The sequence below is a fragment of the Streptomyces sp. H27-C3 genome (assembly GCF_030063415.1).
Classification (GTDB): Bacteria; Actinomycetota; Actinomycetes; order Streptomycetales; family Streptomycetaceae; genus Streptomyces.
This window is the reverse complement of record NZ_JASITA010000047.1, coordinates 1-53,619: the sequence shown is the minus strand read 5'-3', so window position 1 is coordinate 53,619 and position 53,619 is coordinate 1. Positions and strand designations below refer to the sequence as shown.

Annotated in this window: 42 protein-coding genes and 2 pseudogenes; 24 read left to right on the top strand and 20 right to left on the bottom strand. The window is 68.7% G+C overall.

Going from position 1 to position 53,619, the window contains the following annotated elements; genetic code table 11:
• Window positions 1-124: 124 nt before the first annotated feature.
• The 4 genes from cydD to hisC all read right to left on the bottom strand — a co-directional run bounded on the left by cydD (window position 125) and on the right by hisC (window position 7,668).
• Complete coding sequence (gene cydD / locus QMK30_RS32905; protein ID WP_283521993.1) at window positions 125-3,640, bottom strand: thiol reductant ABC exporter subunit CydD; 3,516 nt, start codon at window positions 3,638-3,640, stop codon at window positions 125-127.
• Between the two features lie 15 nt (window positions 3,641-3,655).
• Window positions 3,656-4,657: a cytochrome d ubiquinol oxidase subunit II gene (gene cydB / locus QMK30_RS32900; RefSeq protein ID WP_283521992.1), complete on the bottom strand. Its 1,002-nt coding sequence runs from the start codon at window positions 4,655-4,657 to the stop codon at window positions 3,656-3,658.
• Between the two features lie 11 nt (window positions 4,658-4,668).
• Entirely contained in the window at window positions 4,669-6,177 is a 1,509-nt protein-coding gene (locus QMK30_RS32895; protein WP_283521991.1) for a cytochrome ubiquinol oxidase subunit I, read from the bottom strand.
• Between the two features lie 408 nt (window positions 6,178-6,585).
• Window positions 6,586-7,668 (bottom strand): histidinol-phosphate transaminase, encoded by a 1,083-nt coding sequence (gene hisC, locus QMK30_RS32890; protein ID WP_283521990.1) that lies wholly within the window; start codon window positions 7,666-7,668, stop codon window positions 6,586-6,588.
• 369 nt (window positions 7,669-8,037) lie between these two features.
• On the opposite strand from hisC, the gene QMK30_RS32885 reads away from it, so the two are divergent.
• The 3 genes from QMK30_RS32885 (at window position 8,038) to QMK30_RS32875 (ending at window position 11,481) form a co-directional block, all read left to right on the top strand.
• Complete coding sequence (locus QMK30_RS32885) at window positions 8,038-9,150, top strand: LacI family DNA-binding transcriptional regulator (protein WP_283521989.1); 1,113 nt, start codon at window positions 8,038-8,040, stop codon at window positions 9,148-9,150.
• Window positions 9,151-9,398: 248 nt separating this feature from the next.
• Window positions 9,399-10,463 (top strand): metallophosphoesterase, encoded by a 1,065-nt coding sequence (locus QMK30_RS32880; protein ID WP_283521988.1) that lies wholly within the window; start codon window positions 9,399-9,401, stop codon window positions 10,461-10,463.
• A gap of 193 nt (window positions 10,464-10,656) precedes the next feature.
• Window positions 10,657-11,481, top strand: a complete 825-nt coding sequence (locus QMK30_RS32875) for a hypothetical protein (RefSeq protein ID WP_283521987.1) — start codon at window positions 10,657-10,659, stop codon at window positions 11,479-11,481.
• A gap of 71 nt (window positions 11,482-11,552) precedes the next feature.
• Here QMK30_RS32875 and thiC read toward each other — a convergent pair whose 3' ends face one another.
• Window positions 11,553-13,319 (bottom strand): phosphomethylpyrimidine synthase ThiC, encoded by a 1,767-nt coding sequence (thiC, locus tag QMK30_RS32870; RefSeq protein WP_283521986.1) that lies wholly within the window; start codon window positions 13,317-13,319, stop codon window positions 11,553-11,555.
• Window positions 13,320-13,541: 222 nt separating this feature from the next.
• On the opposite strand from thiC, the gene QMK30_RS32865 reads away from it, so the two are divergent.
• Window positions 13,542-14,915: a YibE/F family protein gene (locus tag QMK30_RS32865; RefSeq protein ID WP_283521985.1), complete on the top strand. Its 1,374-nt coding sequence runs from the start codon at window positions 13,542-13,544 to the stop codon at window positions 14,913-14,915.
• A gap of 76 nt (window positions 14,916-14,991) precedes the next feature.
• On the opposite strand, the gene QMK30_RS32860 is transcribed toward QMK30_RS32865, so the two are convergent.
• The 4 genes from QMK30_RS32860 to QMK30_RS32845 all read right to left on the bottom strand — a co-directional run bounded on the left by QMK30_RS32860 (window position 14,992) and on the right by QMK30_RS32845 (window position 17,283).
• On the bottom strand, window positions 14,992-15,426 hold the full coding sequence (locus QMK30_RS32860) for an SsgA family sporulation/cell division regulator (protein WP_283521984.1): 435 nt from the start codon (window positions 15,424-15,426) through the stop codon (window positions 14,992-14,994).
• A gap of 100 nt (window positions 15,427-15,526) precedes the next feature.
• Window positions 15,527-16,297, bottom strand: a complete 771-nt coding sequence (locus QMK30_RS32855; protein WP_283521983.1) for an IclR family transcriptional regulator — start codon at window positions 16,295-16,297, stop codon at window positions 15,527-15,529.
• Between the two features lie 293 nt (window positions 16,298-16,590).
• Window positions 16,591-16,809, bottom strand: a complete 219-nt coding sequence (locus tag QMK30_RS32850; RefSeq protein ID WP_283521995.1) for a DUF5326 family protein — start codon at window positions 16,807-16,809, stop codon at window positions 16,591-16,593.
• A 156-nt stretch (window positions 16,810-16,965) separates the two neighbouring features.
• Window positions 16,966-17,283: a cupin domain-containing protein gene (locus QMK30_RS32845; protein ID WP_283521982.1), complete on the bottom strand. Its 318-nt coding sequence runs from the start codon at window positions 17,281-17,283 to the stop codon at window positions 16,966-16,968.
• A 68-nt stretch (window positions 17,284-17,351) separates the two neighbouring features.
• Here QMK30_RS32845 and QMK30_RS32840 point away from each other — a divergent pair, with 68 nt between their 5' ends.
• From QMK30_RS32840 to QMK30_RS32825, 4 genes are all read left to right on the top strand, one after another.
• Window positions 17,352-17,729 carry a phage holin family protein gene (locus QMK30_RS32840; protein ID WP_283521981.1) on the top strand — a complete coding sequence of 126 codons (378 nt, stop codon included), beginning with the start codon at window positions 17,352-17,354 and terminating at the stop codon, window positions 17,727-17,729.
• Between the two features lie 5 nt (window positions 17,730-17,734).
• Entirely contained in the window at window positions 17,735-18,883 is a 1,149-nt protein-coding gene (locus QMK30_RS32835; RefSeq protein WP_283521980.1) for a cystathionine gamma-lyase, read from the top strand.
• A gap of 235 nt (window positions 18,884-19,118) precedes the next feature.
• Window positions 19,119-20,015 carry a LysR family transcriptional regulator gene (locus QMK30_RS32830; protein ID WP_283521979.1) on the top strand — a complete coding sequence of 299 codons (897 nt, stop codon included), beginning with the start codon at window positions 19,119-19,121 and terminating at the stop codon, window positions 20,013-20,015.
• 80 nt (window positions 20,016-20,095) lie between these two features.
• A complete protein-coding gene (locus tag QMK30_RS32825; protein ID WP_283521978.1) occupies window positions 20,096-20,575 on the top strand; it encodes an NUDIX domain-containing protein in 480 nt (159 codons plus the stop codon).
• Between the two features lie 37 nt (window positions 20,576-20,612).
• On the opposite strand, the gene QMK30_RS32820 is transcribed toward QMK30_RS32825, so the two are convergent.
• Entirely contained in the window at window positions 20,613-22,322 is a 1,710-nt protein-coding gene (locus tag QMK30_RS32820) for a globin domain-containing protein (protein ID WP_283521977.1), read from the bottom strand.
• Window positions 22,323-23,015: 693 nt separating this feature from the next.
• Between QMK30_RS32820 and QMK30_RS32815 the strand changes: the two genes are divergently transcribed.
• Window positions 23,016-23,573, top strand: coding sequence for a DUF2269 domain-containing protein (locus tag QMK30_RS32815; RefSeq protein ID WP_283521976.1), 558 nt, complete (start codon window positions 23,016-23,018; stop codon window positions 23,571-23,573).
• Window positions 23,574-23,674: 101 nt separating this feature from the next.
• On the opposite strand, the pseudogene QMK30_RS32810 reads toward QMK30_RS32815, so the two are convergent.
• A pseudogene (locus QMK30_RS32810) lies at window positions 23,675-24,107 on the bottom strand (GlcG/HbpS family heme-binding protein).
• A gap of 45 nt (window positions 24,108-24,152) precedes the next feature.
• Window positions 24,153-25,369: pseudogene (locus tag QMK30_RS32805) on the bottom strand (MFS transporter).
• A 136-nt stretch (window positions 25,370-25,505) separates the two neighbouring features.
• Between QMK30_RS32805 and QMK30_RS32800 the strand changes: the two are divergent.
• Entirely contained in the window at window positions 25,506-25,964 is a 459-nt protein-coding gene (locus QMK30_RS32800; protein WP_283521975.1) for a MarR family winged helix-turn-helix transcriptional regulator, read from the top strand.
• 10 nt (window positions 25,965-25,974) lie between these two features.
• Window positions 25,975-26,451 carry a GNAT family N-acetyltransferase gene (locus tag QMK30_RS32795; protein ID WP_283521974.1) on the top strand — a complete coding sequence of 159 codons (477 nt, stop codon included), beginning with the start codon at window positions 25,975-25,977 and terminating at the stop codon, window positions 26,449-26,451.
• A 68-nt stretch (window positions 26,452-26,519) separates the two neighbouring features.
• Here QMK30_RS32795 and dnaB read toward each other — a convergent pair whose 3' ends face one another.
• Window positions 26,520-27,977, bottom strand: a complete 1,458-nt coding sequence (gene dnaB / locus QMK30_RS32790) for a replicative DNA helicase (protein WP_283521994.1) — start codon at window positions 27,975-27,977, stop codon at window positions 26,520-26,522.
• A gap of 476 nt (window positions 27,978-28,453) precedes the next feature.
• On the opposite strand from dnaB, the gene QMK30_RS32785 reads away from it, so the two are divergent.
• Entirely contained in the window at window positions 28,454-29,791 is a 1,338-nt protein-coding gene (locus QMK30_RS32785) for an MATE family efflux transporter (RefSeq protein ID WP_283521973.1), read from the top strand.
• Between the two features lie 155 nt (window positions 29,792-29,946).
• Here the strand turns inward: QMK30_RS32785 and rplI are convergent, their stop codons facing one another.
• The 4 genes from rplI to rpsF form a co-directional block, all read right to left on the bottom strand.
• On the bottom strand, window positions 29,947-30,393 hold the full coding sequence (gene rplI, locus QMK30_RS32780) for a 50S ribosomal protein L9 (protein WP_283521972.1): 447 nt from the start codon (window positions 30,391-30,393) through the stop codon (window positions 29,947-29,949).
• An 18-nt stretch (window positions 30,394-30,411) separates the two neighbouring features.
• Window positions 30,412-30,648 (bottom strand): 30S ribosomal protein S18, encoded by a 237-nt coding sequence (rpsR, locus tag QMK30_RS32775; RefSeq protein ID WP_003949403.1) that lies wholly within the window; start codon window positions 30,646-30,648, stop codon window positions 30,412-30,414.
• 43 nt (window positions 30,649-30,691) lie between these two features.
• Entirely contained in the window at window positions 30,692-31,306 is a 615-nt protein-coding gene (locus QMK30_RS32770; RefSeq protein WP_283521971.1) for a single-stranded DNA-binding protein, read from the bottom strand.
• Between the two features lie 75 nt (window positions 31,307-31,381).
• The gene (rpsF, locus tag QMK30_RS32765; protein WP_283521970.1) at window positions 31,382-31,672 is read right to left on the bottom strand and encodes a 30S ribosomal protein S6; all 291 of its coding nucleotides are present in this window, start codon (window positions 31,670-31,672) and stop codon (window positions 31,382-31,384) included.
• 267 nt (window positions 31,673-31,939) lie between these two features.
• Between rpsF and QMK30_RS32760 the strand changes: the two genes are divergently transcribed.
• The 3 genes from QMK30_RS32760 (at window position 31,940) to QMK30_RS32750 (ending at window position 34,578) form a co-directional block, all read left to right on the top strand.
• Window positions 31,940-32,254, top strand: a complete 315-nt coding sequence (locus tag QMK30_RS32760) for a hypothetical protein (protein ID WP_283521969.1) — start codon at window positions 31,940-31,942, stop codon at window positions 32,252-32,254.
• Window positions 32,255-32,338: 84 nt separating this feature from the next.
• Complete coding sequence (locus QMK30_RS32755) at window positions 32,339-33,457, top strand: lipid II:glycine glycyltransferase FemX (protein WP_283521968.1); 1,119 nt, start codon at window positions 32,339-32,341, stop codon at window positions 33,455-33,457.
• An 89-nt stretch (window positions 33,458-33,546) separates the two neighbouring features.
• Complete coding sequence (locus QMK30_RS32750) at window positions 33,547-34,578, top strand: alanine racemase (RefSeq protein WP_283521967.1); 1,032 nt, start codon at window positions 33,547-33,549, stop codon at window positions 34,576-34,578.
• Between the two features lie 157 nt (window positions 34,579-34,735).
• Here QMK30_RS32750 and QMK30_RS32745 read toward each other — a convergent pair whose 3' ends face one another.
• Complete coding sequence (locus QMK30_RS32745; protein ID WP_283521966.1) at window positions 34,736-36,244, bottom strand: glycosyltransferase family 87 protein; 1,509 nt, start codon at window positions 36,242-36,244, stop codon at window positions 34,736-34,738.
• A gap of 103 nt (window positions 36,245-36,347) precedes the next feature.
• Entirely contained in the window at window positions 36,348-39,068 is a 2,721-nt protein-coding gene (locus QMK30_RS32740; protein ID WP_283521965.1) for a transglycosylase domain-containing protein, read from the bottom strand.
• Window positions 39,069-39,431: 363 nt separating this feature from the next.
• Between QMK30_RS32740 and QMK30_RS32735 the strand changes: the two genes are divergently transcribed.
• The 3 genes from QMK30_RS32735 to QMK30_RS32725 all read left to right on the top strand — a co-directional run bounded on the left by QMK30_RS32735 (window position 39,432) and on the right by QMK30_RS32725 (window position 42,615).
• Window positions 39,432-40,112 carry a PadR family transcriptional regulator gene (locus tag QMK30_RS32735; protein WP_283521964.1) on the top strand — a complete coding sequence of 227 codons (681 nt, stop codon included), beginning with the start codon at window positions 39,432-39,434 and terminating at the stop codon, window positions 40,110-40,112.
• 50 nt (window positions 40,113-40,162) lie between these two features.
• Window positions 40,163-41,245 (top strand): inositol-3-phosphate synthase, encoded by a 1,083-nt coding sequence (locus QMK30_RS32730; RefSeq protein WP_283521963.1) that lies wholly within the window; start codon window positions 40,163-40,165, stop codon window positions 41,243-41,245.
• A gap of 92 nt (window positions 41,246-41,337) precedes the next feature.
• Window positions 41,338-42,615, top strand: a complete 1,278-nt coding sequence (locus QMK30_RS32725; RefSeq protein WP_283521962.1) for an MFS transporter — start codon at window positions 41,338-41,340, stop codon at window positions 42,613-42,615.
• A 104-nt stretch (window positions 42,616-42,719) separates the two neighbouring features.
• On the opposite strand, the gene QMK30_RS32720 is transcribed toward QMK30_RS32725, so the two are convergent.
• On the bottom strand, window positions 42,720-44,162 hold the full coding sequence (locus QMK30_RS32720; protein ID WP_283521961.1) for a CCA tRNA nucleotidyltransferase: 1,443 nt from the start codon (window positions 44,160-44,162) through the stop codon (window positions 42,720-42,722).
• A gap of 181 nt (window positions 44,163-44,343) precedes the next feature.
• Between QMK30_RS32720 and QMK30_RS32715 the strand changes: the two genes are divergently transcribed.
• From QMK30_RS32715 to trxB, 6 genes are all read left to right on the top strand, one after another.
• Complete coding sequence (locus QMK30_RS32715; RefSeq protein WP_283521960.1) at window positions 44,344-46,635, top strand: DUF6049 family protein; 2,292 nt, start codon at window positions 44,344-44,346, stop codon at window positions 46,633-46,635.
• Between the two features lie 139 nt (window positions 46,636-46,774).
• Entirely contained in the window at window positions 46,775-48,952 is a 2,178-nt protein-coding gene (gene murJ, locus QMK30_RS32710) for a murein biosynthesis integral membrane protein MurJ (protein ID WP_283521959.1), read from the top strand.
• A gap of 118 nt (window positions 48,953-49,070) precedes the next feature.
• Window positions 49,071-50,783 carry a protein kinase family protein gene (locus QMK30_RS32705; protein WP_283521958.1) on the top strand — a complete coding sequence of 571 codons (1,713 nt, stop codon included), beginning with the start codon at window positions 49,071-49,073 and terminating at the stop codon, window positions 50,781-50,783.
• Window positions 50,784-50,812: 29 nt separating this feature from the next.
• On the top strand, window positions 50,813-51,517 hold the full coding sequence (gene sigM / locus QMK30_RS32700; RefSeq protein ID WP_502963270.1) for an RNA polymerase sigma factor SigM: 705 nt from the start codon (window positions 50,813-50,815) through the stop codon (window positions 51,515-51,517).
• Window positions 51,514-52,479: an RsmA family anti-sigma factor gene (locus QMK30_RS32695; RefSeq protein ID WP_283521956.1), complete on the top strand. Its 966-nt coding sequence runs from the start codon at window positions 51,514-51,516 to the stop codon at window positions 52,477-52,479. The genes sigM and QMK30_RS32695 overlap by 4 nt, the downstream gene beginning before the upstream one ends.
• Window positions 52,480-52,607: 128 nt before the next feature.
• Window positions 52,608-53,582, top strand: a complete 975-nt coding sequence (gene trxB, locus QMK30_RS32690; protein ID WP_283521955.1) for a thioredoxin-disulfide reductase — start codon at window positions 52,608-52,610, stop codon at window positions 53,580-53,582.
• The last annotated feature ends 37 nt before the right edge of the window (window positions 53,583-53,619 follow it).

Sequence of the window (53,619 nt, the reverse complement as noted above, 5' to 3'; positions counted from 1 at the left end):
AATGCACCGTCCCTCGCTCCACAGCACGATTCACCACCCCCGCAGACGTGGCCGCCTACCTCGATGCCTACGGCACCGAACCCCCGGACAACATCAAACACGCATGTTGAATCTCTGCGAGCCCTTAGCGCGGTACGGGCTGCCAGGTGCTGACCGGTCCGGTCTCCCGCTCGCGTGCCAGCATCCGCCTCAGCGGCCCATCGGCCTCCGCCAGCTCCGCGTACCCGCCCCGCTGTACGACCCGCCCCTCGTCCAGCACGATCACCTCGTCCACTGCGGAGAGGCCCTGCAATCGGTGTGTGATGAGCAGCGTCGTACGCCCCTCGGTCGCCCTCAGCAGGTCCGCCGTCAGCGCGTCCGCCGTCGCCAGGTCCAGATGCTCGGCCGGCTCGTCGAGCACCAGGACGGGAAAGTCCGCGAGGAGGGCGCGGGCCAGTGCGAGGCGCTGGCGCTGGCCGCCGGACAGCCGGGCGCCGTGTTCCCCGACGAGCGTGCCGAGCCCGTCGGGCAGTGCGTCGACCCAGGTCAGCAGCCGGGCCGCGCGCAGCGCCTGCCGCAGCTCGCCCTCGGTGGCATCCGTACGGGCCAGCCTGAGGTTCTCCCGTACGGAGCTGTCGAAGAGGTGCGCGTCCTGCGCGCACAGTCCGACCAGCCGCCGTACGTCGTCCCCCGCCAGCTCCGCGGTGTCCTTACCGCCGAGCGTGTAGGTACCCGCCCCCGCGTCCAGGAACCGCAGCAGCACCTGCGCGAGTGTCGTCTTCCCGGATCCGGAGAGGCCGACCACGGCGATCCGGCTGCCCGCCTCCAGCGTCAGGTCGAAGTCCGTCAGCGCGTCCCGCTCCTGCCCGGCGTACCTGGCGCTCAGGCCCCGCACCTCCAGCGGGAACGGCGTAACGGGCCCGCGAGCGGGAACGGCGGGCTCATGCACCGGCACCGGCGTGTCCAGCACCTCGTACACCCGCTCCGCGCCGCGCTTGACGCGCTGCCGGTACTGCACGGCGAGCGGCAGCCCGGTGACCGCCTCGAACGCGGCCAGCGGGGTCAGTACCACCACGGCCAGGGACACCCCCGACAGCCGCCCGTCGTGCACGCCCTGCACTCCGACGAACGCGGCGCACACCACCGTGAGCCCGCACACCAGCGCCGAGAGCCCCCCGCCGAGCGCGGTGGCCGCCGCGGCGCGCGAGGCGATCCGTGTGAGCACCCCGTCGGCCTCCTTCACCTCACCGATACGGCGCTTCAGCGCCCCGGCGACGGTCACCTCGGCCGTGCCGCCGAGTAGGTCGGCGATGCGGGTGGCCAGCGTTCCGCGCGCGGGAGCCAGCTGCCGCTCGGCCCGCCGGGCGCAGGCCCCGCTCACCAGCGGCACTCCGACCCCGGCGACGATCAGCCCGACGGCCAGCACGGCACCCGCCTCGGGCAGCAGCCACGCGGTGAACCCGACGGCCCCCGCACCCACCGTCACGGCCGCCCCGGCGGGCAGCAGCCAGCGCAGCCAGTAGTCCTGCAGCACGTCGACGTCGGCGACGAGCCGGGACAGCAGATCGCCGCGCCGGGTCTCGCGCAGTCCGGCCGGGGCGATCCGCTCCAGCCTGCCGTAGACCGCCGCCCTCAGCTCGGCGAGCATCCGCAGTACCGCGTCGTGCGACACGATCCGCTCGGCGTAGCGGAACACGGCCCGCCCGATGCCGAAGGCCCTGGTCGCCGTGACCGCGACCATCAGATAGAGCACGGGCGGCTGTTCGGATGCCCGCGAGATCAGCCAGCCGGAGACGGCCATGAGTCCCACGGCCGAGCCCAGCGCGAGGCTCCCCAGCAGGAGCGCCAGGGCCAGCCGGCCGCGCAGGGCACCGGCGGCCCCCCGGACCCTGGCCAGTACGCCGACGCCGACGATCCCCTTCGGGGGCTCACCGACGAGCGCCACGGCCCCCCCGGCCGCCCCGCGCGCTGTACCGTCCAGCGGCTGCCACGGCCGCCCCTGAAGGGGCACAGCGGCGCCGCTGTCCGGGACCGGGCGGGACAGCTCGACCACCCGGTCGGCCACCACCAGCAGCGCCGGACGGTGGACGACCAGCACCACCGTGCGTCCTGCCGCGAGTCGCCGGACGGCGTCGACGATGCCCGCCTCCGTCTCGCCGTCGAGGTTCGCCGTCGGCTCGTCGAGCAACAGCAGCGGCCGGTCGGCCAGGAACGCCCTTGCCAGGGCGAGTCGTTGCCGCTGCCCCGCCGAGATCCCCGCGCCGTCCTCACCGAGGCGCGTCCGCACCCCCTGGGGGAGGGCGGCCACGAAGTCGTACGCCCCCGCGTCCCGCAGTGCGGCGATCACGGCCGCCTCGTCCGCGTCCGGCCGCGCGAGCCGTACGTTCTCCGCGACTGTTCCCGCGAAGAGATACGGGCGCTGCGGCACCCAGGCGATCCGCTCCCGCCACCGCTCCATCGACACGTCGGCCAGGTCCGTGTCCCCGACGAGGACCCGTCCCTCGTCCGCCGGCGCGAAACCCAGCAGCACATTGAGCAGCGTGGTCTTGCCGACTCCGCTCGGCCCGACGACCGCGACCGTCTCGCCCTCACCGACGACCAGTGAGGCCGAGTCGAGCGAGGCCTCACTGCGTCCCGGGTGCCGGACCGTCACACCTTCCACCCGCAGCGCACCGGCCGGAACGTCTGCCGTGCCGTCCGTCCGCGGCTCGGTCTCCAGCACGTCGAAGATCTCTGCCGCGGCGGACAGCCCCTCGGCCGCCGCGTGGTACTGCGCCCCGACCTGCCGCAGCGGCAGATACGCCTCGGGCGCGAGCACCAGAATGACCAGGCCCGTGTACAGGTCCAGGTCACCGTGGACGAGCCGCATGCCGATGCCGACCGCCACCAGCGCCACCGAAAGAGTTGCCAGCAGTTCCAGTGCGAACGACGACAGGAACGCGATCCGCAATGTCCGCAGAGTGGCCTGCCGGTACTCGTCGGTGATCGTGCGGATCGACTCGGCCTGCGCCTTCGCCCGCCCGAAGACCTTGAGCGTCGGCAGCCCCGCGACCACGTCCAGGAAATGCCCGGACAGCCGGGACAGCAGCCGCCACTGACGGTCCATCCGCGCCTGGGTCGCCCACCCGATGAGGATCATGAAGATGGGGATCAGCGGCAGGGTCACCACGATGACCGCGGCCGAGACCCAGTCCTCGGTGACGATCCGGGCGAGCACCGCCACCGGGACGACCACCGCGAGCCCGAGCTGCGGCAGATACCGCGAGAAGTAGTCGTCCAGCGCGTCGACACCTCGTGTCGCGAGGGCGACCAGCGAACCGACCCGCTGTCCGGTCAGCCACCCCGGCCCCAGACCGACGGCCCGCTCCAGCAGCCGTCCCCGCAGCTCCGACTTGACCGCCGCGCTCGCCCGGTGTGCGGCGAGCTCCGTCAGCCAGGCCACCAGTCCCCGCCCCAGCGCGACCGCGGCCAGCAGAAGCAGCGGTGTGCGCAATTCAGCGCCGTCAAGACCCCGCTGGAAGGAGCCCACCACCACTTCGGCGATGAGCATCGCCTGGGCGACGACCAGGCCCGCCCCGGCCAGCCCGAGCACCACCACCGCTCCCAGGAAGAAGCGGGTGGCTCGGGCGTACCGGAGCAGACGCGGGTCGATCGGTTTCACGTGAAACATCCCCCACTAGTGGGCATCGGCGATGTGCTGGGTGCCGATGCGCTTACGGAACACCCAGTACGTCCAGCCCTGGTACAGCAGCACCACCGGCGTGGCGATCCCGGCGCACCAGGTCATGATCTTCAGGGTGTAGGGCGTGGACGAGGCGTTGGTGACAGTGAGGTTCCACGCGTCGTTCAGCGAGGACGGCATGACGTTCGGGAAAAGTGTCAGGAAGAGCATCGCCACCGCGGCCACGATGGTCACGCCGGACAGGCCGAATGCCCACCCCTCGCGTCCAGCCGCGGTGAATGCGATGGCCGCGACCAGCGAAAACACCGCCACGATCATCGCGACGAGGCTCGCGCCGTCACCGTTGTCCTTCTGCGTCCAGATCAGGAAGACGAGGGCCAGTACCGCGGTGACGACCCCGAGCTTGAGCGCCAGCCCGCGCGCCCGCTGCCGGATGTCGCCGAGAGTCTTGAGCCCGGCGAACACCGCACCGTGGAAGGTGAAGAGGCTCAGTGTGACGAGCCCGCCCAGGAGGGAGTACGGGTTGAGCAGGTCCCCGAGGGTACCGACGTACTCCATGTCCGCGTCGATCTTCACGCCGCGCACGATGTTGCCGAAGGCGACACCCCACAGGAAAGCGGGCAGCAGCGAGGTCCAGAAGATCGCGTGCTCCCAGTTGGTCTGCCAGCGGTCCTCGGTGCGCTTCGCCCGGTACTCGAAGGCGACGCCTCGGACGATGAGGCAGAACAGGATGAGCAGCAGCGGCAGATAGAAGCCCGAGAAGAGCGTGGCGTACCACTCGGGGAAGGCGGCGAAGGTCGCACCGCCCGCGCTCAGCAGCCACACCTCGTTGCCGTCCCAGACGGGCCCGATGGTGTTGATGAGGACTCGCCGCTCCTTGCGGTCGCGGGCGAGCAGCTTCGTCAGGACACCGATCCCGAAGTCGAACCCCTCCAGGAAGAAGTAGCCGATCCACAGAACGGCGATGAGTACGAACCAGACGTCGTGGAGTTCCATACCTCAGCTCCTCAGTACGAGAAGGCCATAGGCCGGTCGGCGTTTTGGTCGTCGCCGCCGATCTTGGTGGGCGGGTTGAGGTCGTCCTCCGTGAGTTCCGGCGGTCCGGCCTTGACGTACTTCAGGAGCAGCCTGACCTCGATCACGGCGAGCACCGCGTAGAGCGAGGTGAAGACGATCATCGAGGTGACGACCTCGCCCTGTGAGACGCCGGGGGAGACGGCGTCACGGGTGCGCAGGACGCCGTAGACGACCCAGGGCTGGCGTCCCATCTCGGTGAAGATCCAGCCCCAGGAGCTGGCGATCAGCGGGAAGCCCATCGTCCAGAGCGCCAACAGCCAGTACCACTTGGTGAATCTCTCGCCGAGTGCCTTGTTCCGGAAGAGCACCAGATTCGGTGCTTCGTCCTCACCGGTCCGCAGCGCCGGTGGCAGCAGGAACTTCTTGCGGGTCAGCCACAGCCCGAGCAGTCCGAGGCCGAAGGACGCCATGCCGAAGCCGATCATCCAGCGGAAGCCCCAGTAGGCGACGGGGATGTTGGGCCGGTAGTCGCCAGGGCCGAACCTCTCCTGCTCGGACTTGTTGACGTCGTTGATGCCGGGCACGTACGAGCTGAAGTCGTCGTGGGCGAGGAAGGACAGTATTCCGGGGATCTGGATGGCGACCGTGTTGTGGCCGGCCTCGACATCCCCGTACGCGAAGATCGAGAAGGGCGCCGGCGCCTCGCCGTCCCACAGCGCCTCGGCCGCGGCCATCTTCATCGGCTGCTGCTTGAACATGACCTTGCCGAGCAGGTCGCCGCTGACGGCGGTGAGCAGGCCGGCGATCACCACAGTGATCAGGCCGAGCCGCAGCGAGGTCCGCATCACCGGGATGTGCCTCTTGCGCGCCAGATGGAAGGCGGAGATGCCGACCATGAACGCGCCGCCGACCAGGAAGGCCGCCGTCATGGTGTGGAAGAACTGGGTGAGCGCGGTGTTCTGGCTGAGCACCGCCCAGAAGTCGGTGAGTTCGGCCCGGCCACGTTCCTCGTTGATCCGGTAGCCGACCGGGTGCTGCATCCAGGAGTTGGCCGCCAGGATGAAGTACGCGGACAGGACCGTGCCGATCGAGACCATCCAGATGCAGGCGAGGTGGATCCTCTTCGGCAGCTTGTCCCAGCCGAAGATCCACAGCCCGATGAAGGTGGACTCGAAGAAGAACGCGATCAGGGCCTCGAAGGCGAGTGGGGCGCCGAAGACGTCACCCACGAAGCGCGAGTAGTCGGACCAGTTCATGCCGAACTGGAATTCCTGCACGATGCCGGTGACGACGCCCATCGCGATGTTGATCAGGAAGAGCTTGCCCCAGAACTTGGTGGCCCTGAGGTACTTCTCGTTCTCCGTGCGGACCCAGGCGGTCTGCAGGCCGGCGGTGAGCGCGGCGAGCGAGATCGTCAGGGGCACGAAGAGGAAGTGGTAGACGGTGGTAATACCGAACTGCCATCGCGCCAAGGTCTCCGGCGCCAGAGCTAGGTCCACGTCGTCTTCTCCTTCACATCGCCGTGGGTCACATCGGCAGTTTGTTCCTTCAATCCCATCGATCATGGAAGGAACAAGACACGCTTGTGAACGTGTTCACATTCACGAGCCATTATTGCGCACGCCTTTTCGGCACGTAAGCCCGGGGGTGCGACACGGGGGTACGACTGTGCCCCCGCGCGCCGGTACGGCGGGCAGGGGCACAGAAAAGCGCAGGCAGTGACGGCGCCGGGCCGCTCCGCCGCGCTTACGACCTCGGGGCAATAGTGCGCGGGCTCCCGACGCCCCGCGACTCCGCCTCCGGCGTTGTCGTCGGTCGACGACGCTCCGCGTCGCCTCCCTCCTCCGCCTAGGACGCGAAGCCGCATGACGCCACTCGCCGATCCACGCCCTATTGCCCCGAGGTCGTTACAGCTCCTCGCGGAACGCCTCCGCCGCATGCAGGAAGACATCGTTGGCCTCGGTCTCACCAATGGTGATCCGCAGCCCCTCGCCCGCGAAGGGCCGCACCACGACGCCGGCCTTCTCGCAGGCCGCCGCGAAGTCCGTCGTGCGCTCGCCCAGCCGCAGCCAGACGAAGTTCGCCTGCGTCTCGGGCACCGTCCAGCCCTGCTCGACCAGGCCGTCGTACACCCGCGTCCGCTCCCCGATCAGCGCACCGACCCGGCCGAGCAGCTCGTCCTCCGCCCGCAGCGAGGCGACCGCCGCGTCCTGTGCCAGCTGGCTGACACCGAAGGGCACCGCGGTCTTGCGCAGCGCGGCCGCCACCGGCTCGTGCGCGACGGCGAAACCGACCCGCAGACCGGCCAGGCCGTACGCCTTGGAGAAGGTACGCAGCACCGCCACGTTCGGCCGGTCGCGGTAGAGCTCGATGCCATCCGGGACATCGGCGTCCCGGACGAACTCCCGGTACGCCTCGTCCAGCACCACCAGCACATCGGCGGGCACCCGGTCCAAGAAGCGCTCCAGCTCGGCCCTGCGTACCGCCGTGCCGGTCGGGTTGTTCGGGTTGCAGACGAAGATCAGCCGGGTCCTGTCGGTGATCGCGTCGGCCATAGCGTCCAGGTCGTGCACATCACCGGCCGTGAGCGGTACCTGCACGGCGGTGGCACCACTGATCTGCGTAATGATCGGGTAGGCCTCGAAGGAGCGCCAGGCGTAGATCACCTCGTCGCCGGGCCCCGAGGTCGCCTGGAGCAGCGACTGCGCGACGCCGACCGACCCGGTGCCGGTGGCCAGGTGCGTCACGGGCACCGCGAACCGGTCGGCGAGCTCGTTCATCAGACCGGTGCAGGCCATGTCCGGGTAACGGTTGAAATGACCGGCGGCCGCGACCGTGCTCGCCAGCACGCTGGGCAGCGGCGGATACGGGTTCTCGTTGGAGGACAGCTTGTACGCCACCGGCTCCCCGGCCGCCGCCGCACTCCGCCCCGGCTTGTAGGTGGGAACGCCGTCCAGCGCCGTGCGCAGCTTGGGGCTCGTCTCGCTCACTCTGGGTCCTCCTCGACCGTACTACCGCCAATGCTGCTCACCCTATGAGGATTGGCCGCCGCTGCGAATGGGCGGCGGAGAGAAGAACCGGAGGAGGGCCGAAGGAACAGGGGGCGCGCGCCGCCCTGGCGCACTCCGGTGGCCCGCGCCGTGGCGCGCATCCCTCGTGAAGGTGAGTTGAGACCTCTTCGAGACATAGGACACTTGGCGGGCCGACGTCGGTCCATAGGCGTCACCACCTGTCCAGACCGCATAAGCCCCTTGAATTCCAAGGTCATTGACGGATCATCACCATGCAGAAACGTGCCTGTCAACGCGCGCATATGCGTCCGCCCTAACCGCCCGCCCGAGCCCTACTATCGGCTCGCCATGACAGCAGCAGGGAAGCATCAGGTGAGCCGGACGGAACCACCCCGGCGGAGTACCCGGCCAGGACGCGCGGGCATCAGGGACGTCGCCGCAGCCGCAGGCGTCTCGATCACGACCGTCTCCGACGCGCTCAACGGTAAGGGCCGGCTCCCGGACGCCACCCGCAGCCATGTCCGCGAGGTCGCCGAACGGCTGGGCTATCGCCCGTCCGCGGCGGCCCGAACCCTCCGTACCGGCAAGTCGGGCCTCATCGGCCTGACCGTGACCACGTACGGGGATGAACCTTTCACCTTCACGGAGTTCGCGTACTTCGCCGAAATGGTCAGAGCCGCGACCTCGGCCGCGCTCGCCCGCGGCTACGCACTGGTCATCCTGCCCGCCACCTCCCGTCACGACGCCTGGTCGAACGTCGCACTCGACGGGACCGTCGTCATCGACCCGTCCGACCAGGACGCGGTCGTCACCGAGCTCGTACGCCAGGGCGTTCCCGTCGTCTCCGACGGCCGCCCCGCCGGCAGCCTGCCCGTGACGGCCTGGGTCGACAACGACCACGAGGCAGCCGTCCTCGGCCTGCTCGACCACCTCGCCGACGCCGGTGCCCGCCGAATCGGGCTGCTCACCGGGAACACCACGGACACGTACACCCGCCTCTCCACCACCGCTTACCTGCGCTGGTGCGAGCGGGTCGGCCAGGACCCCGTCTACGAGTCCTATCCGGCCCACGACCCCTGTGCGGGCGCCGTCGCAGCCGACCGGCTGCTGGCCCGCCCGGACAGGCCGGACGCCGTCTACGGGCTCTTCGACCCCAACGGCACCGATCTACTCGCCGCCGCCCGCCGTTACGGGCTGCGGGTCCCCGAGGACCTGCTGCTGGTCTGCTGCAGCGAGTCCACCGTGTACGCCGCCACCGAACCGCCCATCACCACGCTCTCGCTGAAACCACGCAGGATCGGCACCGCGGTGGTCCAGCTCCTCATCGACGCGATCGAGGGCCTCAACACCGACCGTCCCGTCGAGCAGGTCATACCCACGGAACTCATCGTCCGTACGTCCTCACAGCGCAGGCCGCACCGCACGACGGTGAGCGCACCCCGTTCACCGGCCGGGGACTGAGACCGAGGGACGGGTCCGGAGGCCGAGCCCGAGGAACAAGTCCGAGGGCCGAGTCCGACGACCGACGGGGACCGACCTACTCAATTCGGACGAAATAACCGGCGAACCACAGGTGCAGCCGGATTCACCACCCCTGGTGCGTCACACAGCACGAGCGTCATTCCTATGATGGGCGCACGACACTGCGGACCACCCGAGACCAGGTGGGATCGAGAGGTGTAGGCGGCGCGACGGTGGTGGAGGGGTCGATGACTCAGGGGGCCGGTCAGGGACCCGCGGTGCGGACGGCTACATTGCGGGACTTCCGCGTACCGCCGTACGCGCAGGCCCCCATTCCCGGGCAGGCGGGCGCCTACGGGATCGACGAGGAGCCGGAGGGGTACACGCCCACCCGGCGCGACCTCCCGGTGATCGGCCGCGGCGGTCCGGGAGACACCGTTCAGGTGACGGTGCAGACCGAGCCCCCGGCCGCGAACGGCGAGGGCCTCGGCCCACTCTTCGTCGTGGGCGACGTACACGGTTATCTGGACCAGCTGACCGCCGCGCTGGCCGAGCAGGGACTCATCGACGCGGAGGGCCAGTGGGCGGCCGGCGACGCCCGCCTCTGGTTCCTCGGCGACTTCACCGACCGCGGACCCGACGGCATCGGCGTCATCGACCTGGTGATGCGGCTCTCGGCGCAGGCCGCGGCGGCCGGTGGCTACTGCAAGGCCCTCATGGGCAACCACGAGCTGCTCATCATCGGCGCCAGGCGCTTCGGCGACACCCCCGTCAACTCCGGGGCGGGCACCGCCACCTTCCAGGCCGCCTGGCTTCTCAACGGCGGCCAGAAGTCCGACATGGATCGCCTCCAGGACGTACATCTGCAGTGGATGTCCCGCCTCGACGCGGTCGCGCTGGAGGACTCGCATCTTCTGACGCACTCCGACACCACGGCCTACCTCGATTACGGCTCCACCATCGAGGACGTGAACGACACGATTCACGCCATCCTCACCCGCAACGACGCCGACGAGTGCTGGGATGTCTTCCGCAAGCTGACCAAGCGCTTCGCCTTCCGCGACGAGGGCGGCTCACAAGCGGTGCGCGATCTGCTGGAAGCGTACGGCGGCGAGCGCATCGTCCACGGTCACAGCCCCATCCCGTATCTGCTGGGCCAGGTCGGCAACGAGAGTTCCGAGGACGGCGACGGCGGTTCGGGCCCGCTCGTGGAGGGCCCCCATGTGTACGCCGACGGGCTCGCCATCGCCATGGACGGCGGCGTCACCATGGCCGGAAAGCTGCTCGTGGTGCAACTTCCCTTGCGGGATTGACGCATGACGAGCGCTCAACCGGGAAGGCGCAGCACGATACAGAGTGTGTTCACCGCCGGGCCTATTTCTGGAAACCCCCTGTCACCCCGTGCCGTAGGCGCTCTACCATCGGCTTATCCGTAGCAGGCTCTCCTCCGTTTCCGCCCAATCGCCCGTTCGAAGCGGGCAAGCCGGCCCTACGGAGCATCGGGGGATGCACATGAACAGCGCTCCGCACCTGCTGGCCGAGGACCGCCCGGAGTATGAGCGCGTCCTCGATGAAGCACTGCACAACGCGCACAACCACCCGGACCTCGCCGCCGTCGGACAGCGCCTCAACACCGAACAGCTGCGCACCATGGCTCTGAACGCCAGCGCGATCATCAGCGCCGCCGCGGCTGCCGAATACGACCACTACGTGAAGGCCCGCGAGGAACTGCGCACGCCCCGCAGCGCGGACCGCGGCAGCAGCTCCGTCCTCGCCATGGGCGAGCCCGAGGCGGCCGGCGCGGGCGCCGTCGCCGTCGTCGCCGTCCTGACACCGGTACTGGCGGGAACGGCCGCCGCGATCTTCCTGCTCGTCGGGTATCTGCTGAAGATGCTCACCCCCGAGCCGGCCTTCGCCGAGACGCTGCTGACGGCGGGCTGGCTCTTCGGGGCGATCACCGCGGCGGGCATTCTCGTCGCCGCCGTCGGGCTGCTGCTGACGGCCCTGCGCAACGGCTCGTCCGCGTTCACCGACGGCCCGGGAGGTGAGCTGGCCAGAGAGGTCGGCCAGGCAAGGGAGGCCTGGCGGGACGCCCTGCGCGAACGCGGTGTCGTGCCGTTCCTCCGGGACGCCCTGGTCGACCCGGAGGCGGGGCAGAGCGCCCCGACACCGCAGCGGTCCGCGGGCCGTATCCCCAACCTCGGTTACTCGCGGCCGGACTTCAGCAGCCCCGGCCCGGACGGCGACACCGTGCCCGGACCGCGCCCGAGCTTCTCCAGCCCCGACTTCTCCAGTCCCGACTACGGCGGCCCGGACCACAAACCGGAGTAAGTGATCCAGGCCGAAACCGTCTAGGGAACCGAGCCGTCGATCAGCAGCCGACGATCGTCAACCTCGGATCATCAGTCGGCAATCGGGAGATACACCCGGTTGCCGGCCGCCGCGAACTCCGCCGACTTCTCCGCCATGCCCGCCTCGACCTCCTCCTGCGTACCACCGTGGTCGCGCCGGATATCATGACTGATCTTCATCGAGCAGAACTTCGGACCGCACATGGAACAGAAGTGCGCGGTCTTCGCCCCCTCGGCGGGGAGCGTCTCGTCGTGGAACTCCCGCGCCGTGTCCGGGTCGAGGGCCAGGTTGAACTGGTCCTCCCAGCGGAACTCGAACCGCGCGTCCGACAGCGCGTCGTCCCAGTCCTGCGCCCCGGGGTGCCCCTTGGCCAGGTCCGCCGCATGCGCGGCGATCTTGTACGTGATGACGCCGGTCTTCACGTCGTCCCGGTTGGGCAGGCCCAGGTGCTCCTTGGGCGTGACGTAGCAGAGCATCGCCGTCCCCCACCAGGCGATCATCGCCGCGCCGATGCCGGAGGTGATGTGGTCGTACGCCGGGGCCACATCCGTGGTGAGCGGGCCGAGCGTGTAGAACGGCGCCTCCTCGCAGATCTCCTGCTGCAGGTCGATGTTCTCCTTGATCTTGTGCATCGGGACGTGCCCGGGGCCCTCGATCATCGTCTGCACGTTGTGCCGCTTGGCGATCGTGTTGAGCTCACCGAGGGTCGTCAGCTCGGCGAACTGCGCCTCGTCGTTGGCGTCCGCGATCGAGCCGGGCCGCAGACCGTCGCCGAGCGAGTACGTCACGTCGTACGCCGCGAGGATGTCGCACAGCTCCTCGAAGTTCTCGTAGAGGAACGACTCCTTGTGGTGCGCGAGACACCAGGCCGCCATGATCGAGCCGCCGCGCGAGACGATGCCGGTCTTGCGGTTGGCGGTCATCGGCACATAGCGCAGGCGCACACCGGCATGGACCGTCATGTAGTCGACGCCCTGCTCGGCCTGCTCGATGATGGTGTCCTTGTAGACCTCCCAGGTCAGCTCCTCGGCCTTGCCGTCCACCTTCTCCAACGCCTGGTAGAGCGGGACAGTGCCGATCGGGACGGGGGAGTTGCGCAGCACCCACTCGCGGGTGGCGTGGATGTTGCGGCCGGTCGACAGGTCCATGACCGTGTCCGCGCCCCACTTGGTGGCCCAGGTCATCTTGTCGACCTCCTCCTCGATGGAGGAGGTGACCGCGGAGTTCCCGATGTTGGCGTTGACCTTCACCAGGAACCGCTTGCCGATGATCATCGGCTCGATCTCGGGGTGGTTCACGTTCATCGGCATGACGGCCCGGCCCGCGGCGATCTCCTCGCGCACGACCTCGGGAGAAACGTTCTCCCGGATGGCGATGTACTCCATCTCCGGGGTGACGTCGCCGCGGCGGGCGTACGCGAGCTGCGTCACCGCCTGCCCGTCACGGCCTCTGCGGGGCAGCCGCGGCCGGCCGGGGAACACCGCGTCGAGGTTGCGCAGTCCGCCGCGCGGCGAGGTGTGCTTGATCCCGTCGTCCTCCGGACGGAGCGGGCGGCCCGTGTACTCCTCGGTGTCGCCGCGACCGATGATCCAGTTTTCCCGCAGCGGCGCGAGCCCGCGGCGGACGTCCGTCTCGATGGTGGGGTCGGTGTACGGGCCGGACGTGTCGTACAGCGTCACGTCCTTCCCGTTGGTGAGGTGCACCTGTCGGACCGGCACCCGGAGGTCGGGGCGCGAGCCCTCGACGTATCCCTTGTGCCAGCCCGGCTTGCGCTCCGCCTGATCGGCGGCAGGCGTGCGTGCATCCTGAATGGTCATGAGACCTACTCCCTACGCCGGCATTACCCGGTAACAGGTTCGGCGGTCGACGCAGCGGCTTCCGTGTCCGGCGTTCCGGCATGAGCCAGATATTCCGTACGGAGGTCAGCGTCCTCTCAGCCCGGTGCTCCGAGCTCCCGCGTGTGCAAAGGTGCCCCCACGCTAGCGTCATCTCTGGCGCGCTGAACAGTGGGCCCCCGCCGTTCTTGCGATGATCGGTCGGTGACGCACCCACAGCCGACTCCAGAACAGCACGGCCACACCCACAGCCATGGGCCCGCCGCACCGGTCTCCAAACACCTGCGCAAGGTGATCGCGGCGGTACTGATCCCCTTCGCGGCGGCGGTCGTCGTCGGCCTCGTCATGCTCTGGCCCGGCGGTGCGCCGGCCCATGAGCGCACCGGTGTCGGCTTCGACCGGCAGACGGTGCAGGGCAAGGTGACCGCCGTACAGCGCGTCGACTGCAAGGACGTGAACGCCGCCCAGGTCCCGCCGACCGGCGACACCTCCACGCCCGAGGGCCGCGAGGCGCAGCAGGCCGAGACGGGCAGCTGCAAGAAGGCGACCGTAGAGGTCACCTCCGGCAAGGACAAGGGCAGGACCTTCACGGAAATCGTCCAGCCGGACGCGCCGCGGCAGTTGAACGACGGCCAGGGCGTGGTGGTGGCCTACGCGCCCGACGCGCCCCGCGACCTCCAGTACTCGGTGACCGATGTGAACCGCAAGGTCCCGATGGCCCTGCTGGCCGGGATCTTCGCGCTCGCGGTGATCGTGGTCGGCCGGATGAAGGGCCTGATGGCGCTGATCGCGCTCGCGGTGTCCTTCGCGATCCTGACCCTGTTCATCCTGCCCGCGATCCTTCAGGGCTCGAATCCGCTGGTCGTCGCGGTCGTCGGGGCGAGCGCCATCATGCTGATCGCGCTCTACGCCTGCCACGGCCTGACGGCCCGTACGTCCGTAGCCGTGATCGGCACGCTCATCTCACTGCTGCTGATCGGGCTGCTCGGCTCGCTCTTCATCGGCTGGGCGTTCCTGAGCGGCAACACGGACGACAACACCGGGCTGATCCACGGCCTCTACCCGGACATCGACATGAGCGGTCTGCTGCTCGCCGGCGTCATCATCGGCTCGCTCGGCGTGCTCGACGATGTGACGGTCACTCAGACGTCGGCCGTCTGGGAGCTCCACCAGGCGGACCCGAAGATGGGCCCCCGCGCCCTCTACCGGGCGGGCATCCGCATCGGCCGCGACCACATCGCGTCCGTGGTCAATACGCTGGTGCTGGCCTACGCGGGTGCGGCGCTGCCCCTGTTGCTGCTGTTCTCGATCGCCCAGAGCAGTGTCGGTACGGTCGCGAACAGCGAGCTGGTGGCGGAGGAGATCGTACGGACCCTGGTCGGCTCGATCGGTCTGGTCGCTTCGGTGCCGGTGACCACCGCGCTCGCGGCGCTGGTCGTGTCGGCCGACCGGTCGGGCACCCCTGCCGCCGGAGCGGCGGCCCCTTCCGGACCGGCAGGCTCCCCGCAGACACCCGCCGAGTCTCCCGCGCGCGGATCGAGCAGCAGGGGCGGCCGGGGCAAACGCCGCAAGCCCTGACCCCACGGCGCGCGACCGTCGACGTCCGGCCGACGGGGGCTCGGCCTGCGGGCACTCGGCCGGTGACTCCGCCGCGTCAGCCCGCGGTCTCCTCGGCGAGGATCCGGCCGAGCGCCGCCTCCAGGTTCCCCTCGAAGTCCCCGAGGGTGCGCTCCTGCCCCAGCGGTACGAGCTTGTCCGTGCGGTCGAGGAAGGCCACGAGCGGCGCCGCGCTCGCCCGGAACAGCGCGCAGTCGTCGCCGACCCGGAGCCGGAGGTGAACGTCCAGGAGGTCCCCGAGGTCGCTCGGCTCAATGTGCACATCGCCTTCGCCACACGCCTCACTGAGGCCGTCCAGAAGCAGCTCACGGCCGAAGGTCCAGCTGACGGGGGCGTCGCCGGGGAGGTGGAACGTCATTCTGATCGCGTAGGGATCTCTGGCCGCGTACTGGAGCTCCACCGGGATCCGGAAGGAGAGCTCCTCGGAGACAAGGAAGCTCATCATGACCTCTGCCTGAACCGACTCGCGCATCACTCACCCCGCACTTTGTGAAACTGGCCAGGAATGATCCCTCCTGGCCCTATTGACGCAATCGTGCTGGAAGCGCTAGCGGATCACAAGGAGTGATTTTTCAGATACTGATAGAGAATGCGAGCGAGTTGAGCAACACCCCTACCGCAGTGCGGAGTTGCTCAATCGCAGGTAGCAACTGATCTTCTTGACTTGCCGGTACGGAAACAGCCAAAGCGGCAGCAGTGTCACCCACTGTGATCGGAATAGCCGCGCAGAGGGCACCGAGCGCGTACTCCTGACGCTCCACCACCGGCCGCATCCGCTCCGTCGCGGCCAGCCGCGCCAGCAGGGCGTCCCGGTCGTTCACGGAGTACGGGGTGAGCGGCCGGACCGGGTGGCGGTCCAGGTGGTCCCGGCGGGCGGCTTCGTCGAGCTGGCTGAGCAGGCACTGGCCCAGCGCGTGCGCGTGCCCGGTCTCGCGGAAGTCTGCCCACTCCTCGACGGCGGGGAGCGAGGGGCTCTGGGCGACCGCGACCAGATCGATCTCACCGTCGCGATAGACGGCGAAGTAGACGGGGACGCCGATCGTGTCCCGCCAGTGCTCCAGCGACTGCGTGATCATGCCGTGGCGGCGCTGCTGCACACTGCCCCGCGCCAGCCGTCCGGCTGCCTCACCGAGCACGAACACACCGCTCTCGCGCCGCAGATAGCCCTCGTGCACCAGCGTGCGCAGCAGGTGGTAGGCGGTGGGGAGGGGGAGGCCCGCCTCGCGGGCGAGCTGTTTCGCGGGGGCCCCGTCCCGATGGGCACCCACGGCTTCGAGGAGCCGAAGGGCTCGCTGCACCGAGCCGATCAGGGTTGGTACAGCGGCGGTTTGAGCCGTGGCCACAGGCACCCCCAGGCGTGCTGACGGGCAACGTGCCCGCCCTGCGGGGGCCGCCCCCGCGAGCCCGCCGCGAACCTGGTGCCGACCGGAGAGGTACGTACCGCTGGTCAGCGGGGTTGCCGGGCCATGGGTCCCAGGAGGCAGCAGAGGTTCGTCACTGTAACGGCCGAATCCGGGCACGCACGCGGTTTCCCGGGCCCGGGTCCCTCAAGTGGGCTAACGGCCGTGTGGGGCACGGACGGGCCGCCCAGCACCGTCCGGCCGACGCCACGGCGCGGCCGGCAACCACTGTCCCGCTACCAGCCACTGTCCGACGACGACGATGACGGCCTCTTGAACTTCCGCACGACGTAGATCAGACCGCCGACCAGGGCGACGAAGATCAGAATCTTGAAGAGCAGCCAGATCAGCACACTGATCGCGCTCAGAATCGCGCCGCCGAACACGACCAGGGCGAGGACCGGCAGCGCGACCCACTTCACCCACCACGGCATTCCCGCGAATATCTCCCGCACAGTCATCGTCCTGCCTCTTCCGACTCAGTTGTCCGGGGCAGTCGCCCCGAGCCGCACTTCCTGGTCCCGATGCTAGGCGCGCACCGGGGGCGAGCGGGGGCCTCCGAGCCCTTGCAGACCCCTGACCGTCCCCCTAGGGAATCCGGAGGCTCCGGGTCAGCTCTCGGGCGGAGAGAAGACCACCATCACCCGGAGATCCTCGGTGATGTGATGGAATTTGTGCGGCACGGAAGCCGGGACGTACACGACGCTCCCCCGCCCCACCAGCGTCGTCTCCATCCCGACCGTGATGGAGGCCCGGCCGCTCACCACGAAGTACACCTCGTCCTGCCCATGGGGCTGCTGCGGGTCGGTGTCGCCCGCGTCCAGCGCGTACAGGCCGACCGACATGTTCCTCTCCCGCAGGAACTGCAGATACGCGCCGTCATTGGCCGCACGCTCCGCCTCGAGCTCATCAAGTCGGAATGCCTTCATCGTCCGTCCGTCCCTCGGCCGCCGTGCGCCGGTGTCCAGCGCCGATCATGTCTGCCACGATCAGACACATGATGAATTTCCTAGTCAAGACGATCGCCAACGCGGCGGCCCTGGCCGTGGCCATCTGGCTGCTCGCGGATATCACGCTGACCGGCGACAGCACGGGCAAGAAGACCCTCACCCTGGTCATCGTGGCGCTGATCTTCGGCCTGGTGAACTTCCTCGTCAAGCCGGTCGTGAAGCTGCTGACGCTGCCGCTGTTCATCCTCACCCTCGGCCTGATCACGCTGGTGATCAACGCTCTGATGCTGCTGCTGACCTCCTGGCTGGCCGACAAGTTCGACCTCGCCTTCCATGTGGAGGGCTTCTGGACCGCCGTGCTCGGCGGTCTGATCATCAGCGTCGTCTCCTGGGCGCTCAACGTCGTCATGCCCGACAAGGACTGACGGGCATGGGCATAGGAGACGGCACCCGGGCGGTACGCGCCGGGCTGCCCGCCCCTGTCGCGTACGAGCCGACCCTCCCGGGGCCGGTGTTCGCCGCGCACTTCCACCTGCCCGGGGAAGCGACCGGCCCGTACACCTACGGCCGTGACGACAATCCGACCTGGACGCATCTGGAGCGCGCCATCGGCGAGCTGGAGGCGCCGGGCGGGGAGGGCGTGGAGACCGTCGTCTTCGCCTCCGGCATGGCCGCGGTCTCGGCCGTCCTCCTCTCGCACGCGCGCTCCGGCGACACGGTGGTCCTGCCCGACGACGGCTACCAGGCGCTGGCGCTGGTGCGCGAGCAGCTGGCGGCGTACGACGTGGTGGTGCGTACCGCCCCGACCGCGGGCGACGCACAGCTCGGCGAGCTCGAAGGGGCGCGGCTGCTGTGGATCGAGACGCCGTCCAACCCCGGGCTCGACGTGTGCGACATCCGCCGGCTCGCGGACGCGGCGCATACTGCGGGCGCGCTGGTCGCCGTCGACAACACCCTCGCCACCCCCCTGGGCCAGCGGCCCCTTGAGCTCGGTGCGGACTTCTCCGTGGCCAGCGGCACCAAGGGGCTCACCGGCCACGGCGACGTCCTGCTCGGCTACGTGACCTGCCGTGACCCGGAGCTGGCGGCTCGGGTACGGCGCTGGCGCAAGGTCGTCGGGGCGATCCCCGGGCCGATGGAGGCCTGGCTGGCGCACCGTTCGCTGGCCACCCTCCAGCTGCGCGCCGACCGGCAGGGCGCGACCGCGCTGACGCTGGCCGAGGCGCTGCGCGGGCACCGCGCGGTGAGCGACCTGCGCCATCCCGGGCTGCCGGGGGACCCTTCGCACGCCATCGCCTCGCGCCAGATGCGGCGCTTCGGCTGCGTGGTCTCCTTCACGCTGCCCGACCGGGGGTACGCGGAGCGCTTCCTGGACGCGCTGCGGCTGGCCGACGACGCCACGAGCTTCGGGAGCGTGCGCTCCACCGCGGAGCGGCGCGGACGGTGGGGCGGCGACGCGGTGCCCGAGGGCTTCATCCGCTTCTCCGTCGGCGCCGAGGACCCCGAGGACCTGGTGGCCGACGTACTGCGCTCGCTCGACGAGGCGGCGCCCCCGGGCCCCGGCTCCGGGGCGCACTGATCGCGTACCGCGCCCTCTGCGTGCCCCACCCGCTGCGCACTGCGCCCGCTACGTACAACGGACGGTCCGAGCCTCCCCCCTCTTGGCTCGGACCGTCCCGGTTCTATGCGCGAAGAACCGCGCGCACAAGGCTAGTTGACTCTGCGTCAGTGTCCAATCACGGTAGCGACAGAGACCTATCGACATATTTATAGTTGTGCCCGGGCGGGGAGCCTGTCGGACGGAAGGGCACACCATGGATCTGGCCCTGCTGCGCACATTCGTCACGGTGCACCGGGCCGGTTCATTCACCCGTGCCGCCGCGCTCCTCGGGCTGTCCCAGCCCGCCGTGACGAGCCAGATACGCACCTTGGAGCGGCAGTTGGGCCGCCCCCTGTTCCTGCGCCAGGCCCGCGGCGTGACCCCCACGACCATCGGCGACGAGCTGGCGCACCGCGCGGCGCCGCATCTGGACGCGCTCGTCGAGATCACCGAGGCCGGACTGCACGAGGAGTCGGGGGTACGGACCCTGCACCTCGCCGGGCCACCGGAGTTCACCTCCCTGCGCGTGCTGCCCTCGCTCTCGCCGCTGATCGCGCGGGGCCTGGTGCTGCGCATCGCCTTCGGGAACGCACAGGAGACCCTGGAGGGGCTCGCCGCGGGCCACCACGAACTGGCCATCTCCACGGACTGGCCACGCGGCAGGCTGCTCACCGCGACCCCGCTGTGCGACGAGGAGCATGTCCTGGTCGCCGCTCCGCGCTGGGCCGGCCGGATCGCGCCGGGGCTGCTGCGCCACAAGGGGCCCGACGTGCTGGATCAGATACCGGTGGTGGAGGTGCACGAGTCGATGCCGTTCGTCACGCCCTACTGGAGCACCGTCTTCGACGCCCGGCCCGCTGCCGCCGCCACCGTCGTAGCGCCCGACCTGCGGGCGGTGCTGCACGCCACGGCCGCGGGCGCGGGACTGTCCGTGCTGCCGCGCTATCTGTGCGAGGAGGCGCTGGAACGCGGCGAGGTGGTGGCTCTCTTCGACCCACCGATGCCGCCGCTGCGCACCTATTTCATGGCCGCGCGCACCGGCACACTCACCCTGACCCACATCGCGCGGGCGCACGAATGGCTGCTGCGGGCCGCCACCGACTGGTGCTGAGACACCGGCGCCACCCGGCAGGGCGCAGCCGGGAAGGGGACGGGAGTTTCAGAACGGGCCGCACGGGCCAATTAACTGCCATGACCGAACGGCCCGTGGTCAAGCGCACCGCACGCGCCATCCTGCTCGACGCCGACGACCTCATCCTCATCAAACGCACCAAACCCGGTGTCGACCCGTACTGGCTCACGCCGGGCGGCGGGGTCGAGCCGGAAGACGCCACTGTCGTCGACGCCCTGCACCGGGAGCTCGACGAGGAACTGGGCGCAAAGATCACCGACGTGGTCCCCTGCTTCGTCGACACCATCGAGCACATCGCGCACGGCGGTGTGACCGGCGTGAAGGTGCAGCACTTCTTCGTCTGCCGACTGGAGTCGATGGACCCCTCACGTCGGCACGGGCCGGAGATCGACGACCCGTGCGGGGAGTACGAGACCGTACGAGTGCCCTTCAGCCGGGTCGGGATCGCCGCGGTGCACCTCGTGCCGCTGTCGTTGCGGCACTTCCTGGACGGCAATATCGAGGGCGTACGGGCGATGCACGCCCCCGACCTGGGATAGCCAGGACCAAGCCCCCGAGCAGGGGCCCCGCCCGGACTCAGTCGCCCGCCGCGACCAGCTCTTCCACCGAGTCGTGGCGAATGCGGTCGAAGGGGATGCCCAGGCCGCGCAGCGCGTCGACGCCGCTGCGGATCATGCCGGGCGGCCCCGAGAGATACGCGTCGTAGGACGTCCACGGGCCGAACTCGCGCACCGCGTCGGGGAACTGCGCCCGGTCGTCGACCACCGGGCGGACCGAGAGCCAGGAGTGCGACTGCTGGAGCCGCAGCATCGTGTCGATGTCGTACAGGTCGTGTCCGGTACGCGCGCCGTAGAACACCTCGACGGGGCGCCGCTCGCCGTGCTCGGCGACATCCTCCACGAGCGCCTTGATCGGCGCGATGCCGGTGCCGCCCCCCAGGCAGAGCATGCCGTTGTCGGTGGAGTGGTCGACCACCATCGAGCCGGCCGGGGCGCCGAGGCGCAGGACGTCGCCGGGACGGGCGTGCTGGACCAGGGCGTTGGAGACCCAGCCGGCCGGGACCGCCTTGACGTGGAAGGAGAGCAGCCCGTCGGAGCGGGGGGCGGCGGCGAAGGAGTAGTGCCGCCAAATCCGCGGCCACCAGGGCGTTTCCAGACTCGTGTACTGACCGGCGAGGAAGGGGTAGGGCTGGTCGGGGCGGAGTGTGATCACGGCTATGTCGGGGGTGCGCAGATCGTGCGAGATGACCTCGGCCTGCCACCAGGGCGGCGCCTTGAGCTCGTTCTCCGCTGCCGCGTCGATCATGATCTGGGAGATCGCGGTGTACGTCCGGATCCAGGCGGCTTCGGTCTCGCTGTCCCAGGTGGTGGTCGCGTAGCGGCTCAGCGCACCGAGAAGGGCCTCGCCGACGGCCGGGTAGTGGGCGGACTGCGTGCCGTACTTGCGGTGGCCGCGACCGAGGTTGCGGAGGTATTCAGTGAGCACCGCGCTGTTGTCGATGTGTTCGGCGGCGGTCAGCAACGCCTTGAGGAGGCGGTCGCGCTGGGTGTCCATGGCGGCGGGGAAAAGCTCACGCAGGTCCGGGTGGCGGACGAAGAGCAGAGCATAGAAGTACGAGGTGACCTTGTCCGCGACCGGCCCGATCTCCGCCATGGTCCGCCGGATGCGGGCCGCGTCGGGGGACACGGGGGTGGTAGGGGCCGCGGGGGTGGGGGCCGGGGAGGTGGCTGCCGCTGGGGTTGAGTCCGCTGGGGTGGAGTCCGGGGAGGTGGCTGCCGCGGTGGGGCCCGTGGGCGGGTTCGGGACGGGCTGCTCCTGGGCAGGCTCCGGGGGCGGGACGGGTCCCGGGTGCTCCTGGGCGGGCTCCGGAGCCCGGGCTGCCGCCTGGGCGGGTACCGCGGCAGGGAGGGGGACACCGGCCGACTCCGAAGCCGCCGGGGCCGGGTAGCTCTCCCGGGGGTGGGCCGCCGGGGCCTCCGTGTCGGCGCCGGACGCCTGCCGGGTGCGCGCCATTTCGGTCGGCGCCGGGGTGGTGACCGAGGCGGGTCGCGCACGGGAAGCCCCGGAGCCCACGGGACGTATCGGCGTCACAGGACGGCTGGGGCCGGGTATCCGGTCCTGGTTCTGCTCCCGGGCCGACTGCTCCCCGTCCCGGTGGTCGCCGGGGTCGGGGTCCGGGGCGGGCCGCGGGGTACCCGCGGTCGGCTGCCTGCGCGGCGCGAACCAGCCGCCCCCGCTCTCACCGGAAGTGCCGTTGTCGGCCGACGTGGTGGTCGGAGCGTCCATAACTGTGCCTCGCCTCGAACATTTTTCGGTCGGTCTCTGCACTTCCGGGACCGGAACGTGCTCGAAAATCCCCGTTCAGTTCTGCTCTGCGTCAGGCCTGGTGACTGCCCACACTAAACACGCCACTGCCCCCATTTCGGTTGCAGCAGACAAAAGTGTGACATTGCCCGCAGTACCCGTCGTCGCAGCCTGACAGGTACTCCTTCCACATCGGACAAGGACTGGAAAGTCCGGGCACTCGCGCCCGTTTTCCGGTTACGCTGCATTGCTCTGTGTCCTGCACCGGATCCGCACCAAGGGGCGAACCGGAGTTGACCATACCGGCGGTAGCCCCGGACACAAGCCCTGCCTTCGCCGCCCCTCGGCGAATTCCGTGCCCGTTCTGCGGCTATTCCAGAATTACCGCCGGGGCTGCACCGGTTCGTACATCTCTTCCGGATATCCCCATCCGCACAGACGAGAGCCGCAAGGCCCACGGGGTGGCGATCTGCAATGACTGCCATCGAAATCGGCACTGCGGCGAAGATCTTCGTGTCCGACATCGAATCCCCGCAAACGGCCCGATCACTCCTCGGCGGCCCGAACTTTTCACAGAGCTGGTCTGTGATCTTCACTTGTACGCCGAGGCTAGTACGTGGAGTTACTCCCCCTGTCAGACGCCGTACCGGCCCCTCGCCAGGCACTGTGTTTCACGTGAAACCACTTCCACGCCCGGCACGCCGGGCCATCCTCGTAGCCCACGTCACCGCCTCCGTCGGCTGGCTCGGACTTACTGCCGGACTGCTGGCGCTCGGTGTCACCGCATATACGACCAAGTCTCCGGCAACCACACAGGCCGCCTACAGCGCCATGAAGGTCTTCGGCGACTGGTTGCTCGTGCCCGTGGCGCTGCTGTCACTGGTCACCGGGCTGGTGCTTTCGCTCGGCACCGCATGGGGCCTGGCCAAGCACCGCTGGGTCTGGACGAAGTTCTGGCTCACCCTGGTCACCGCAGCCGCGACGATCTTCGCGCTGCGTCCGAGCATCAACGTGGCCGTGCTGGAGGGCATCCCGGACAGCAGCCTGATCGGCGCGCCGACGGTCGCGTCCACCGCCTACTTCTTCATGACCGCGATCTCCGTACTCAAGCCGTGGGGACTCACGCGCCGAGGCCGCCGTCTGCGGGCCGCTGCCACCGCCTCGCGCACCCCCCGCACGCCGACTGCCACCCGCAGATCGAAGGACGAGCCGTCGGTACGTCAGCCGGCCTGACCTCCGCGCCGAACGCGCTCGCACGAATGCCCCCAAGTTCCCTGATGTTACGGGTACTTGGGGGCATTCGCGTACTGCTGCCTTACGGGGCGCGGGGCGTACTACCGGTTGAGGGACTCGGCGGCGGCGGACGCGAAGCCGTGGTCCTGGTCCGGCGCCCCGCCACCGAAGCCGATGGCGCCGATGAGGCAGCCGTCGCGGTGGAGCGGGACCCCACCGGCGACGAACAGGAGCGGACGGTCGAGCGCGGTCGGCAGGGTGTGGAAGAGCCCGCCGGGCTGAACGGCGTCGCCCAGGTCGGCCGTCGGCGCGTTGAGCTGGAGCGCGGTGCACGCCTTGCGGGTGCTGGTCTCGCCGGCGATCAGGACGGCCCGGTCGTCGCGCCGGAAGGCCATCAGGTGGCCTTCCGGCGTCGAGGACGGTGACGGCGGCGGTGACCCCGGCCGCTTCGGCGGCGCTGCGGGCCGCCTCGATGAGGGCTTCGGCGTCCTGGGTGGTCAGCGGGGCGACAGCGGTGGCAACGGTGGTGCTCATGGGGCTACTCCTTGGTTCTGTGGGGCTTTCGGGGGAGGGGAGGGTTCAGTGCTGGGCGGCGGTCGCCGCGGCTGTGGCCGTCTTGGGCACAGAGCCCGCGACAACCTGGCCGCGTGCGGCCGTACGGCGCTCCAGGCCGCTGGACAGGACGGCCAGCGCCAGGGCGGAGGCGGCGAGCACGGCGCCGACCCAGTTCGGGGCGGTGTAGCCGAGGCCGGCCGCGATGACGAGGCCGCCGAGCCAGGCGGAGAGCGCGTTGCCGAGGTTGAAGGCGCCGATGTTGACGGCGGAGGCAAGGGTGGGGGCACCCGCGGCCTGGTCCAGAACCCGCTTCTGGAGCGGCGGTACGGTCGCGAAGCCCAGTCCGCCGATCAGCACGATGGTGACGGCCGCGGTGATCCGGTTGTGCGCGGTGAGGGTGAACAGGGCCAGGACCACCGCGAGGGCTCCCAGCGACACGTACAGCAGGGGCATCAGGTGGCGGTCGGCGAACTTGCCACCGATCAGGTTGCCGCTGACCATGCCGAGGCCGAAGAAGACCAGCAGCCAGGTGACCGAACCTGCGGAGTAGCCGGCGACCTCGGTCATCATCGGGGTGATGTAGGTGATGGCGGCGAAGACTCCGCCGAAGCCGAGAACTGTCATCGCCATGGCGAGCAGAACCTGGACGTTCTTGAATGCGGCGAGCTCGTGACGCAGTCGTACGCCTTCGGGCTTGGCCATCTCCGGGACAAGCTTGGCGACCCCCACCAGACCGAGGACCCCGAGCGCGGCGACGGCGCAGAAGGTGACGCGCCAGCCGAAGTTCTGGCCGATGAACGTGCCGAGCGGTACGCCGACGACGTTGGCGACGGTCAGACCGGTGAACATCATGGCGATCGCACCGGCCTTCTTCTCCGGGGCGACCAGCTCGGCCGCGACGATCGAGCCGATGCCGAAGAACGCGCCGTGCGCGAGGGAAGCGACCACGCGGCCGGTGAGCATCACGCCGAAAGAGGGGGCGAGTGCGGAGATCAGATTGCCCGCGATGAAGAGGCCCATCAGGATCATCAGCATTCGCTTGCGGGAGATCCGCGTGCCGAGGATGGACATCAGCGGGGCGCCAGCACAACACCGAGGGCGTATCCGCTGACCAGGTAGCCGGCCGTGGGGATCGAGACGCCGTAGTCGGCGGAGACCTCCGGGAGCAGCCCCATGATCACGAATTCAGTGGTGCCGATGCCGAACGCCCCGATGGCGAGGGCAAGGAGCGCGAGTGGCATGGGTGAACCTTCCCGAGAGATTGCGTGAGCGCCTTACGAGCGTCCACAATATTTGCATGCGCGGGCTAATGCAAGCGCGGGCTATTGCGGGATTCGTCTATCCTGAGGGCAAGCCGCTCCCGACGAGGAGAGATCCATGACCGCGACAGACCCCGCACTGACCGCACTCTCACAGAGCTGGTGCGCCCTCTCCCTGCTCCACGGGAAGATCGAGGCCCACATCGAAAGGGCCCTCGAAACGCAGCACGGCCTGAGCATGCGCGAGTACTCGCTTCTCGACGTCCTCAGCCGTCAGCACAGCGGTCCCGGCGGCCACCTCCAGATGAAGCAGGTCGCCGACGCCGTGGTGCTGAGCCAGAGCGCCACCACCCGCCTGGTGACCCGCCTGGAGGACCGCGGTCTGCTGACCCGCTATCTCTGCGACACCGACCGGCGCGGCATCTACACGGATGTCACCGACGCCGGCCTCGCGCTGCTAGCAGAGGCCCGGCCCACCAATGACGCCGCGCTGCGCGAGGCGCTCGACGAAGCCGCCAGGAACCCGGAGCTGGCTCCCCTGGTCAGGACCGTCGAGGAGCTGCGGGTCCCCGCGTAATCTGCTGCCCGTGAGTGATCTTGAGATACGTGCCGCGGCGCCCGAGGACATTCCGGCGATTGTCGCCATGCTGGCCGACGACGCGCTGGGCGCCCGGCGTGAGTCCCCGGACGACCTGACCCCGTACATCGCCGCCTACGAGCGGCTCGCCGCGGACCCGAACCAGCACGTGGTGGTGGCCGTCCGCGTAAGCACCGATACCACCACGGGCGTCGAGAAGGTCGTCGGCACACTGCAGCTGACGATCGTCCCCGGTCTGTCGCGCCGGGGCTCCACCCGCTCGATCATCGAGAGCGTACGGATCCACGCCGACGAGCGCGGCAGCGGCCTCGGTACCCGGCTCATCGAGTGGGCGATCAACGAATCCCGCCGCCAGAACTGCCAGTTGGTCCAGCTGACCACCGATGCCACCCGCACCGACGCCCACCGCTTCTACGAGCGGCTCGGCTTCGAGCCCTCCCACGTCGGCTTCAAGATGAGCATCTGAGACAGAGCGGCCGAGACCGCCCTGCGGCCGATTCGACGGATCGAGCCGGCTGCCACGGCGGGGATGAATCAGGTCTGGGCCATGTCCACGAAGCGTGAGTAGTGGCCCTGGAACGCCACGGTGATCGTCGCCGTCGGACCATTTCGGTGCTTGGCCACGATCAGGTCCGCCTCGCCCGCGCGCGGTGACTCCTTCTCGTACGCATCCTCACGGTGCAGCAGGATCACCATGTCCGCGTCCTGCTCGATCGATCCCGACTCACGAAGGTCGGACACCATCGGCTTCTTGTCCGTCCGTTGCTCCGGACCACGGTTCAGCTGCGAGAGCGCGATCACCGGGACCTCCAGCTCCTTCGCCAGCAGCTTGAGGTTTCGGGACATGTCCGAGACCTCCTGCTGGCGGTTCTCCGCACGCTTCGAGCCACCGGACTGCATCAGCTGCAGATAGTCGATGACCACCAGCTTCAGATCCTGACGCTGCTTGAGCCGCCGGCACTTCGCCCGGATCTCCATCATCGACAGGTTCGGCGAGTCGTCGATGAACAGCGGCGCGGCCGACACGTCCGGCATACGTCGTGCCAGCCGCGTCCAGTCCTCGTCGGTCATCGTCCCGGAGCGCATGTGGTGCAGCGCCACCCGCGCCTCCGCCGACAGCAGACGCATGGCGATCTCGTTGCGTCCCATTTCGAGGGAGAAGATCACGCTGGGCAGACCGGCCTTGATCGAGCAGGCCCGTGCGAAGTCCAGCGCGAGCGTCGACTTGCCCATGGCGGGACGGGCAGCGATGACGATCATCTGGCCGGGGTGCAGGCCGTTGGTCAGCGAGTCGAAGTCCGTGAAGCCGGTGGGCACACCGGTCATCTCGCCGCTGCGCGAACCGATCGCCTCGATCTCGTCGAGCGCGCCCTCCATGATGTCGCCGAGCGGCAGATAGTCCTCGCTGGTGCGCTGCTCGGTGACCGCGTAGATCTCGGCCTGCGCGGAGTTGACGATGTCGTCGACGTCGCCGTCGGCCGCGTATCCCATCTGCGTGATCTTTGTGCCCGCCTCGACCAGCCTGCGCAGCACCGCCCGCTCATGGACGATCTCGGCGTAGTACTCGGCGTTGGCCGCGGTCGGCACGGTCTGCACCAGCGTGTGCAGATACGATGCGCCACCGACCTTCGCGATCTCGCCACGCCTCGTCAGTTCGGCGGCCACGGTGATGGGGTCGGCGGGCTCGCCCTTGGCGTAGAGATCGAGGATCGCCGTATAGACCGTCTCGTGGGCAGGCCGGTAGAAGTCGTTGCCCTTGATGACCTCGACGACGTCCGCGATGGCGTCTTTGGAGAGCAGCATGCCGCCGAGGACGGACTGCTCGGCATCCAGGTCCTGCGGTGGAACCCGCTCGAATCCGGGGGAGCCGCCTTCCCAGCCGCCGCCCTCGCGGCCCCCGTCGTTCTGCTCGTCGCGGCCCTTGCCCTCGCCGCGGCGTCGGCGGGAAGGCAGACGGTCACCAGGACCGCTGTCGGCCCAGGGGTCGTCCAATGGCTCAGGGGTGCTCACCGGGCCACCTCCTCCCGTCCGCTCCGCGGACCTCGCTGTGCCACTCTTTCTTACGGCACGGCTCTGACAAATGAGACGCCCGACTCCGGTTCCGGCGCGTCAAGTTCAACGAGATTCCAGGGCCGGAACGGAAGGCGGGCGCCGGACCACGGTAGGCCCGCGGGCACCGTCAGCCAATCTGGTTATCCACAGGCCATGTGGACGAAGGACCCGTTGCTGTGGAGAACCCTCCAGAACCTGTGCACGGACCGGGGGACAGCACTGTGGACAAACTCATAGCGCCCACGTGAGCACCGCCCTGACCTGGACTTTCTTCATCCACTGGCTGTGGGGAAGAAAAACTTTGGCCCTTGGCCCAAGATCAGAACAAACGGCGCACAGCCGAACCCCCAAAGGGGCCTCAAGTAAGGGTCCCAACCCAATTGCATCACTTACCTGTGGAAGATTAGATTGAGCCCATGACCCAGGCACCCTCGGCACCCAAGACCGGACGCCGCCAACACGACCGCGAAATCCTCGCGCTCGCCCTGCCCGCCTTCGGTGCGCTGGTCGCCGAGCCGCTCTTCCTGATGGTCGACAGCGCGGTGATCGGCCACCTCGGCACACCGCAGCTCGCCGGTCTCGCCATCGCGGCCGCCCTGCTGACCACCGCCGTGAGCGTCTTCGTCTTCCTCGCGTACGCCACCACCGCGGCGGTCGCGCGGCGGGTCGGTGCGGGTGACCTCCAGTCCGCGATCCGCCAGGGGATGGACGGCATCTGGCTCGCGCTGATCCTCGGCGCGGGCGTCATCGCGGTCGTCCTGCCCGGCGCCCCCTGGCTCGTCGACATTTTCGGCGCCTCCGACACGGCCGCTCCGTACGCGATCACCTATCTGCGCATCTCCAGCCTGGGCATCCCGGCAATGCTCGTGGTACTCGCGGCCACCGGGGTGCTGCGCGGCCTCCAGGACACCCGGACACCGCTCTACGTCGCCATCGGCGGTTTCGCCGCCAACGCGGCCCTCAATGTGGGCCTGGTGTACGGCGCGGGGCTGGGCATCGCCGGTTCCGCCTGGGGCACCGTGATCGCCCAGGTCGGGATGGCCGCCGTCTATCTCGTGGTGGTGGTCCGCGGCGCACGACGGCACGGAGCGTCCCTGCGCCCCGACCTGGCCGGCATCAGGGCCTCCGCCCGGGCCGGCGCTCCCCTGCTGGTCCGCACGCTGTCGCTGCGCGCCGTCCTGATGATCGCCACCGCGGTGGCCGCCCGCCTCGGGGACGCCGAAGTCGCCGCCAACCAGATCATCCTGTCCCTTTGGAGCCTGCTGGCCTTCGCTCTCGATGCCATCGCCATCGCCGGTCAGGCGATCATCGGGCGCTACCTCGGTGCCAATGACGCCAAGGGTGCGCGGGAAGCCTGCCGACGGATGGTCGAGTGGGGCGTGGCCGCCGGAGTGCTGTTCGGAGTGCTCGTCATGATTTCGCGCCCGCTGTTCATCCAGCTGTTCACGACCGATCGAGTCGTGCAGGACACGCTGCTGCCCGCACTGCTGGTGGTCGCCGTCATTCAGCCCGTGTCGGGGATCGTTTTTGTGCTGGACGGTGTCCTGATGGGCGCGGGGGACGGCCCGTATCTGGCCTGGGCCATGCTGGCGACGCTCGCGGTATTCACGCCGGTCGCACTGCTCGTGCCCAAGCTCGGCGGCGGGCTGACAGCTCTGTGGTGGGCGATGGCGCTGATGATGGTCGTCCGGCTGGTGACCTTGTGGCTGCGCGCCCGCTCGGGCCGCTGGATCGTCACGGGCGCCACGCGCTGAGCGATGTTTCACGTGAAACCGGGCCGAACCAGCACGAAGGCATAGCGCAGGACGACGCAACTCAAGACGACGTACCACAGGACGACGTACGAAGAAGGGCCGCACCCATGGGGTGCGGCCCTTCTCAGCGCTCAATGCTCTGCGATGCGCAGTGCTTAGGCAGCGACAACCTCGACACCGAGCTTCGCGGCGACCTCGGCGTGCAGACGCACGGAGACCTGGTGCGAACCAAGGGTCTTGATCGGGGCGCCGAGCTCAACGCGGCGCTTGTCGACCTCGGGGCCACCGGCAGCCTTGATCGCCGTGGCGACGTCGGCCGGAGTGACGGAACCGAAGAGGCGGCCGGCGTCGCCGGAGCGAACAGCCAGGCTGACCTTCACGCCTTCGAGCTTGGCCTTGATCTCATTGGCCTGCTCGATGGTCGCGATCTCGTGGATCTTGCGGGCGCGGCGGATCTGCGCCACGTCCTTCTCGCCACCCTTGGTCCAGCGGATCGCGAAACCGCGCGGGACCAGGTAGTTGCGAGCGTAACCGTCCTTGACGTCAACGACATCGCCAGCGGTACCGAGGCCAGTGACCTCGTGGGTGAGGATGATCTTCATTTTTCGGTCACCCTTCCCTTATCGCGCGGTGGACGTGTAGGGCAGCAGCGCCATCTCACGGCTGTTCTTGACAGCCGTGGCGACGTCACGCTGGTGCTGAGTGCAGTTGCCGGTCACGCGGCGGGCACGGATCTTACCGCGGTCGGAAATGAACTTCCGCAGCATGTTCGTGTCCTTGTAGTCCACGTACGTGACCTTGTCCTTGCAGAATGCGCAGACCTTCTTCTTAGGCTTGCGCACAGGCGGCTTCGCCATTGTGTCTCTCCTGTGTGATCAAGAAGTGGGGTACGGACCCGCCCTAGAAGGGGGGCTCGTCCGAGTAGCCGCCGCTGCCGCCGGCTGAACCGCCGGAGCTTCCGCCCCAGCTGCCGCCGCCCTGCTGCTGGCCGCCGCCGGCCGGTGCGTTGGTGGCCCAGGGGTCCTCGGCGGCAGGTGCGCCGCCGCCCTGCTGCTGCGGGCTGCCGCCACCGGAGTTTCCACCCCAGTTGCCGCCACCCTGCTGCTGACCGCCGCCACCACCGGCGCCGTATCCACCCTGGCCGCCTCGGCCCGTGGTCTTGGTGACCTTGGCTGTGGCGGTCTTGAGGCTGGGGCCGACTTCCTCGACGTCCAGCTCATAGACCGTGCGCTTGACGCCCTCACGGTCCTCGTAGGACCGCTGCTTCAGCCGGCCCTGCACGACTACGCGCATGCCTCGCTGAAGCGACTCCGCGACGTTCTCCGCCGCCTGACGCCAGACCGAGCAGGTGAGGAACAGGCCATCGCCGTCCTTCCACTCATTGGTCTGCTTGTCGAAGATGCGGGGAGTGGACGCGACACGGAACTTCGCGACCGCCGCACCGGACGGGGTGAAGCGCAGCTCGGGGTCGTCGACGAGATTGCCGACGACCGTGATGACGGTCTCGCCTGCCATGGGGGAACCTCTCGGCGGGGATTGCTGCTGGCTGCTTGTTGCTACTCGGACCCGATTACCGCTGAGCTACTGAGCTCAGTGGGTTTCGGGGCGGAGGACCTTGGTCCGGAGGACCGACTCGTTCAGGTTCATCTGTCGGTCGAGCTCCTTGACGACCGCAGGCTCGGCCTGCAGGTCGATGACCGAGTAGATGCCCTCAGGCTTCTTGTTGATCTCGTAGGAGAGGCGACGACGGCCCCAGGTGTCGACCTTCTCGACCTTTCCGTTGCCCTCACGGACAACGGAGAGGAAGTTCTCGATCAACGGGGAGACAGCGCGCTCCTCGAGATCGGGGTCGAGGATGACCATCATTTCGTAATGACGCATGTGGAACCCACCTCCTTTGGACTCAGCGGCCACGGTCGATCCGTGGCAGGAGGGTCGTGATGCGTACGCAACGGTATCGGCCGCCACTGACAGTCGACCTCTACGAGAGAGGCGCCTGTTTCCTGGCATGGGCAGACAACCGGTGCAGACCGTACAGAGTACCTGCTCACCACCCTCCAGTTGAAATCCGGCCGAGAGGGGCCACAATTTGTACACATCGGGTGTGTGCGGCGTTACCGTGCGCCGCCTTCCGACAGGAGGTGCTCCATGGCACAGACAATGCGACGCAGCTCGTCCATCTCTCTCTTCGCCACGGACGGCAAGCCCCATCCGCTCCAGGACACCCTGGTCGCGGTGGCCGTGGTGCTGGGCGTGATCGCTTTCGTTTCCGCGATGTTCCACGACCTGCATCTGCTCAGCTCATGGGCGGGACTGCTGGGGATCCTGACGGGGGCGTACGGCCAGTTCATCTCGGCGACGACGCGTGAGCGCTTCTTGTTGATCCTCGGACTGGGGGCGTCCAGCATCGGGTTCTTCCTGGGTATGGCGCACGGTGGTCTGTTCGGCGGAGTCCTGGGCTAGGCCGGCTGTGCCCCGGGCCAGACGGGGCGCTCCTTCCGCGCAGTAGGCTTCGGCGCGAGACACGCCTGCCGAGGAGCGCCCCGCATGAGCCTGACCCTGAGGACCATCAGCCGAGAGCAGCATCTGGCGTACATCCAGAGCCTGCCCGCGGCGAGTCACTGCCAGGTTCCGGCATGGGCCGACGTGAAGACCGAATGGCGTTCGGAAAGCCTCGGCTGGTTCGACAAGGACGACCAGCAGGTCGGCGCCGGACTGGTGCTGTACCGGCAGCTGCCCAAGATCAAGCGGTACCTCGCTTACCTTCCCGAGGGCCCGGTCATCAACTGGTACGCCCCGAACCTGGACGACTGGCTGCGGCCGATGCTGGCGCATCTCAAGCAGCAGGGTGCGTTCTCGGTGAAGATGGGCCCGCCCGTCGTCATCCGCCGCTGGAACGCGATCGCGATCAAGTCGGGAATCCAGGACCCGGACGTCAAGCGGCTCCGTGACGTGGAGGCCTCGCACATCGAGCCGCGCGCCTTCGAAGTGTCGGACCGGCTGCGGAAGATGGGCTGGCAGCAGGCGGAGGACGGCGGCGCCGGCTTCGGCGACGTACAGCCTCGCTATGTCTTCCAGGTCCCGCTCGCCAACCGCTCGCTGGACGACGTACTCAAGGGCTTCAACCAGCTGTGGCGGCGCAATATCAAGAAGGCCGAGAAGGCCGGTGTCGAGGTCGTCCAGGCCGGCTACGACGACCTCGCCGAGTGGCAGCGGCTGTACGAGATCACCGCTGAGCGCGATCATTTCCGGCCGCGCCCGCTCTCGTACTTCCAGCGCATGTGGACGGTCCTGAACACCGAGGACCCCAACCGGATGCGGCTGTACTTCGCCCGTCACGAGGGCGAGAACGTGGCAGCCGCGACGATGCTGATCGTCGGCGGCCACGTCTGGTACTCCTACGGCGCTTCCGCGAACCACAAGCGTGAGGTCCGCCCCTCGAACGCGATGCAGTGGCGGATGCTGCGCGACGCGTACGCGATGGGCGCGACCGTCTATGACCTGCGGGGCATCTCCGACTCCCTCGACGAGACCGACCACCTTTTCGGCCTGATCCAGTTCAAGGTGGGTACCGGCGGCGAGGCCGTCGAGTACGTCGGCGAGTGGGACTTCCCGCTCAACAAGGTGCTGCACAAGGCGCTCGACATGTATATGTCGCGTCGCTGACCTCTGAACTCCTCACCCCCATCTGATTCACTCCATCTGATTCACCTCCGTCTGATTCATCCAGATCCGAGAAAGGTTCCGGACCGGCCATGGCGCTCACTCTGTACGTCGACACCGCGCGCTGGCGGGCGCACCAGAAGTCCGTACTCGATCAGTTCCCGGGGATCGTGCCGGTCTGTAAGGGCAATGGCTACGGCTTCGGCCACGAGCGGCTCGCGGACGAGGCCACCCGCTTCGGCTCGGACATCCTCGCCGTCGGCACCACGTACGAAGCCGCCCGCGTCAAGGACTGGTTCGGTGGTGATCTGCTCGTCCTGACGCCGTTCCGGCGTGGCGAGGAGCCGGTCCCCCTGCCGGACCGGGTGATCCGTTCCGTGTCCTCGGTCGACGGAGTGCACGCGTTGGTCGGCGCCCGGGTCGTCATCGAGTGCATGAGCTCGATGAAGCGTCACGGCGTCCGTGAGGAGGAGCTCGGACAGCTCCACGCGGCCATCGAGGACGTACGTCTTGAAGGCTTCGCGCTGCACCTCCCGCTGGACCGGCTCGACGGCTCGGACGCCGTCGAGGAGGTCATCACCTGGATGGACCGGCTGCGGGCGGCCCGGCTGCCGCTGCACACGATGTTCGTCAGCCATCTGAAGGCGAACGAACTGTCGCGGCTGCAGCAGCAGTTCCCGCAGACCCGCTTCCGTGCGCGCATCGGTACGCGGCTGTGGCTGGGTGACCACGAGGCGACGGAGTACCGGGGTTCGGTGCTCGATGTGACCCGGGTGTCCAAGGGCGACCGTTTCGGTTACCGCCAGCAGAAGGCGGCATCGGACGGCTGGCTGGTCGTGGTGGCCGGCGGTACGTCGCACGGTGTGGGCCTGGAGGCGCCCAAGGCGCTGCACGGGGTGATGCCGCGCGCGAAGGGTGTGGCGCGGGCCGGGCTGGCCACGGTGAACCGCAATCTCGCACCGTTCGTGTGGGCGGGCAAGCAGCGCTGGTTCGCCGAGCCGCCGCATATGCAGGTGTCGATCCTGTTCGTGCCCGCGGATGCCCAGGAGCCGACGGTGGGCGAGGAACTGGTGGCCCATCTGCGCCATACGACCACGCAGTTCGACCGCATCGTCGACCGCTAGTGCCGCGGCGGGTGACGTTTGCCCGTCAAGGAGCGGCGGCCGCCGCGACGGGGCAAACGTTGCCTGGCGCGGCACTAGACACCGGCATTCGTAGCGCAGCGCTCGAACCGCGAGCAGAAGCCCCGCCGGGTCAAGCCGTGACCCGGGGGGGGCTTGCTCATGTCAGGGCCGTCCCGCCGGCCCGGGACGCACCCGACGCGGTGGTGCCCCACTCGACGCGCGCCCCCTCGTAGTGCCGCACGCCGTGGCGCGGCGGATGAGCCGCGGGCCCCAGGACGAAGACGTCCTCCACCCCGTCGAGGACCCCGCCCGACGGGTCGTCCGAGCCGTCACGCCGTACGGGGTCGCGCTCGGGCATGAGGATGTCGCGTACGACGACTGCGCACAGGTAGAGCGTCCCCAGCAGATGCAGGGCGATGGCCGCCTGGTATCCCTCGGGCGGGAGGCCCTGGTGCTTGTCGTCGCTCGACGTGTACGCGAGGTAAAGCCAGATCCCGAAGAAGTACATGACCTCGCAGGCCTGCCAGATCAGGAAGTCGCGCCAGCGCGGCCTGGCCAGGGCGGCGAGCGGGATCAGCCACAGCACGTACTGCGGTGAGTAGACCTTGTTGGTCAGGATGAAGGCCGCGACGACCAGGAAGGCGAGCTGGGCGAAGCGCGGCCGTCGGGGAGCGGTCAGGGTCAGCAGCCCGATGCCCGCGCACAGCAGGATCATCAGGAGCGTGGCGTACGTGTTGACGGCTTCGACGTCGAGGGGCCGGCCGGTGCGCTGGGTGATGACCAGCCAGAAGGAGCCGAAGTCCACGGACCGTTCCTGGCTGAAGGTGTAGAACTTCTTCCACCCCTCGGGCGCGAAGGCCATGATCGGCAGATTCACCAGGAGCCAGGCCCCTGCGGCGCCGAGAAGGGCAGCTCCGTACTCCCGGCGTCTGCCTGCCCGCCAGCACAGCACGAGCAGCGGCCCCAGCAGCAGCACGGGATAGAGCTTGGCGGCCGTCGCAAGCCCGATGAGGACCCCGAAGGTCACGGTCCGCCCCCGGGACCACATGAGCATCGCGGCGGCCGTGAGAGCGACGGCCAGCAGGTCCCAGTTGATGGTGGCGGTGAGGGCGAGGGCGGGCGCCAGGGCGACGAGCAGCGCGTCCCAGGGTCGGCGGCGGTGGGTGCGGGCGACGCAGACCGCGATGACGACGGCGCAGGCCATCAGCATGCCCGCGTTGATCATCCAGTAGGCCTGCTCACGGTCCTGCACGGAGCCGTCGAAGGGGAGCGTCAGCCAGGCCGCGACCTGCATGAACAGGCCTGTCAGCACGGGGTATTCGAGGAACTCCATGTCACCGGTCGGCAGGCGGTCGAAGTACGGCACGAGACCGTCGGCGAAGCCGCGTCCGTTGTACAGGTGCGGAATGTCGGAGTAACACGCGTGCGTGTACTGGGAACTGATGCCGCGGAACCAGGCCCACTCATAGCAGGGCATCTTCTGCACCATGCCGAGCGCGAACATCCCGATCGCCACCAGGGCGATGACGCGTACGGGCGTGAGCCGGTCGGTGCCCAGTCTCGCCCACCGGCCGACGGGCCCCCCGATGAGCTCGCTGCCGGCTGCGGCGACTTCGTCCTGCTGCGTGGGCCGTACTACGGGCCTGTCCTCGTGCACGCTCGTCATGGGGTCATCCTGCCGTACGGGGCGGTACACGCGGCGAGGGCCGCCGCACAGGGTGCGACGGCCCTCGGAGGGGGTTGGCGTCCGGAGCCGCCGATCGGTGACGTCAGCCGCCGCCTCCGAAGAGACCGCCGCTATCGCCACTACCGCCACTACCGCCATTGCCGTTGGTGGTGCCGGTGTTTCCGTTGGTGGTGCCGCCGTCGGGATCCCCTGGGTCGGGAGTCCCGGTGGGCCCGCCGTCCGTACCGCCGTTGTCGGTCCCTCCGGCGTCCTCGCCTCCGCCGCCGTCGGCGCCACCGTTGTTGCACTCGAAGTCGAGCGGCTCACACGACGGTGTCTCCGAGGGCGTCTCGGACGGGGTTTCGGAGGGCGTCTCGGACGGAGTCTCCGAGGGCGTCTCACTGGGCGTGTCGCTGGGCGTGGGGGTCGGCGTCGGGCTCGGTGCGCCGTTCGCGTCGGCCTTCTCACCGATCGGCCCGCCCTCGGGGAACCCGGTCTTGGGCTGGCCCTTGAGCGCCTCACGCATGTAGTTCGTCCAGACCTCGGTCGGGATGTCACCACCGTGGATGGACGGGACACCGCCGGTGCCGTTCATGGAGAGCAGCTTGCGGGACTCGGGGTCCGTACGGAACAGGGTCACCGAGGTCGACAACTGCGGGGTGTAGCCGACGAACCAGGCCGACTTGTTCTTGTCGGTGGTCCCGGTCTTGCCCGCGGCAGGGCGGCCCAGCGCCAGGGCCTTCTTGGCCGTGCCGTTCTTGACGACGTTCTCCAGGACGTTGGTGACGTTGTCGGCGACGTCCTTCTCCATCGCGTCCTTGCCCTCGGGCGCGTCGAACCCTTCCTTGGGCTTGCCGTTGAAGAGGACCTTGGTGACGGAGTAGGGCTCGTGGTGTTCGCCGGAGGCGGCGAAGGTCGCGTACGAGTCGGCCATGCGAATCGCGCTCGGGGTGGAAGTACCCAGGGAGAAGGACGCGTTCAGCGTGTCCATGCTCTCCTTCAGGATTCCGGTCCTCTGTGCCATGTCCGAGACCTTGCTCAGGCCGACATCAATGCCCAGCTGCACGAAGGGGGAGTTGATGGAGTCCTGCATGGCTTCCTTGAGCGTGACGAAGCCGTACGCCTTTTCGCTCTCGTTCTTCTGCCGGAACGGACCGCTCTTGCCCGGCATCGGATTGCCGTTGCGGTCCTTGATGACGATGAGGTCATTGCCGTTGTACTTGCTCATCGGCGAAAGCCCCACACCGTCCTCGGTGTTCTGGGTGCCGTGTGTCATCGCCGCGGCGAGAACGTAGGGCTTCCAGGTCGAGCCGACGGGGATGCCGGAGGTGTCGGCGTTGTTGGTGAAGTGCTTCTTGTCCCAGCCCTCACCGCCGTAGAGCGCGACGATCCTGCCAGTCTTCACATCGACCGAGGACGAACCGAACTGGACGAATTTGTCAGTGTCCGGGCGTTTCTCGGGGTTCAGGAATTCCCTGCGGGTCTTACTGACCGCCTTCTCCATCGCCTCGACCTTTTTCCTGTTGAAGGTCGTATAGATGCGATAGCCGCCGCGCTCAAAGGTCTCGGGCTTGATGTCGGTCTGCTTGAGCACATACTTCTTGGCCGTCTCGACGAGGTAGCCCTTTTGACCGCTGAGGCCGGTCGCTGCTTGCGACGGCTTGAGCGTGGGGAACTTCCGGTACTGATCCCGGTCCTGCTGGGTCATGCGACCCACCTCGACCTCGCGATCGAGGATCCACCGCCAACGCTCCTGGGCGCGCCTGGTGTTCAGCACGGAGGTGGCGTTGTCACCGATGCCACCGTCCGGGTTGTAGAGGTTCGGGCCCTTGAGCAGCGAAGCGAGGAAGGCACCCTCGTCCGCCTCCAGCTTATTGCTGTCCTTGCCGAAGTACGCCTGTGCGGCGGCCTGGATGCCATAGGCGTCACGACCGAAGTACGCGGTGTTCAGATAGCCGGCCAGGATCACCTTCTTGTCCTGGTTGGCACCGACCTTTATCGAGATGAAGAGCTCGGTGAACTTGCGCTTCAGCGTCTGTTCCTGGTCCAGGTACGTGTTCTTCACATACTGCTGGGTGATGGTCGAGCCACCCTGAGTGTCTCCGCCCTTGGCCATGTTGACGACAGCTCGGGCGATACCCACCGGGTCGACACCCTTGTCGGTGTCGAAGGAGGCATTCTCGGCCGCGATCACAGCGTCCTGAGTGGACTTCGGGATCCTGCCGATGTCGACGATCTGACGGTTGCGCTGACCACCGGTCGCGGCGAGCTGCTTTCCGTCGTCCCAGTAGAAGACGTTGTTCTGCGCTTGCGCCGTCTTCTGTGCCAGGGGTGTGTCCACCCAGGCGAAAGCGGCTCCGGCCCCGATGATCAGGATCCCGAAGAAACCGAGGCAGACACCTGTGACCTGCTTCCAGGACGGCACGAAGCGCCGCCACCCGTACTTCTCGGAGCGCGGGTAGTCGATCAGCCTCTTCTTGGGGCGCGCGCCGCCGCGGCCTTGACCGGAGCCCTCGACCCCGCCCGCACCGCCACCGCGCCGGCCACCAGCGCCGTGACCGCCGGAGCCCGAACCTGTCGGACCTCCCGGCTCGGGGCCACGACGGCGCGCGCCACCGGCCGAACCGCGCTGCGCGGCCCGGCGGGCGTCGGCCCTGCCGCTGTACGACGGCTCCTCTTCGTACGAACCGGAGGGTGACCCGGTACTTGTGGTGTCCCGCGGGGAAGCCGCACGGCGCCCTGAGGGCTGCTGGGCGGCTCGCCTGGCCGCGGCACGACCGCCACCACCTTGCGGCTGCGGCGGTTTGCGACGGTGCTCGCTCATCGAACGACTACTCCTCGGGCAGGCGAGAGCGCCTGGAAGCGGCAGTTGAGTTCCGGTCCCCCCGAAGTACGGACCAGCCCGTCCCCCGGCTCATCCGTACGGCTACGGCATCCAGGATGATGACGCCCCCTCGCGTCACGCGGTTCCCGGTGGTTTGCATGCCGCACAGACTACGCACCGTCAAAACCCTCCCAGTGCCGATGTTCACCCCAAAACAGGCAAGTTGGGTCCTACAAATTGGTGATGTGACGCCGTTCACCATGGCTCCCCTTGCCGCGGACGGACTCCCGTTCTATCGTCTGGATGTATCGAGTCGATACATCAGCTCGGCATAAGGGCCGTCGGAGACCGGGGAGGCGAAGGATGAGCAGACGCTCAGGCATCCTCGAATTCGCCGTGCTCGGCCTGCTGCGGGAGTCCCCGATGCACGGCTACGAGCTGCGTAAACGCCTCAACACCTCGCTGGGGGTCTTCCGGGCCTTCAGCTACGGCACCCTCTACCCCTGCCTCAAGACGCTCGTCGCCAGCGGCTGGTTGATCGAGGAGCCGGGCAGTGCCCCGGAGGACGCGCTCGCCGCGTCACTCGCGGGACGCCGCGCGAAGATCGTCTACCGACTGACGGCGGACGGTAAGGAGCGCTTCGAGGAGCTGCTCTCGCACACCGGCCCCGACTCCTGGGAGGACGAGCACTTCGCGGCTCGTTTCGCCTTCTTCGGGCAGACGGAGCGCGAGGTGCGGATGCGGGTGCTCGAGGGCCGCAGGAGCCGGCTGGAGGAGCGCCTCGAGAAGATGAGCGCCTCCCTGGCCCGCACCCGCGAGCGCCTGGACGACTACACGCTTGAGCTGCAGCGACACGGCATGGAGTCCGTGGAGCGCGAAGTGCGCTGGCTGAACGAGCTCATCGAGAGCGAGCGGGCGGGGCGCGATCAGCGATCCACCCCCGACGGCTCGACTCAGCAGGACACCACATCGGAAGAGACGGGCGGCCTGCCCCGGCACCGGGACACCTCCCGGCCGGATCCGTCCGACGACACCACCAAGTGAGTCCCGGCACTTCCGCAGGGACTCGTCATACACACAGGGAGCAACCGCCAATGGGTTCGGTTCGCGTAGCCATCGTCGGCGTGGGCAACTGCGCCGCCTCGCTGGTGCAGGGCGTCGAGTACTACAAGGATGCCGACCCGGCGGGCAAGGTCCCGGGTCTCATGCACGTCAATTTCGGCGAGTACCACGTCAGTGACGTCGAGTTCGTCGCTGCTTTTGATGTCGACGCGAAGAAGGTCGGCCTCGACCTCGCGGACGCCATCGGCGCCAGCGAGAACAACACCATCAAGATCTGCGACGTGCCGAACAAGGGCGTCACCGTTCAGCGCGGTCACACCCTCGACGGCCTGGGCAAGTACTACCGCGAGACCATCGAGGAAGCTGCCGACGCGCCCGTCGACATCGTCCAGGTCCTCAAGGACAAGCAGGTCGACGTCCTCGTCTGCTACCTGCCCGTCGGTTCCGAGGCCGCTGCGAAGTTCTACGCGCAGTGCGCCATCGACGCCAAGGTCGCCTTCGTCAACGCCCTTCCGGTCTTCATCGCCGGCACCAAGGAGTGGGCGGACAAGTTCACCGAGGCGGGCGTCCCGATCATCGGTGACGACATCAAGTCGCAGGTCGGCGCGACCATCACGCACCGCGTGATGGCGAAGCTCTTCGAGGACCGGGGCGTTGTCCTGGACCGCACGATGCAGCTGAACGTCGGCGGCAACATGGACTTCAAGAACATGCTCGAGCGTGAGCGCCTGGAGTCCAAGAAGATCTCGAAGACGCAGGCCGTCACCTCGCAGATCCCCGACCGCGACCTGGGTGCGGACAACGTCCACATCGGCCCCTCGGACTACGTGGCCTGGCTGGACGACCGCAAGTGGGCGTACGTCCGCCTTGAGGGCCGCGCCTTCGGCGATGTCCCGCTGAACCTTGAGTACAAGCTCGAGGTCTGGGACTCCCCGAACTCCGCGGGTGTCATCATCGACGCCGTGCGCGCCGCGAAGATCGCCAAGGACCGTGGCATCGGCGGCCCGATCCTCTCCGCGTCCTCGTACTTCATGAAGTCCCCGCCGGTTCAGTACTTCGACGACGAGGCCCACCGCAACGTCGAGAAGTTCATCGCGGGCGAGGTCGAGCGCTAAGAGCTCCGCCGCTGTCACACGAGGAGGGTCCCCGGGCGAATGCCCGGGGACCCTCCTCGTGCGCCCCAGCCTTGTGTGTGACCCTTGCTCGCATGCCCGCCGTAGGTGACCTGCGCGTCCTTCTGCGCCTGACCAACTTCCGCCGCCTGCTGACGGTGCGCCTTCTCTCCCAGTCGGCGGACGGCGTCTACCAGGTCGCGCTCGCCGCGTACGTCGTCTTCTCCCCGGAGAAGCAGACCTCGCCCGCGGCGATCGCCTCGGCGATGGCCGTCCTACTGCTGCCCTACTCGCTGGTCGGCCCCTTCGCAGGCGTCCTGCTCGACCGCTGGCGGCGCCGGCAGGTCTTCCTGTACGGCAACCTCCTGCGGGCCGCCCTCGCCTGCGGCACGGCGCTGCTGATCGTCGCGTCCGTGCCCGACTGGCTCTTCTATGCCTCGGCCCTGTCCGTCACGGCCGTGAACCGCTTTGTGCTGTCCGGGCTCTCGGCAGCCCTGCCGCGCGTCGTCGACTCCGACCGGCTCGTCATGGCCAACTCCCTCTCGCCGACCGCGGGCACGCTCGCAGCCACCGCGGGCGGCGGGCTCGCCCTCGCGCTGCGCCTGGTGGGCCCGGACTCCGACGCGGCGGTGGTACTGCTGGGGGCGGCGCTGTATCTGTGCGCGGCCTTGGCGTCGCTGCGTATGAGCCCTGAGCTGCTCGGCCCGGATCCCGAGTTGGTGCAGCCCCGGCTCGGCGCCGCACTGTCGTCCACGGTGCGTGGCCTGGCCGACGGGGTGCGCCATCTGGCGGAGCGCCGGGCCGCGGCCCGTTCGTTGGCCGCCATGACGGTGATGCGCTTCTGCTACGGGGCGCTGACCGTGATGGTGCTGATGCTGTGCCGGTACGCCTGGTCGGACCGCACGACCGGCGGATCGGACGGCCTGGTCCTGCTCGGGCTGGCCCTCGGGGTGTCGGGAGCGGGATTCTTCGCCGCGGCCGTGCTGACGCCGTGGGCGGTGGGGCAGCTCGGACCATACGGCTGGATGGCGGCCTGTGCGGGCGCGGCAGCCGTGCTCGAGCCGGCTCTCGGTCTGTCCTTCGCCCCCATGCCGGTGCTGATCGCGGCTTTCGTGCTCGGGTTCACCACACAAGGCGCGAAGATCGCCACGGACACGCTGGTGCAGTCCTCGGTCGATGACGCCTACCGCGGCCGGATCTTCTCCCTCTACGACGTGCTGTTCAACGTGGCGTTCGTGGGCGCCGCCACGGTAGCCGCCCTGATGCTGCCCGCTGACGGCCGCTCGATCGCCCTGGTGCTCTTGGTCGCTGCCCTCTACGCGATCGTCGGCGTCGCAATGGGCCACTGGAACCGCGATCCGACTGACAAGTGACGCGTCTGAGGGGCTGTGTTTCACGTGAAACACAGCCCCTCAGACGACGGGCCATGGAGGTCGCACTCACCCGCCCGTCGTCAGGTTTCACGTGAAACATGGCCTCAGCTCTGTGTCGCCCACCATTCCTTGAGCGCCGCGATCGCCGCCTCACGCTCCATCGGGCCGTTCTCAAGCCGCAGCTCCAGCAGGACCTTGTACGCCTTGCCGATCTCGGGGCCGGGACCGATACCCAACACCTCCATGATCTGGTTACCGTCCAGATCCGGGCGAATCGAGTCCAGCTCCTCCTGCTCCTGGAGCTGCGCAATGCGGTCCTCCAGCCCGTCATAGGCCCGCGAGAGGGCACTCGCCTTGCGCTTGTTGCGCGTGGTGCAGTCCGAGCGGGTCAGCTTGTGCAGCCGCCCCAGCAGCGGGCCCGCGTCACGCACATACCGGCGCACCGCCGAGTCGGTCCACTCCCCGGTCCCGTAGCCGTGGAAGCGCAGGTGCAACTCCACCAGCGTCGAGACGTCCCTGACGAGGTCATTGGAGTACTTGAGTTCGGTCATGCGCTTCTTGGTCATCTTCGCGCCCACCACCTCGTGGTGGTGGAAGGAGACTCCGCCGTCCTTCTCGAAGCGCCGCGTCCTCGGCTTCCCGATGTCATGCAGCAGTGCCGCGAGCCGCAGCACCAGATCAGGCCCGTCCTCTTCCAGGTCGATGGCCTGTTCCAGCACGGTCAGCGAGTGCTCATAGACATCCTTGTGCCGGTGGTGCTCATCACTCTCCAGGCGCAGCGCGGGCAGCTCCGGCAGCACGCGCTCGGCAAGGCCGGTGTCGACCAGCAGCCTCAGGCCCTTGCGGGGGTTGGCGGAGAGAACCAGCTTGTTGAATTCTTCGCGCACCCGCTCGGCCGAGACGATATCGATGCGCTCAGCCATCGAGGTCATCGCGGCGATCACCTCGGGAGCGACTTCGAAGTCCAGCTGCGCTGCGAAGCGAGCCGCGCGCAGCATGCGCAGCGGGTCGTCGGAGAACGACTCCTCGGGGGTGCCGGGGGTGCGCAGGAGGCGTGCCGCGAGGTCGTCGAGGCCGCCGTGCGGGTCGATGAACTTCTTCCCCGGAAGCGCGACGGCCAAGGCGTTCACCGTGAAATCGCGGCGGACGAGATCTTCCTCGATGGAGTCGCCATAGGACACCTCGGGCTTGCGGGAGGTCCTGTCGTACGCCTCCGACCGGTATGTCGTGACTTCGATCTGGTAGCCCACCTTCTGGCAGCCCACCGTGCCGAAGGCGATCCCGACCTCCCACACCGAGTCCGCCCACGGCCGGACGATCTTCAGTACATCCTCGGGGCGGGCATCGGTCGTAAAGTCCAGGTCGTTGCCGAGCCGACCAAGGAGCGCGTCCCTGACCGAGCCACCGACCAGGGCAAGACTGAAGCCCGCCTCTTGAAAGCGGCGGGCAAGGTCGTCGGCTACAGGGGAGACCCGCAGCAGTTCACTGACGGCGAGCTGCTGCACCTGACTCAGGGCACGGGGGCTGTCTTCGTTGGCATTCGGCACAACAGAAAAGGGTACGTGCCCCGACCGCCCGAAGCGCCCCGTTTCTTTCCGCCCGAAACTCTCTTCCGATCATGTGGAGCAGTCCGCAGCACTTCGCCACAGCACACCTCGTTACCATGCGTGGACGCAGGAACCTACAACCACCAACGGCAGCACACAATGACGAGGGACGGGCGGGCGCGTGGCCGAGGCGGCAGACTTTCAGGGGATGACTCCCTCACCTGCCCACCGGTGGTTGCGGCGCACAGCAGCGCTACTCATCGGCGCCCCCTTGGTGGCCGGTCTGCTGTCTCTACCGGCCACAACAGCCGCGCATGCCGCCGAGACCGTCGGCGGTTCTCGCACGGTGGATGTGTCTCTCGACACACTGACTCCCAGCGCACCGGCGAAGGGTGACACGGTCACCGTCTCCGGCACGATCACCAACAGGGGCAGAGAAACCGTCACCGGCGCCCATGTGGGGCTGCGAATGAGTTCGCAGCTGACCGGCAGGACCACGATCGACTCGGCCGCCACGCGCACCGGGTACGCCGACGGGATCGACCCCGCGGAGATCGGCGGAAAGTTCACGAAGAAGTTCGCGAGGCTTCCCGCCGGAATCAGCGAGGATTTCAGCGTCTCGGTCCCGGTCGGCAAGCTCGGCCTCGACGACGCGGGTGTCTACCAGCTGGGCGTGTCCCTGTCGGGGAAGACCGCGAGCGTGCCCTTCGAGCAGGTACTGGGCATCGAGCGAACCTTCTTGCCCTGGCAGCCGACGGCGACGGCGAAGAAGACCCAGCTCACCTATTTGTGGCCGCTGATCTCCTCAACCCATCTCACCGCCGAGACGGGTTCGGACGAGCAGCAGACCCCGGTCTTCGAGAACGACGACCTCGGCGCCGAGCTCGCACCGGGCGGACGTCTGCAGCAGCTCGTCTCGCTCGGCAATGAGCTGCCGGTGACCTGGGTCATCGACCCTGACCTGCTCGCCACGGTCAACGCGATGACCGAGAGCTACGAGGTGAAGTCCGAGGACGGCGAGACGACCGTCGCGGGGAAGAACCAGGCCGTCGCCAACCGGTGGTTGAGCGATCTCCAGAAGGCGGTGCAGGGCCGCAAGGTCGTCGCACTGCCGTTCGGCGACCCAGATCTGGCGTCCCTGGCGCACCGCGGCAGGGACGTCCCGGGCTCCCTCAGCCATCTACAGCCCGCGACCGGGGTCGCCGCCATGACCGTGAAGTCGATCCTGCACACAGAGCCCTCCACGGACTTCTCCTGGCCTGTGGACGGCGCCCTGGACCCGTCGATCGTCGACGTCGCCACTTCGGCAGGTGCGCACAACGTGATCGCCCGCAGTGACAGCCTCCGGGAAACGGGCGGGCTGCCGTACACGCCCACCGCTGCGCGGCCGATCGGCGGCGGAACGACGGCGGTGGTCGCCGATGCCCGGCTCTCCACCGCGTTCCAGGGCGACATGTCGAAGGCGGGGGACTCCACCCTCGCCGTGCAGAAGTTCCTCGCCCAGACCCTCGCGGTGACCCTCCAGGACGAGGACAAGCAGCGCAGCATCGTCGTCGCGCCGCAGCGGACGCCGTCCGCCGGCCAGGCCCAGTCGATGGCGGGCGCCCTGCGCGCTCTCGACGAACAGCGCTGGGCACAGCCCCTGGACCTGCTGAAGGCGGCGAAGGCCAAGCCCGACACCAACGCCACGACCCGGATCCCCGGGCCGCCCTCGTACCCTCAGTCGCTGCGCAAGCAGGAGCTGCCGGTCAAGGCGTTCCAGGACATCAAGGACACGCAGGGCAAGCTCGACAACTTCCAGGTGATCCTCACCGCACCGGACCGGGTCGTCACCCCCTTCGGCAACGCGATCAACCGGGCGATGTCGACCTCCTGGCGCGGCAAAGAACAGCAGGCTCAGGAGTACCGGGACGGGGTGCAGAGCTATCTGGTGAGCCTCACCGACGAAGTGCGGCTCATCCAGAAGTCCGACGCGACGCTCTCGGGCCGCAGCGCCACCGTCCCGGTGACCGTCCAGAACAAGCTGTTGCAGGGCACCGAGAACCTGGTCCTGCGTCTGACGACCACCAAGCCGACCCGCCTGAAGCTGGACGGTGACAAGACCGTCGCCGAGCGACCGGTGAGAATCGCGGGCGGCCACAGTCAGTCCGTGAAGTTCACGGCCACCGCGAACGCCAACGGTCCGGTCCCGGTGATCGCGCAGCTCTACACGGAGGACGGCACGCCGTACGGCCGCCGCATGGAGTTCAGGGTGAACGTCGACGAGTTCACCCCGACGGTGATGCTCGTGATCGCCGGTGGCGTGCTGCTTCTTGTTCTCGCCGGGGTCAGGATGTACACCCAGCGCAAGCGCGCGGCGGCCCGCCAGGCCGCCGCCGGGGCCGAAGAGCCCGGGCAGCCGAGTGACCTGACACCGGACACCGGACCGGAAAGCAGCGACCCGCCGGACACGGGTGAGAAAGTGGACCGTTGAGCGACGCCGTGGCCGGTAGGCCAGGGACGATGAGCCGGGGTCGGAATGCTGCGTCATTCCGGGGGACAGCCGCCCGATTCCCGGTCGAACACACAGCAGGACCCAGCTCGCCGGAAAAGGAAGCTCGAGGGGAGCACCAGTGAACGCGCCGTACGACGGTGACCGTGGACAGGGCACGGGCGGCACTGCGCCTTCCTGGGGGGTGCCGCCGGAGCCCTCTGAAGCAGGCCATGTGTCGCCGCAGCAGGAGCCCGAGCCCGCCCCGGACCCGTATGTCCAGGATGCCTACACCAACGATCCTTACCGGCATCAGGACCTCTCGGCCCAGGACCCGGTGACGGAGGCGCTCTACGACCGCGCCTCGCACCCCCCGCCGCCTCCTGGCACCTACCAGGAGCCGCAGCCGCTCTATCAGCAGCCTTCCTCGCCGCAGTACGCGCCGGACCCGCGGGTGTGGGCGCAGACCCCGGCGCCGGAGCCGGACGGGCCGTCCCGCCATCTCCCGTACGGGGACGACGCCGCCACCACTCAGTTCGTGGGCGTGGACGACCTGGTCACGCAGGCGAGCGACCGGGTTCCCGAGCAGGACGCGTTCGCGCATCTCTACCGCGACCAGCAGGCTCCGGGGCAGCCCACGGAGCCCGCCGCCCCCGAGCCGACTCCGGCGCCGCTGCCCAAGAAGCCCGCCGGCCGCGCGGCGAGCGTGCTCAAGTCGAGCGCCCTGATGGCCGCGGGCACGCTCGTGTCCCGCCTCACGGGCTTCGTACGCAGCCTGGTGATCACCGCGGCGCTGGGTGCGGCCCTGCTCGGTGACACCTTCACCGTGGCGTACACCCTGCCGGTGATGATCTACATCCTGACGGTCGGCGGTGGCCTCAACTCGGTCTTCGTACCGCAGCTGGTGCGCGCGATGAAGAACGACGACGACGGCGGTGAGGCCTTCGCGAACCGCCTGCTGACGCTCGTCATGGTCGCTCTCGGCATCATCGTGACGATCGCGGTCTTCGCGGCCCCGCTGCTGATCCGCCTGATGTCCGTGCCGATCGCTGACAACGAGGCGGCCAACACCGTCGCGGTCACCTTCGCCCGCTACTGCCTGCCCACCATCTTCTTCATGGGTGTGCATGTGGTCATGGGGCAGATCCTCAACGCCCGTGGCAAGTTCGGCGCGATGATGTGGACTCCGGTCCTCAACAACATCGTCATGATCGCCACATTCGGCCTGTTCATCTGGGTCTACGGCACTTCCGCCGAGTCCCGGATGGGCGTCGAGACCATCCCGGTCGAGGGCGTGAAGCTGCTGGGCATCGGCACCCTGCTCGGCCTCACCGTCCAGGCTCTGGCGATGATCCCGTACCTGCGCGAGACGGGTTTCCGCTTCCGTCCGCGCTTCGACTGGAAGGGCCACGGTCTCGGCAAGACCGTCAAGCTCGCCAAGTGGACAGTCCTGTTCGTTCTCGCCAACCAGGCCGGCGTCCTCGTCGTCACCCAGCTCGCCACCGCGGCGGGCAAGGCATCGGGCAAGGACGGCGCGGGCATCCTCGCCTACTCCAACGCCCAGCTGATCTGGGGCATGCCGCAGGCGATCATCACGGTCTCCGTCATGGCCGCCCTGCTGCCCCGCATCTCCCGCGCCGCGTCCGACAACGATCCGGGCGCCGTCCGTGACGACATCTCGCAGGGCCTGCGCAATTCGGCCGTCGCCATCGTCCCGGTCGCGTTCACGTTCCTCGCGCTCGGCGTCCCCCTGTGCACCCTTCTGTTCGCCTCCACCGGCCACGAGGGCGCCCAGGCGATGGGCTTCATCCTGATGGCCTTCGCCCTCGGCCTCATCCCGTACTCCGTGCAGTACGTCGTCCTGCGCGGTTTCTACGCGTACGAGGACACCCGGACGCCCTTCTACAACACGGTCATCGTCGCCGCCGTCAACGCCGCCGCCTCCGCTCTGTGCTACCTCCTGCTGCCGGCCCAGTGGGCCGTGGTCGGCATGGCGGCCTCATACGGGCTGGCCTACGCCATCGGCGTCGGCGTGGCCTGGCGGCGCCTGCGCAACCGGCTGGGCGGCGACCTCGACGGCACTCACATCCTGCGTACGTACGCCCGGCTCGCCGGGGCGTCCGTACCGGCCGCGGTCATCGGTGGCGCCGCCGCCTTCGGCATCATGCGCGTCATGGGCAGCGACGCACTCGGGTCACTGGTCGCTCTGCTCGTCGGTGGGATCCTGCTCCTCGGTGTCTTCTTCGTCGCCGCGAAGCGGATGCGGATCGAGGAGCTCAACGCCATGGTCGGCATGGTGCGCGGCCGCCTCGGGCGATAATGCGGCCACGGCCGCACAACTATCGTCCGCCGCCGCGTGTCGTGGATAGCGCCGGACTGTGGGCACAATTGGCATGGCTGTTCAACAGCGCGCAACGGATGGGGAGGCAGGAACGACGGTGGCGGAACGTAGCACGGCTGCCGTCGACGTGGCCGACAACAGCGGTGATGGGCCGCTGACCGCCAAGGCGGACAAGGCCACGGCCGACGGGGTGGCGCAAGCCCAGGAGACAGCGGACGAGAACATGCGCGAGGCGGACGACGAGCGAAAGAGTGCCGAGCCCACGGTCGCCACACCCGAGTTGCACAGCGGCCACAAGCTCGCCAGACGCTATCGGCTCGAAGAGTGCGTCACCCGTCTGGACGGTTTCAGCAGCTGGCGTGCGGTGGACGAGAAACTCCGCCGCGCCGTCGGCGTCCACCTGCTGCCGGCGGACCATCCGCGGGCGAGGTCGGTGCTTGCCGCGGCCCGTTCATCGGCGCTGCTCGGCGATCCTCGCTTCGTGCAGGTCCTGGACGCGGTGGAGGAGAACGACCTCGTCTACGTCGTCCACGAGTGGCTGCCCGACGCCACCGAACTGACCGCGCTGCTCGCCGCCGGTCCGCTGGAGGCGCACGAGTCCTATCAGCTCGTCAGCCAGATCTCCCAGGCCATGGCGGCCGCCCACCGCGAGGGCCTCGCCCACCTGAGGCTCACCCCGGGCGCCGTCCTGCGGACGTCCTCGGGTCAGTACCGGATCCGTGGGCTCGCCGTGAACGCCGCTCTGCGCGGCATCACGTCCGAGCGCCCGCAGCGCACCGACACCGAGGCGATCGGCGCGCTCCTGTACGCCGCCCTGACGCAGCGCTGGCCGTACGAGAGCGACGCGTACGGCCTCTCCGGTCTGCCCAAGGGCGTCGGGCTGATCGCCCCCGACCAGGTGCGGGCAGGTATCCATCGGGGCCTTTCGGAGCTCGCCATGCGGGCCCTGGCCAACGACGGCGCGACGGCTTCGCGTCAGGAGCCGCCCTGCACCACCCCCGACGAACTGGCCAAGGCAGTCGCGGCGATGCCCCGCATCCGCCCGCCGGAGCCGACCTTCTCAGCGCCGCCCGAGTACCAGCGCACCACGTACCAGCAGGGCACCTACGGCAGGCCCGGAGCGCACCCCGGGACGCCCGCTGCCCAGCCCGCCAAGCCCGCGCCGCCACGTCCGTTGCAGAGCCGCACCGGCAAGGTGCTCAAGTGGGGCGTGGCCGCCCTGCTCATCGCCGCGCTCGGGCTCGGCAGCTGGCAGCTCGCCGACAGGTTCCTGGACCGCGGCAACAAATCCGGGGACCCCGGGACCACTGAGACGGACAGCGGCGACGGTCCCCAGAAGCCGGATCCCGAGCCGCTCAAGATCTCCGACGCCGCGGTGTTCGCGCCGAACGGCTCCGGCATAGACGCAGACGTGCCGAGTGCCATCGACGGCAAGTCCGCCACTGCCTGGATCACCCCGCAGTACAGGGGCTATGCCAACTTCGGCAACCTCCCGACCCGCAAGGACGGCAGCGGGATCATCGTTGACCTCGGCAGCGTGCGGGACGTGGCCGGTCTCGACATCGACATGTACCGAAGCGGCCAGACCGTCGAGGTGCTCGCGGCCGACGAGGACGCATCGGGCCCGAGTGGCCTTGCCGATTTCTCGCAGCGGCTCACCGAGCTGGAGCCGGCCGAGAGCAAGCTGGAGACCACGCTCGACAAGCCGGTACGGACCCGATACATCCTGATCCACGTCACAGCACTGCCGACCGATGGCTCGCCCGGCACCTTCCGTGGTGGAATCTCGGAGATCAGGGTCACCGGCTGACCGGTACACCGAGGGGAGGGGGCTCGCTGTTGGACAACGCCACGCTCAGAGACATGAACGACCAGGATCTCCTGGCCCACCATGTCAAGGGCGACCCGGACGCCTTTGGTGAGCTCGTACGGCGCCACCGTGACCGGCTCTGGGCGGTGGCCCTGCGCACCTTGGGCGACCGCGAGGAGGCCGCTGACGCCGTCCAGGACGCCCTGGTGTCCGCCTACCGGGCCGCCCACACCTTCCGCGGCCAGTCGGCCGTCACCACCTGGCTGCACCGCATCACCGTCAATGCCTGTCTCGACCGGGCCCGCAAAGCGGCGTCCCGCAAGACATCACCTGTTGACGACGCCGAGCGCCTGGACCAGCTCCTTGAGCCCCATGAGTCGGCCGAGGCGCCCGCCGAGCGCCAGGACCTGCACAGAGAACTGATCGCGGCCCTGAGCACCCTGCCCGCAGAACAGCGCGCAGCTCTCGTCCTGGTGGACATGCAGGGCTACCCCGTGGCGGAAGCCGCCCGGGTCCTCGACATACCCACCGGCACAGTGAAAAGCCGCTGTGCACGCGGCCGGGCCCGACTGCTTCCACTCCTCACCCATCTGCGTGCGGACAACGGGGGTAACAGCGACCTCGGCGTGGGAAGGAACCGGACGCCGGGGACATCCGTCCCACCGGCGACGGGACCGAGAGACGCAGGACCAAGTGATTCTGCTGCCGTGAAGGGCGGAGGTGGGCGCGCATGACATCGACGGCCGACACGACTCAGCACCCGGATGTCTCAGAGATCTCCGACCTCGCCGAGGGCCTCCTCTCCCCGGCCCGCACGACGGACGTGAGTCGACACCTGCACGAGTGCGGGCTATGTGCCGACGTACGCGACTCCCTGGAGGAGATCCGCGGGCTGCTGGGCACACTGCCCGGCCCGCAGCGGATGCCTGCCGACGTCGGTAGCCGCATCGACGCCGCACTCGCCGCTGAGGCACTCCTCGACTCCACGGCCCCTGCCTCCGTGGCCGCCGAAGCCACGGCGCCGGAGCGGACCGCGTTTGTTTCACGTGAAACAGGCGTTGAACCACACGAAGCAGCGCCCTCCCCCGCCGACGCGTCTGCCTCGAACATGTCGCCCCCCCTGGGGCGTCCTGCCGGGCATCCTCGTGCGACCACTGGGCCGGGCCGAACGCGGCAGGCAAACCGACGCCGCCGCAACACCGTCATCGGCGCCGTCTTCGGGACCGCCGCTCTCGGCGTCGGAGTGCTCTTCCTGCAGTCGTTCCAGTCGCCCAGCGACAAGGAATCCTCCGCCGCGGACAGCGGGGTCGGCGCAGGCAAGAGGTCGGGCTCGGAGTTCTCCACGTCCACGCTCAAGGACCAGGTGCGGACCCTGGTGGCCAAGCAGCCCAGGACCCACGGCAAGACGGCCGAGAACGACCAGCCGTCCATGAACACCGAGTCCAGTCCCAACACTCCGATGTTGGGAACCGATGTGACTGTACCGCGGTGCGTCCAGGACGCCACTGGCCGCACCAACCCGCCCCTCGCCGCTAAGGAGGGCACGTACAAGGGCACAAAATCCTTCCTCGTCGTGCTGCCGCACGCCGCCGACGGCACCAAGGTGCAGGCGTACGTCGTGGATGCCTCCTGCGTCGGGAAGACACCCGCTGCCAAGGGCAAGGTTCTGCTGACAGACTCCTACCCCCGCTACTGACACCCCGCCCGGACGGGCACGGACACTGAGGGAATGCATGCCCCGTAGGATCCGTTGGGTGGAATGAGAGTCCGGGAACGGACCTCCACGTAGGCAGTAGGCAGTCCGCAGAGACGAGGAAGTAACCCGTGAGCGACGTCCGTAACGTGATCATCATCGGCTCCGGGCCCGCCGGCTACACCGCCGCGCTGTATACCGCGCGTGCCGCGTTGAAGCCGCTGGTCTTCGAAGGCGCTGTGACCGCAGGCGGTGCTCTGATGAACACCACCGACGTGGAGAACTTCCCCGGTTTCCGCGACGGCATCATGGGCCCCGACCTGATGGACAACATGCGCGCCCAGGCCGAGCGCTTCGGCGCCGAGCTCATCCCGGACGACATCGTCTCCGTGAATCTCTCGGGTGACGTCAAGACCGCCACGGACACGGCCGGCGTTGTCCACCGCGCCAAGTCGATCATCGTCACGACGGGCTCGCAGCACCGCAAGCTCGGCCTCCCGAAGGAGGACGCCCTCTCCGGACGTGGCGTCTCCTGGTGTGCCACCTGTGACGGGTTCTTCTTCAAGGACCACGACATCGCCGTGGTCGGCGGCGGCGACACCGCGATGGAGGAGGCAACGTTCCTCTCCCGCTTCGCCAAGTCCGTCACCATCGTCCACCGCCGGGACACCCTGCGTGCTTCCAAGGCCATGCAGGACCGTGCCTTCGCGGATCCGAAGATCAAGTTCGCCTGGGACAGCGAGGTCGCCGAGCTTCAGGGCGACCAGAAGCTCGCGAGCCTGACCCTGCGGAACACCAAGACCGGCGAGCTCTACCCGCTCCCCGTGACCGGACTGTTCATCGCCGTGGGCCACGACCCGCGTACCGAGCTGTTCAAGGGCCAGCTGGAGCTGGACGGCGAGGGTTACGTGAACGTCGACGCACCGTCGACGCGCACGAACCTCACCGGCGTCTTCGCCGCTGGCGATGTCGTCGACCACACCTACCGGCAGGCCATCACCGCTGCGGGCACCGGTTGCTCGGCCGCCCTCGACGCCGAGCGCTTCCTCGCGGCCCTCGCCGACAGCGAGCACGTGGCCGAGCCCGAGAAGACCAGCGCAGCCTGACTTTCCCACCCCACCCCACCCCACCCGGTCCGATCCC

Bases quoted from the DNA above. Each gene is read 5' to 3' on its own strand.
- cydB (WP_283521992.1), bottom strand. From the start codon at position 4,657: ATGGAACTCCACGACGTCTGGTTCGTACTCATCGCCGTTCTGTGGATC.
- QMK30_RS32885 (WP_283521989.1), top strand. From the start codon at position 8,038: ATGACAGCAGCAGGGAAGCATCAGGTGAGCCGGACGGAACCACCCCGG.
- QMK30_RS32880 (WP_283521988.1), top strand. From the start codon at position 9,399: ATGACTCAGGGGGCCGGTCAGGGACCCGCGGTGCGGACGGCTACATTG.
- QMK30_RS32875 (WP_283521987.1), top strand. From the start codon at position 10,657: ATGCACATGAACAGCGCTCCGCACCTGCTGGCCGAGGACCGCCCGGAG.
- thiC (WP_283521986.1), bottom strand. From the start codon at position 13,319: ATGACCATTCAGGATGCACGCACGCCTGCCGCCGATCAGGCGGAGCGC.
- QMK30_RS32860 (WP_283521984.1), bottom strand. From the start codon at position 15,426: ATGCGCGAGTCGGTTCAGGCAGAGGTCATGATGAGCTTCCTTGTCTCC.
- QMK30_RS32845 (WP_283521982.1), bottom strand. From the start codon at position 17,283: ATGAAGGCATTCCGACTTGATGAGCTCGAGGCGGAGCGTGCGGCCAAT.
- QMK30_RS32840 (WP_283521981.1), top strand. From the start codon at position 17,352: ATGATGAATTTCCTAGTCAAGACGATCGCCAACGCGGCGGCCCTGGCC.
- QMK30_RS32835 (WP_283521980.1), top strand. From the start codon at position 17,735: ATGGGCATAGGAGACGGCACCCGGGCGGTACGCGCCGGGCTGCCCGCC.
- QMK30_RS32830 (WP_283521979.1), top strand. From the start codon at position 19,119: ATGGATCTGGCCCTGCTGCGCACATTCGTCACGGTGCACCGGGCCGGT.
- QMK30_RS32825 (WP_283521978.1), top strand. From the start codon at position 20,096: ATGACCGAACGGCCCGTGGTCAAGCGCACCGCACGCGCCATCCTGCTC.
- QMK30_RS32820 (WP_283521977.1), bottom strand. From the start codon at position 22,322: ATGGACGCTCCGACCACCACGTCGGCCGACAACGGCACTTCCGGTGAG.
- QMK30_RS32800 (WP_283521975.1), top strand. From the start codon at position 25,506: ATGACCGCGACAGACCCCGCACTGACCGCACTCTCACAGAGCTGGTGC.
- QMK30_RS32785 (WP_283521973.1), top strand. From the start codon at position 28,454: ATGACCCAGGCACCCTCGGCACCCAAGACCGGACGCCGCCAACACGAC.
- rplI (WP_283521972.1), bottom strand. From the start codon at position 30,393: ATGAAGATCATCCTCACCCACGAGGTCACTGGCCTCGGTACCGCTGGC.
- rpsR (WP_003949403.1), bottom strand. From the start codon at position 30,648: ATGGCGAAGCCGCCTGTGCGCAAGCCTAAGAAGAAGGTCTGCGCATTC.
- QMK30_RS32770 (WP_283521971.1), bottom strand. From the start codon at position 31,306: ATGGCAGGCGAGACCGTCATCACGGTCGTCGGCAATCTCGTCGACGAC.
- rpsF (WP_283521970.1), bottom strand. From the start codon at position 31,672: ATGCGTCATTACGAAATGATGGTCATCCTCGACCCCGATCTCGAGGAG.
- QMK30_RS32760 (WP_283521969.1), top strand. From the start codon at position 31,940: ATGGCACAGACAATGCGACGCAGCTCGTCCATCTCTCTCTTCGCCACG.
- QMK30_RS32755 (WP_283521968.1), top strand. From the start codon at position 32,339: ATGAGCCTGACCCTGAGGACCATCAGCCGAGAGCAGCATCTGGCGTAC.
- QMK30_RS32750 (WP_283521967.1), top strand. From the start codon at position 33,547: ATGGCGCTCACTCTGTACGTCGACACCGCGCGCTGGCGGGCGCACCAG.
- QMK30_RS32745 (WP_283521966.1), bottom strand. From the start codon at position 36,244: ATGACGAGCGTGCACGAGGACAGGCCCGTAGTACGGCCCACGCAGCAG.
- QMK30_RS32740 (WP_283521965.1), bottom strand. From the start codon at position 39,068: ATGAGCGAGCACCGTCGCAAACCGCCGCAGCCGCAAGGTGGTGGCGGT.
- QMK30_RS32735 (WP_283521964.1), top strand. From the start codon at position 39,432: ATGAGCAGACGCTCAGGCATCCTCGAATTCGCCGTGCTCGGCCTGCTG.
- QMK30_RS32730 (WP_283521963.1), top strand. From the start codon at position 40,163: ATGGGTTCGGTTCGCGTAGCCATCGTCGGCGTGGGCAACTGCGCCGCC.
- QMK30_RS32725 (WP_283521962.1), top strand. From the start codon at position 41,338: ATGCCCGCCGTAGGTGACCTGCGCGTCCTTCTGCGCCTGACCAACTTC.
- QMK30_RS32695 (WP_283521956.1), top strand. From the start codon at position 51,514: ATGACATCGACGGCCGACACGACTCAGCACCCGGATGTCTCAGAGATC.